51 protein-coding genes (1 of these 51 running past the window's edge) are annotated in these 57,671 nt (G+C 53.4%); 38 read left to right on the forward strand and 13 right to left on the reverse strand.

Annotated elements, in window-relative coordinates:
- Nucleotides 1-419: 419 nt before the first annotated feature.
- Both AC0LWM_RS29735 and AC0LWM_RS29740 read right to left on the reverse strand, forming a co-directional pair.
- On the reverse strand, nt 420-1,091 hold the full coding sequence (locus AC0LWM_RS29735; protein ID WP_474678660.1) for a helix-turn-helix domain-containing protein: 672 nt from the start codon (nt 1,089-1,091) through the stop codon (nt 420-422).
- Nucleotides 1,092-1,454: 363 nt separating this feature from the next.
- Nucleotides 1,455-2,840 carry a hypothetical protein gene (locus AC0LWM_RS29740; protein WP_474678661.1) on the reverse strand — a complete coding sequence of 462 codons (1,386 nt, stop codon included), beginning with the start codon at nt 2,838-2,840 and terminating at the stop codon, nt 1,455-1,457.
- Between the two features lie 447 nt (nt 2,841-3,287).
- On the opposite strand from AC0LWM_RS29740, the gene AC0LWM_RS29745 reads away from it, so the two are divergent.
- From AC0LWM_RS29745 to AC0LWM_RS29760, 4 genes are all read left to right on the forward strand, one after another.
- Nucleotides 3,288-4,979, forward strand: coding sequence for a M14 family metallopeptidase (locus AC0LWM_RS29745; RefSeq protein WP_474678662.1), 1,692 nt, complete (start codon nt 3,288-3,290; stop codon nt 4,977-4,979).
- Entirely contained in the window at nt 4,972-5,724 is a 753-nt protein-coding gene (locus AC0LWM_RS29750; protein ID WP_474678663.1) for an N-acetylmuramoyl-L-alanine amidase, read from the forward strand. The genes AC0LWM_RS29745 and AC0LWM_RS29750 overlap by 8 nt, the downstream gene beginning before the upstream one ends.
- Nucleotides 5,725-5,876: 152 nt before the next feature.
- The gene (locus AC0LWM_RS29755) at nt 5,877-6,881 is read left to right on the forward strand and encodes an asparaginase (protein WP_474678664.1); all 1,005 of its coding nucleotides are present in this window, start codon (nt 5,877-5,879) and stop codon (nt 6,879-6,881) included.
- Between the two features lie 87 nt (nt 6,882-6,968).
- Complete coding sequence (locus tag AC0LWM_RS29760; protein WP_474678665.1) at nt 6,969-9,275, forward strand: helix-turn-helix domain-containing protein; 2,307 nt, start codon at nt 6,969-6,971, stop codon at nt 9,273-9,275.
- 168 nt (nt 9,276-9,443) lie between these two features.
- On the opposite strand, the gene AC0LWM_RS29765 is transcribed toward AC0LWM_RS29760, so the two are convergent.
- Nucleotides 9,444-10,265, reverse strand: a complete 822-nt coding sequence (locus AC0LWM_RS29765; RefSeq protein WP_474678666.1) for a helix-turn-helix domain-containing protein — start codon at nt 10,263-10,265, stop codon at nt 9,444-9,446.
- A gap of 143 nt (nt 10,266-10,408) precedes the next feature.
- Between AC0LWM_RS29765 and AC0LWM_RS29770 the strand changes: the two genes are divergently transcribed.
- The 6 genes from AC0LWM_RS29770 (at nt 10,409) to AC0LWM_RS29795 (ending at nt 17,167) form a co-directional block, all read left to right on the forward strand.
- Entirely contained in the window at nt 10,409-11,467 is a 1,059-nt protein-coding gene (locus tag AC0LWM_RS29770) for an amidohydrolase family protein (protein WP_474678667.1), read from the forward strand.
- A gap of 14 nt (nt 11,468-11,481) precedes the next feature.
- Nucleotides 11,482-11,832 carry a Rieske (2Fe-2S) protein gene (locus AC0LWM_RS29775; RefSeq protein WP_474678668.1) on the forward strand — a complete coding sequence of 117 codons (351 nt, stop codon included), beginning with the start codon at nt 11,482-11,484 and terminating at the stop codon, nt 11,830-11,832.
- A gap of 241 nt (nt 11,833-12,073) precedes the next feature.
- Nucleotides 12,074-12,964 carry an ABC transporter permease gene (locus AC0LWM_RS29780; protein ID WP_474678669.1) on the forward strand — a complete coding sequence of 297 codons (891 nt, stop codon included), beginning with the start codon at nt 12,074-12,076 and terminating at the stop codon, nt 12,962-12,964.
- Between the two features lie 57 nt (nt 12,965-13,021).
- A complete protein-coding gene (locus tag AC0LWM_RS29785; protein ID WP_474678670.1) occupies nt 13,022-13,918 on the forward strand; it encodes a carbohydrate ABC transporter permease in 897 nt (298 codons plus the stop codon).
- A 32-nt stretch (nt 13,919-13,950) separates the two neighbouring features.
- Nucleotides 13,951-15,654, forward strand: coding sequence for an ABC transporter substrate-binding protein (locus AC0LWM_RS29790; protein WP_474678671.1), 1,704 nt, complete (start codon nt 13,951-13,953; stop codon nt 15,652-15,654).
- Nucleotides 15,655-15,859: 205 nt separating this feature from the next.
- Nucleotides 15,860-17,167, forward strand: a complete 1,308-nt coding sequence (locus AC0LWM_RS29795) for an alpha-L-fucosidase (RefSeq protein ID WP_474678672.1) — start codon at nt 15,860-15,862, stop codon at nt 17,165-17,167.
- Between the two features lie 51 nt (nt 17,168-17,218).
- On the opposite strand, the gene AC0LWM_RS29800 is transcribed toward AC0LWM_RS29795, so the two are convergent.
- On the reverse strand, nt 17,219-18,580 hold the full coding sequence (locus tag AC0LWM_RS29800; RefSeq protein ID WP_474678673.1) for an ABC transporter substrate-binding protein: 1,362 nt from the start codon (nt 18,578-18,580) through the stop codon (nt 17,219-17,221).
- Nucleotides 18,581-18,840: 260 nt separating this feature from the next.
- Between AC0LWM_RS29800 and AC0LWM_RS29805 the strand changes: the two genes are divergently transcribed.
- The 4 genes from AC0LWM_RS29805 (at nt 18,841) to AC0LWM_RS29820 (ending at nt 26,449) form a co-directional block, all read left to right on the forward strand.
- Nucleotides 18,841-19,407, forward strand: a complete 567-nt coding sequence (locus tag AC0LWM_RS29805; protein WP_474678674.1) for an RNA polymerase sigma factor — start codon at nt 18,841-18,843, stop codon at nt 19,405-19,407.
- Nucleotide 19,408: 1 nt separating this feature from the next.
- Nucleotides 19,409-20,668 carry a hypothetical protein gene (locus AC0LWM_RS29810; protein ID WP_474678675.1) on the forward strand — a complete coding sequence of 420 codons (1,260 nt, stop codon included), beginning with the start codon at nt 19,409-19,411 and terminating at the stop codon, nt 20,666-20,668.
- Nucleotides 20,669-20,888: 220 nt separating this feature from the next.
- Nucleotides 20,889-25,832: a DEAD/DEAH box helicase gene (locus tag AC0LWM_RS29815; RefSeq protein ID WP_474678676.1), complete on the forward strand. Its 4,944-nt coding sequence runs from the start codon at nt 20,889-20,891 to the stop codon at nt 25,830-25,832.
- A gap of 92 nt (nt 25,833-25,924) precedes the next feature.
- Nucleotides 25,925-26,449 (forward strand): hypothetical protein, encoded by a 525-nt coding sequence (locus AC0LWM_RS29820; RefSeq protein WP_474678677.1) that lies wholly within the window; start codon nt 25,925-25,927, stop codon nt 26,447-26,449.
- Between the two features lie 52 nt (nt 26,450-26,501).
- Here AC0LWM_RS29820 and AC0LWM_RS29825 read toward each other — a convergent pair whose 3' ends face one another.
- The 4 genes from AC0LWM_RS29825 to AC0LWM_RS29840 all read right to left on the reverse strand — a co-directional run bounded on the left by AC0LWM_RS29825 (nt 26,502) and on the right by AC0LWM_RS29840 (nt 29,949).
- Nucleotides 26,502-27,065 (reverse strand): hypothetical protein, encoded by a 564-nt coding sequence (locus AC0LWM_RS29825; protein ID WP_474678678.1) that lies wholly within the window; start codon nt 27,063-27,065, stop codon nt 26,502-26,504.
- A 99-nt stretch (nt 27,066-27,164) separates the two neighbouring features.
- Nucleotides 27,165-27,995: an inositol monophosphatase family protein gene (locus tag AC0LWM_RS29830; RefSeq protein WP_474678679.1), complete on the reverse strand. Its 831-nt coding sequence runs from the start codon at nt 27,993-27,995 to the stop codon at nt 27,165-27,167.
- A 162-nt stretch (nt 27,996-28,157) separates the two neighbouring features.
- Entirely contained in the window at nt 28,158-28,382 is a 225-nt protein-coding gene (locus AC0LWM_RS29835; protein ID WP_474678680.1) for a DUF1128 domain-containing protein, read from the reverse strand.
- Between the two features lie 73 nt (nt 28,383-28,455).
- Nucleotides 28,456-29,949, reverse strand: coding sequence for an alpha/beta hydrolase family protein (locus AC0LWM_RS29840; protein WP_474678681.1), 1,494 nt, complete (start codon nt 29,947-29,949; stop codon nt 28,456-28,458).
- Between the two features lie 260 nt (nt 29,950-30,209).
- On the opposite strand from AC0LWM_RS29840, the gene AC0LWM_RS29845 reads away from it, so the two are divergent.
- The 4 genes from AC0LWM_RS29845 (at nt 30,210) to AC0LWM_RS29860 (ending at nt 34,101) form a co-directional block, all read left to right on the forward strand.
- Entirely contained in the window at nt 30,210-31,310 is a 1,101-nt protein-coding gene (locus AC0LWM_RS29845; RefSeq protein WP_474678682.1) for an ABC transporter substrate-binding protein, read from the forward strand.
- Nucleotides 31,311-31,381: 71 nt separating this feature from the next.
- Nucleotides 31,382-32,236 (forward strand): ABC transporter permease, encoded by an 855-nt coding sequence (locus AC0LWM_RS29850; RefSeq protein WP_474678683.1) that lies wholly within the window; start codon nt 31,382-31,384, stop codon nt 32,234-32,236.
- Nucleotides 32,233-33,036, forward strand: a complete 804-nt coding sequence (locus tag AC0LWM_RS29855) for an ABC transporter permease (protein WP_474678684.1) — start codon at nt 32,233-32,235, stop codon at nt 33,034-33,036. The genes AC0LWM_RS29850 and AC0LWM_RS29855 overlap by 4 nt, the downstream gene beginning before the upstream one ends.
- A 15-nt stretch (nt 33,037-33,051) precedes the next feature.
- Nucleotides 33,052-34,101: an ABC transporter ATP-binding protein gene (locus AC0LWM_RS29860; protein ID WP_474678685.1), complete on the forward strand. Its 1,050-nt coding sequence runs from the start codon at nt 33,052-33,054 to the stop codon at nt 34,099-34,101.
- A gap of 10 nt (nt 34,102-34,111) precedes the next feature.
- On the opposite strand, the gene AC0LWM_RS29865 is transcribed toward AC0LWM_RS29860, so the two are convergent.
- Entirely contained in the window at nt 34,112-34,921 is an 810-nt protein-coding gene (locus AC0LWM_RS29865; protein WP_474678686.1) for a GNAT family N-acetyltransferase, read from the reverse strand.
- 322 nt (nt 34,922-35,243) lie between these two features.
- On the opposite strand from AC0LWM_RS29865, the gene AC0LWM_RS29870 reads away from it, so the two are divergent.
- Genes AC0LWM_RS29870 through yyaC form a run of 3 tightly spaced genes read left to right on the forward strand, consistent with a single transcriptional unit; the run spans nt 35,244 to nt 36,997 of the window.
- Nucleotides 35,244-35,648, forward strand: a complete 405-nt coding sequence (locus AC0LWM_RS29870) for a CidA/LrgA family protein (RefSeq protein WP_474678687.1) — start codon at nt 35,244-35,246, stop codon at nt 35,646-35,648.
- A complete protein-coding gene (locus AC0LWM_RS29875) occupies nt 35,626-36,327 on the forward strand; it encodes an LrgB family protein (protein WP_474678688.1) in 702 nt (233 codons plus the stop codon). Before AC0LWM_RS29870 ends, AC0LWM_RS29875 begins: the two co-directional genes overlap by 23 nt.
- Before the next feature lie 31 nt (nt 36,328-36,358).
- Nucleotides 36,359-36,997: a spore protease YyaC gene (gene yyaC / locus AC0LWM_RS29880; RefSeq protein ID WP_474678689.1), complete on the forward strand. Its 639-nt coding sequence runs from the start codon at nt 36,359-36,361 to the stop codon at nt 36,995-36,997.
- On the opposite strand, the gene AC0LWM_RS29885 is transcribed toward yyaC, so the two are convergent.
- Nucleotides 36,976-37,533 (reverse strand): GNAT family N-acetyltransferase, encoded by a 558-nt coding sequence (locus AC0LWM_RS29885; protein ID WP_474678690.1) that lies wholly within the window; start codon nt 37,531-37,533, stop codon nt 36,976-36,978. The genes yyaC and AC0LWM_RS29885 overlap by 22 nt on opposite strands.
- A 108-nt stretch (nt 37,534-37,641) precedes the next feature.
- Nucleotides 37,642-38,202, reverse strand: coding sequence for an NUDIX domain-containing protein (locus AC0LWM_RS29890; RefSeq protein ID WP_474678691.1), 561 nt, complete (start codon nt 38,200-38,202; stop codon nt 37,642-37,644).
- Nucleotides 38,203-38,498: 296 nt separating this feature from the next.
- On the opposite strand from AC0LWM_RS29890, the gene AC0LWM_RS29895 reads away from it, so the two are divergent.
- The 4 genes from AC0LWM_RS29895 to AC0LWM_RS29910 all read left to right on the forward strand — a co-directional run bounded on the left by AC0LWM_RS29895 (nt 38,499) and on the right by AC0LWM_RS29910 (nt 41,987).
- On the forward strand, nt 38,499-38,780 hold the full coding sequence (locus tag AC0LWM_RS29895; protein ID WP_474678692.1) for a hypothetical protein: 282 nt from the start codon (nt 38,499-38,501) through the stop codon (nt 38,778-38,780).
- A 131-nt stretch (nt 38,781-38,911) separates the two neighbouring features.
- Entirely contained in the window at nt 38,912-39,715 is an 804-nt protein-coding gene (locus AC0LWM_RS29900) for an alpha/beta fold hydrolase (RefSeq protein WP_474678693.1), read from the forward strand.
- Nucleotides 39,716-39,759: 44 nt separating this feature from the next.
- Nucleotides 39,760-40,461 (forward strand): DUF6483 family protein, encoded by a 702-nt coding sequence (locus AC0LWM_RS29905; RefSeq protein ID WP_474678694.1) that lies wholly within the window; start codon nt 39,760-39,762, stop codon nt 40,459-40,461.
- Between the two features lie 245 nt (nt 40,462-40,706).
- Nucleotides 40,707-41,987, forward strand: a complete 1,281-nt coding sequence (locus AC0LWM_RS29910) for an ArsB/NhaD family transporter (RefSeq protein ID WP_474678695.1) — start codon at nt 40,707-40,709, stop codon at nt 41,985-41,987.
- Nucleotides 41,988-42,113: 126 nt separating this feature from the next.
- Here AC0LWM_RS29910 and AC0LWM_RS29915 read toward each other — a convergent pair whose 3' ends face one another.
- Entirely contained in the window at nt 42,114-42,683 is a 570-nt protein-coding gene (locus AC0LWM_RS29915) for a GNAT family N-acetyltransferase (RefSeq protein WP_474678696.1), read from the reverse strand.
- 221 nt (nt 42,684-42,904) lie between these two features.
- On the opposite strand from AC0LWM_RS29915, the gene AC0LWM_RS29920 reads away from it, so the two are divergent.
- The 5 genes from AC0LWM_RS29920 (at nt 42,905) to AC0LWM_RS29940 (ending at nt 48,703) form a co-directional block, all read left to right on the forward strand.
- Entirely contained in the window at nt 42,905-44,122 is a 1,218-nt protein-coding gene (locus AC0LWM_RS29920) for a class I SAM-dependent methyltransferase (protein ID WP_474678697.1), read from the forward strand.
- A gap of 12 nt (nt 44,123-44,134) precedes the next feature.
- A complete protein-coding gene (locus tag AC0LWM_RS29925) occupies nt 44,135-44,845 on the forward strand; it encodes a response regulator transcription factor (protein ID WP_474678698.1) in 711 nt (236 codons plus the stop codon).
- 1 nt (nt 44,846) lies between these two features.
- Nucleotides 44,847-45,926 (forward strand): sensor histidine kinase, encoded by a 1,080-nt coding sequence (locus AC0LWM_RS29930; RefSeq protein ID WP_474678699.1) that lies wholly within the window; start codon nt 44,847-44,849, stop codon nt 45,924-45,926.
- A gap of 97 nt (nt 45,927-46,023) precedes the next feature.
- The gene (locus AC0LWM_RS29935; RefSeq protein ID WP_474678700.1) at nt 46,024-46,803 is read left to right on the forward strand and encodes an ABC transporter ATP-binding protein; all 780 of its coding nucleotides are present in this window, start codon (nt 46,024-46,026) and stop codon (nt 46,801-46,803) included.
- Nucleotides 46,778-48,703, forward strand: a complete 1,926-nt coding sequence (locus tag AC0LWM_RS29940) for an ABC transporter permease (protein WP_474678701.1) — start codon at nt 46,778-46,780, stop codon at nt 48,701-48,703. The genes AC0LWM_RS29935 and AC0LWM_RS29940 overlap by 26 nt, the downstream gene beginning before the upstream one ends.
- Before the next feature lie 112 nt (nt 48,704-48,815).
- On the opposite strand, the gene AC0LWM_RS29945 is transcribed toward AC0LWM_RS29940, so the two are convergent.
- A complete protein-coding gene (locus tag AC0LWM_RS29945) occupies nt 48,816-50,510 on the reverse strand; it encodes a M3 family oligoendopeptidase (protein ID WP_474678702.1) in 1,695 nt (564 codons plus the stop codon).
- A gap of 200 nt (nt 50,511-50,710) precedes the next feature.
- Between AC0LWM_RS29945 and AC0LWM_RS29950 the strand changes: the two genes are divergently transcribed.
- The 8 genes from AC0LWM_RS29950 to AC0LWM_RS29985 form a co-directional block, all read left to right on the forward strand.
- Complete coding sequence (locus AC0LWM_RS29950) at nt 50,711-52,315, forward strand: histidine kinase N-terminal 7TM domain-containing diguanylate cyclase (protein WP_474678703.1); 1,605 nt, start codon at nt 50,711-50,713, stop codon at nt 52,313-52,315.
- A 65-nt stretch (nt 52,316-52,380) separates the two neighbouring features.
- Entirely contained in the window at nt 52,381-53,259 is an 879-nt protein-coding gene (locus AC0LWM_RS29955; RefSeq protein WP_474678704.1) for an aldose epimerase family protein, read from the forward strand.
- A 152-nt stretch (nt 53,260-53,411) separates the two neighbouring features.
- A complete protein-coding gene (locus AC0LWM_RS29960) occupies nt 53,412-53,561 on the forward strand; it encodes a hypothetical protein (protein ID WP_474678705.1) in 150 nt (49 codons plus the stop codon).
- Nucleotides 53,562-53,668: 107 nt separating this feature from the next.
- Nucleotides 53,669-54,352: a GGDEF domain-containing protein gene (locus tag AC0LWM_RS29965; RefSeq protein ID WP_474678706.1), complete on the forward strand. Its 684-nt coding sequence runs from the start codon at nt 53,669-53,671 to the stop codon at nt 54,350-54,352.
- Between the two features lie 142 nt (nt 54,353-54,494).
- Nucleotides 54,495-54,974 (forward strand): glutathione peroxidase, encoded by a 480-nt coding sequence (locus AC0LWM_RS29970; RefSeq protein ID WP_474678707.1) that lies wholly within the window; start codon nt 54,495-54,497, stop codon nt 54,972-54,974.
- Nucleotides 54,971-55,837, forward strand: coding sequence for an alpha/beta hydrolase (locus AC0LWM_RS29975; RefSeq protein WP_474678708.1), 867 nt, complete (start codon nt 54,971-54,973; stop codon nt 55,835-55,837). The genes AC0LWM_RS29970 and AC0LWM_RS29975 overlap by 4 nt, the downstream gene beginning before the upstream one ends.
- The gene (locus tag AC0LWM_RS29980; protein ID WP_474678709.1) at nt 55,834-57,141 is read left to right on the forward strand and encodes an ArnT family glycosyltransferase; all 1,308 of its coding nucleotides are present in this window, start codon (nt 55,834-55,836) and stop codon (nt 57,139-57,141) included. The genes AC0LWM_RS29975 and AC0LWM_RS29980 overlap by 4 nt, the downstream gene beginning before the upstream one ends.
- A gap of 104 nt (nt 57,142-57,245) precedes the next feature.
- Nucleotides 57,246-57,671 carry the beginning of an acyltransferase family protein gene (locus AC0LWM_RS29985; protein ID WP_474678710.1) on the forward strand. Its footprint extends 744 nt past the window's final position, so 426 of the gene's 1,170 nt are visible here — the first part of the coding sequence; it begins with the start codon at nt 57,246-57,248; its stop codon lies off the right edge, out of view.

Raw genomic sequence — 57,671 nt, forward strand, 5'->3', positions numbered from 1 at the left:
TTCCGTGTATTGGTTACGTTGTTGCTTTTCCATGTGGGACACCCCTTCTCGTAAATACCATTATCCTAATTCACTTAACGGGTGTCCACTTTTTATTCTAGCTACAAACTCACTTTTAAACCAAACAACCGCCTAGAAAACAAAACAAATTTACTTTCCATTTCCCTTAATTCCCCCAACCTGCACTTGTTCGCCTCAAAAGAGAATCCACAGGTAACAGCTACTCCGCGAATTGCAAAATGTAGACTCATAATCGCTGTCGATCACCCCATCCCAGATCCCCAATGTGGTTGACCAAAGTCATGCAACAACCCCGCAACCCCGCAACCCCGCAACCCCGCAACCCCGCAACCCCGCAACCCCGCAACCCGCAAATTGCAATCACACGATTTCGTAGTTCCCTGCACTCCTTCCAGCGACTAGTCGAAGTATTCCAGCACACCGCGCGCCAGCTCGTAACGGGTGACACGCTGTCCGTGATCCCGGCTAACGGGGTGCAGCCAGCCTTTATCGCACAGCTTCTTCAGCATCAGGACGGCGGTTCTGTGATCGATGTCAAAATGATCCGCCAAATCCTTGGGCCGAACGGGGTCGGCCAATTGAATCGCAAGACGGATGATCTCTTTCTCGGCAAACTGTGCACGAGAGACCGGCGCCTGTTGAGGCTGATGCCTGCTGAGCACCATGCGCAGCAAAGTGATGCATAACTCGGGACGTTGTTCCACGTCATCGTAAGCGAAAGAAATGACGTGAAAACCCATCGCATACAAAAAGGTTTCGCGGTTCAGCTCGTTGCAATATTTGTGACGGTCCATGTCCCGAACATGAGAAGCAAAGCCTTTGATCTCGAACAGAAGCTTCACATGCCCCGGCAGCCATGCCAAATCGGCGAAATAGGATCGGCCGCGCCAATCCAATACTTCGTATTCGGGATGCAGATGATCGAAGTTGCCTTGGAGCGGCCACCATACATTTTGCAGAAAAAGCGATTCCGCATGACGATGCCCTCGTTCCAATCTGCCGCGGCGCTCTCCGGTTCTAAGATCGAGGTGTTGCCTTATAAAGGAATCATATGCTTCTTCCAATGCCACTTCCATCATCCTCTCATCAAAAATAAAAACGCCCCTCATTCTTCTGAACGGAAGACCCTTATCGGGTCAAAGTTCAAATCGGAATATCGGGACGTTCTTCGTCTCTATCAAGTATTATAAGGTAACCTTTTGCTTGCGACCAGTACTTTCATTCTATCGATTCGGTAATAGTTTGTGATCGGATGAGAGATCAGTTTGATCCGGTTGGCGAAGGGAATCCAACTAGGTCAGTGCACCGGAGGGGGACAGCTAGGTTCCCCCACTTAGGGGAACCACCCGAGATCGACTCAGTTAAGTCCCCACTTAGCTAGTCCGTTGGCTGGGGTCACCCGAGGCTGCTAAATTAGGCAGCCCAGAATTCCCTTACTTATACTCACCCAACAAATAATTATAGAAAGGCTCGTCCGCCCAGAAACGGTAGCTCGTTACCTCGGCGTCCTTGTCGATCTTCTTGATGCCGGCCGCGATGGCGGCCGTTTTGTCGTTTAACGAAAACGACTGCGCGATATAGTTGCCTTTGGCGATGAAGTTGTTCGAGATTTCCTTATAGTCTTGAATCTCCGTCAGCGAATAATAGAGCGGCTGCCACCACGAGCCGTAGATCAGTCCTTTAGCATCCTCGCTGTTTTTCTTCGCGTATTTCAGAATGATGTCCTGGAACTTGGCTTTCTGCTCCGCGCTAGCGAATTCGAAGGCGATATCGTATTCCTTCGCGTAAGCGATATAATTGCCGTTTTCGATTTGCACGACTTGGTAATCGGCGGTCTGAACCGGTTCCCCCCATTCCTTCAAATAAATGAAGGCGGATGTTTTCGGCTCCAGCTGTACTTTGGCGTCGATGCCTTCGCTGCGCAGCAATCCGATCAACTGCAGCGCGTGCGTGATGTCGCTGTGTCCGTAGGTAAGCGAAAGCGCCGGATCAAAATTCGCGTTAAAGCGCGTATCCTTCAGGTTGTAGCCGGTCACGAGATTTTGCTTGAGCGCTTCGTTCACGGTTTTTTGCAAGTCGTCGGCTTTGATGATGTCCTGTGTTTTCCAAGCTTGAACCACGTTGCGGAAAATATCGCTGTCGGACACGCTGCCGATATAATTTTTGTACAATCCTTTGGCCGAAACGACTTGTCCCAGCAGGAGAGTCGCAAAATCGGCGGTAGCAACCCCGTCGTGCTGGAAGGCGGCAAAAGCTTCGCTTGGGAGCAGTCCGGTATCGACCGCGGCGGCCAGCTCTTGGGACGCTTGCAGCGTTAAGCCGGGCAGTTGATCAAGATCGATATGCAGCCGGCTCAAAGCCGCTTTAATTTTGTCTTGCGGGTATGTATAAGCAAGCTCCTTCAATTCCGCCGCTTTGACGGCGATATATACGGCATCGGCTTCGAGCAGCGGCGCTTGGGCGCGAATTTGGGACTGAGTTAGGATTCCCTGCTCCAATAAAGCAAGCGCCGCCTCGTAGTAGGGGCTGTCTGTGCCCAAATCGGCCGGTTTGCCGCCTTTGCCGGACGGCTCGAGATGCAGAGCTTCAGCTACTGCCTGTATGAATTCGCCGCGAGAGATGCTGTCATCGAAGCTCACATTGCCGTTGCGCTTTAGATATTGCGCGTATTCGGCAACGGAAGCTGGGGTTGATCTTTTCACTGCCGCACCCGTATCGGCGAAGGCCGTTCCTCCCCCGGAAATAACGGCGAATAAGACGGCAGCGGATAACGAGCTCGCAATAGTACGGCTCCATTTGCTTGTACGAATATTCATCATGAACCCCTCCTAGAAATAAATCACTTTTATTATCCCGTTAATTCCAATTGAATAACTTGGAATAGTAGAAAGAATCATAGCATCCGGCTTTAACGTTGTCAATGGCAAATAGTTGGGCGGCCATATGACGTTTTCAAAGTTTTATTAAAACGCTCAGCCCAGTCTCCGTAAGGCTTTTGGTCTTTTTCTACGAGTTATGCTGTCGAAACTAGCAGGAAAATGTTTCTTCCTGTCGAACTAATCTAGTGCCGCTCGACTAGCGAACGTTCAGCAGGTGTAAAGGCATAAATAGACATAAGAGATTCGTGCTTCGTTCAGAGATTTAAGATTTATAGGTTTCGCCAAACGGCGTTAACCGTTTTTGATCGACTCGGTCTTTTGTCCTATATACGCTGCCTTCTGCCGAATGCGGGAGGCATCTTTTTTTGTGTGTGGAGAGGAGAAAACATGAAGAAAAAAATTACGCTATGGAGCTGCATCGTCGCGACAGCCCTCGCATGCGGGACCGTCGTGCCGTCATGGACTGCCGGCACCGTACAAGCCGAAGGCAGCGATAGCATCGTCAATCCGTATCAGGTGTACTCTTACGAGAAGATGTACAAAGACATTAAGGCTCTGGCAAGCAAATACCCGGATCTCGTCCGCTACAAAACGATCGGGAAAAGCGAATACGGCCGGGAGCTTGTCGCCGTTGAATTGGGGAAAGGGCCGGCGGGCATATTGATTAACGGCTCTCACCATGCAAGGGAATGGATATCGACCATCCTGATCATGAATATGATCGACCGTTACGCGCAAGCTTACGCTGCAGACGCGTCGATCGGCAATATGGCGGTCAAGCGCATCCTGGAGCAAACGACGATCCGGTTCGTGCCGATGGTCAATCCCGATGGCGTCACGCTGCAGCAGCAGGGCTTGCAAGCATTTCCGAAGGCCGATTGGCCGGAGCTGATCAAAATGAATCAAGGCAGCACAAACTTCAAACGATGGAAGGCCAACGCCAAGGGCATTGACCTAAACCGCCAATATCCGGCCGATTGGGGAGGGATCAAGAACCCGGCGGCAGGGCCTACTTATATGAACTACAAAGGGAAGCAGCCGGTGCAAGCGAAAGAAACGGCGGCACTCATCGCGTATACGAAGCAGGTTCAACCTGAAATTGCGCTCGCCTATCATTCCTCGGGCGAAGTGCTGTATTGGCATTTTCATACCGACAAAAACAATGTCGCACGCGACCGGAAAATCGCCACGACCGTGGCGAATATGACGGGGTATAGTCTGATGACTCCGCAAACGAACCCGTCGGGGGGAGGCTTCACCGATTGGTTCATTCAACAATTCGGACGCCCGGGATTAACGCCGGAGCTTGGCAAATTTTCAGGATCGACGCATGTCCCGCTATCGGAATTCGATTCCATCTGGGGGCAGAATCGCGCGGTCGGCCTTTATTTGGCCTCGGAAGGGTATAATCTGTGGCAAGCGCGCCAGGAGCGAGTCCCGGTAAGCGCGGAAATGCGCATATTCCAGAAGACAAAGCTTTACGACGAGCCAAGCGTCAAATCGCGCGTCGCCGGAACAATCGAAGCGGGCCCGGTCACGGTCGTCAAGATGAAGGGGGATATGTACGCGGTAGAATCCGCATTCGGCATTAAGTGGATGCCTGCCTCGCTCGTTGCGGAAGGAATTAGCGAGGAGGCTGCAATTGAAGTGAACGTTGCCGAAAATACGCCGCTGTACGAGTCGCCGTTAAGCGCCAAGCCGCTCCCGTCCACGATTGGGCCGCAGCAATTGAAACCGCTCGAGAAGTGGAACGGCTGGTACCGGATCGAGACATGGCTCGGCGATAAATGGATCAAGATTGAACATACGGCTGCCGTCGATCAAGAAGGAACGCCTACGGAAGCAACGGGAGGATCCTCCCAAGAAAAGGCGAACGATATGCCGGCGGATAGCGAGAACGAAACCGGGCAAAAGCCCGGTCAAGAAGCGCAGACGAATACCCGGCAAGCCGATGCGAAACAGCAAGCCGATTCGAACAAACAAGTCGAGCAGAACGCGCAACCGCAGTCCCAGCAGCAGCCGAAGGAAACGGCAGGCACGTCCGAGCAGGCGAAAGGAGCGAAAGGCATCAATGAATAAATCATGGAAACGTCTGGCAGCGCTTGTGTTGGCTTGCATGCTCGGTACTACGACGGGAACGGCGGCCATCGCCGCGGATAACAAGAACAAGTCGAAATCGGATCCTGGCAAGCGCGTCATCTGCATCGATCCCGGCCACCAGAAAAAATCGAACAACGCCAAAGAACCGATTGCCCCGGGCTCGAAAACGGTCAAGGAGAAAGTCAGATCCGGCACACAAGGCATTGCCACGAAAAAGCCGGAATATGTCGTGAATCTCGAGGTATCCTTACTCCTGAAGAAAAAGCTGGAGGAGGAAGGCTACAAAGTCGTCATGACGCGGGAAAAACACGAAGTGAACATGAGCAACAAGGAGCGCGCCGAGTTCTGCAACGAGGCGAAGGCCGATCTTGCCGTCCGCGTTCATGCCGACGGCGATACGAAGGAATCGACCTCCGGTTTTTCCGTATTGTACCCAAAATCGGAAAGTTATACGAAAGCCATCGCGGCCGCCAGCAAACAAGCGGCTTCCTTCATCGAAAAAAACCTTAAGAGCAGCACGGGGTCCAAGTCTCGCGGCATTGTGCAGCGGGGCGATTTGACCGGATTCAATTGGTCCAAAGTTCCTGTCGTCGTCGTCGAGATGGGTTTTATGACGAATAAGAAGGAAGACAAAATGCTATCCGACACCAAATATCAGGAGAAGCTGGCCGAAGGAATGTTCACCGGCATCAAGCAGTACATTTCCAACCTTCGTACGTCTTGACTTGCCTCGAACGAAAGCGGTACACTTGATCCGTACATGTTTTTCAAAACTTCGCAAGTATCGAAGAATGATGTTTCCGTACAGGAACCGATCATTCTTTTTGTCTTGAAATATAAGACTTCATAACAAAGCGACAGAAGGAGCCTACAATCATGGAAAAAGTTCTGGTGGAAGAAATTCGCGGCAATACGGTGGAATGCGTGCATCGCGGTCACATTTGCGGCGTATCCTACGATCGCAAAATCAAATATGTTGTTGGGGATGCCGACTACATGGCATACCTGCGTTCCGCGGGCAAGCCGATTCAGGCGATCCCCGGCGTGAAGCACGGCATTATCGAGAAATACGGCCTGTCCGGTAAAGAAGCCGCCATTATGACCGGATCGCACCGCGCGGAATCGTTTCACGTCGAGGCGCTGGAATCGATGGCGAAGAAGATCGGCCTTGTCGAGGATGAGCTCGTCTGCATGCCGACCCTTCCGCTGGGCGAAGCCGCGAGAGAAAAGGTCATCCGCGAAGGCACAGGCAAAAAACGGATCTATCATAACTGCTCCGGCAAGCACTACGGCGTGCTCGCGCTGTGCAAAGCAATGGGCTATAGCCTCGAAGACTACTATGAGCCGGAGCATCCGGCACAGCAAGAAATTCTCGAGACGCTGGCGATGCTGGCCGAATATCCGAAAGAGCAAATCGTGCTAGGCACGGACGGCTGCGGCTTCCCGGTATTCGCGCTGCCGCTTAACCATCTGGCGATCGCTTATTTGAAGCTGGCGCGTCCCGAGCTGATCGAGGACAGCGAGATCCGTGAAGCGGTCATCAAAATTACGAGACTGATGAACGAGAACTACGAAATGGTTGCCGGCACGGACCGCATTTGCTCTTCGCTGCTTCGCGACAGCAACATCGTCGCCAAAGGCGGAGCGAAAGGCGTATACTGCTTCAGCCTGCGCGACGAAGGTCTAAGCTTCGCGCTGAAAGTGCTCGACGGCTCCGAAGACGAATGGACGCTGATCGTCGCTACGATTCTCGAGCAAATCAACTACAAGAACAAAGAAACGATCCGCCGCTTGTACGAGGAGTTTCCGGTGGAAATCAAAAACGACAACCAACGCATTGTCGGCAAGAGCCAAGCGGTATTTACGCTCGAAACCGTATAAATCGGCTTACCGGCCAGCCTATCGAGGCGGCCGGTAGCTTTTCCACTCGAAATGTAAGCGTTTTATTTCAAGTTACAGGGGGACCCAATGAACAAACAACGAGGGACGTATCGACTCATACTCCGTTTTTTCATTCCGTATGCGGTCATTTTGCTCATCTCGTTATGTATCGGTTTTTTTATGTACGACAAGACGTTTAACCTCGTGGAGCAGGAAATCATCGATAAAAACAGAACGATGCTGGACCAGAGCAAAAACGTGCTTGACCGCAGGTTCGCGGAAACCGAATCGATTATGCAGCAAATTTTATGGAATCCGAAAATCATATCTTTTCAATATGTCAAGGAACCGTTTAAAGGGCTGAATACGTACCGGGTTATCGAAACGAACAAAAGCTTAGCCGAATACAGCTTGTCGAACCATTTCATCTTCGGTTATTTCGTCGCGTTCAAGAACAGCGATCTGGTCATTTCGAAAAATAAAGCGTACACGATGCGGGAGTTTTACAATCTCGTGCTGCAATACGACGGAACCAGCTTCGAGCAGTGGAGCAAGGATGTGCTCGGCTCGTATTATTCGAAAACATATTTTCCGGCCAAGCCGGCGACTTTTATGAAAAATCGCTATTCCATCGTCACCTACATCCAATCGCTCGGAACGCCGAATTATTCCAATGCGGCCGTCGTCGTCCTGATCGACAACCGGGAAATCCGCAAGATGCTGGACGGTTTCGACCGGACGGACGGCGGCTTCGCTTATATCGCCGACCAGCGCGGCAATGTCATCAGCTATATTTCCGGAGACGATGAGCCGATCAAGCCGATTGCGGTGGATGGCAATAACCCGTGGTTCGAGCGGACGATCGGCTCCAAGGAAATGCTCGTAACGTATACGAAATCCGCGTATAACGGGTGGACGTACGTAGCGGCGCAGCCTACGAACATCGTGCTAAGCAAGGTGAATTATATAAAGGGCATAACGCTCACCGTGCTTGGCGTTTCGCTTCTTGTCGGATTGATCGTCGCCAGCGTGTTCGCATACCGCAACAGCAAGCCGCTGCAGCGTCTTGTGCGGATGATCGCCCAAGGCGGAGAGAGCGAGCAGCCGAAGAAACGCGATGCCTACGGCATGATCGAAGATACGATCACGGCGCTCATGCACAATAACGAGGAGCTGCACGTGAAAATCAAAGAGCAGCAGCCCTACGTGCGCTCCGCTTTTTTCGAGCGGCTGCTCAAGGGCGGCTTCTATACGCGCAACGATATCGACGTTTCGATGCAGCATATCGGCATTCGGCCGAAATCGCCGTATCATGCCGTCGCGCTGTTGCATCTGCGGGCGAACGACGACGCGATCAGCAAGGATATTCTGGAGGAGCTGAACGTGAAGCGGATCGTCGTGAACGAGATGCTTCGCGGGTTGCTGCCTGACGGCGTATATCCGCATGACGTCGACGAGGATAAAATCGCATTGCTATATACAAGCGATGCAGGGAATGCCGAGCGGTGCAAAAGCCAGCTGAATGAACTGCTGTGCGAAATTTCAGGGAGGATGGAGGAGCAGCTGAGCCAGCAGCCGCTTATTGGCGTCGGCGGCATTTATGAAAGCACCTTCGACGTTTCCCGTTCGTATGAAGAAGCGCGGCAGGCGCTGCACGGCGTCAAGCGGATGAGCCAGTCCGGGCCGATCTATTACGACGGGCTGCCGCAAACGGCCAAAGCGTATTATTACCCGCAGGATGCGGAGCAGAGGCTGATCAATTTCGTGAAGGCCGGCAACGCGGAGGAAGCGGGCAAGCTGCTCGCCAATCTATACGAGATCAACGTGCACGAGCGGCATCTGTCGCTAACGATGCTGCGGCTGCTCGCTTTCGAGATGATCGGAAGCATCGTGAAGCTTTCGGAGCAGCTCGCCATCCAGGACGAGCGAATGAAGCAGCGGCTGGAAGCGGTGCTGAAGCTGGACGCCGACAAAGGCATCGAACAGTTTTACCCGCTCATCACGTCGACGTACATGGACATTTGCTCGATCGTTCACGAACGCAAAAAAAGCCACAACGAAGGGCTCAAGGAAGATGTTATAAACTTCATTCATGAGCGCTACATGGATCCAAGCTTCAGCTTGACGACGCTATCCGATCAATTCCACGTCTCGGAAGCGTATTTCTCGGCTTTCTTCAAGGAGCAGACGGGCGTCAACTTCTCGGAATATTTGGAGAACGTCCGAATGGGCCAAGCGAAACGGCTGCTCACCGAAGGTCTGGCCGTGAACGAGATCGCGCAGAAGGTCGGCTACAACTCGCTGAATACGTTCAGCCGCGCGTTCAAGCGGGCAAACGGCGTCAGCGCGACCGTCTTCCGCAGCAGCTTGACCGAAGGCGGGAAAAATGCATAACCGCGAACTTTTTATCTGCACAAAAGGACTGTCGGCAAGCTTGATGCAGCAGGCTTAGGCAGTCCTTTTTTGTGTCCCGTGAAGCTTCTGCATCCGCTGAGGCGCTGCATTGCATCTTTCAAGAAGCGGGCGTTGCATCCCGAATATTCGACCCGCTGCCGCAAGCAATTACTCTTGGCTCCTTTTGTTTGCGCCCGGAAGCGGAATAACGGCAGCAGCCACTCCCTTCTGCACGGCGGACGGGGCGACCCCCGTAAATTTCTTGAATATGCGGTGAAAATACGACTGCTCGCAGAAGCCCAGATGTTCGGATATTTCCGCGACTGTCATGTTGCTTCCCTTCAGCAATTCGCAAGCTACGGAAATCTTCACCTGGTGAATGTAATCAACGGGAGTTTGGCCGAGCACTTCCTTGAATAATTTCGTGACATGGTTCGGGGTACGTTCGATGCAATTTGCCAGATCAGCCAGGCGAATCGGCTTGCGATAATTGTGCACGATGTAGTTCTGCAGCCGGTTGATCAAGCTCATCTTCGTGGCGGAGCCGCGCTGCTGCCGCGCGTCATAAATGACTCTCCCGATCAGCTCCAACAAGATCCCTTCGCAGATGAGATGCCCCTCGGCCGCCGGATCAAGCCATTGCAACAGCAGCATCGCGAAGCGCTGGCGGAAATAATCGGCGCCGGTCACCCGGCATTTGAAATAACCGCGATCCTGCATAACATCCAGCATCGCACCCGATTCGCCGGAAGCGGTGAAGTGGACCGAATATTTCTGATGCGCCCCGGCGTCGTCGTTGCGGCAGGAACGGCTGGTGCCGGATGGAATAAACAGCACGTCTCCCTGATGAAGCTCTACCGTTTCGTCTGCGATCCGGTAAATGACCTTTCCTCCGGAAACAAAGATCAGAATATGGTGGGGAACCAGCGCGTCATCGATTTGCCATCTTTCGATGCGATCGTCGAAGATGACCGATTTGAATTCAAACAAGATGCGTTCATCTCCCTCGCGGCTATCTTAAAAAATGAACCGATGATTGAATCATTCAAAAAGAGCCTCTATCGTTCATGGCTATCCAATCCAGGTTGTATTAAATTCAATATACAACGATACCAAGTGAGGAGCAACGAACGATGAGTGAAAAGTTCAAAATCATCGATTGCGACGTACATAACGCATTGCGCAGCGAGCGGGACCTGCTGCCGTATTTGCCGGAGCCGTGGAAGGACCGGGTGGCCCGGGCCGGGCTTGGCTTGATGTACTCCGGCTATTACAGCCCTGTTGGAGTCGGCAGACAAGATGCCGTGCCTCCGGACGGCGGCGCGGTCGGTTCGGACCCCGATTTCCTCATCAAGCAGCTGGTGGAGCCGTACGATATGGAATATGCGATTTTGACCGGCAACCTGTTCAGCCTGTCGGTTGGCCACGATCCCGATTTTGCCGCAGCCGTAGCGAGCGCTTATAACGATTGCCTGATCGCCAACTGGCTCGACAAGGACCCCCGGTTCAAAGGTTCGCTATTCGTGGCGCTACAGGACCCGTTGCTGGCGGCAAAGGAAATCGACCGGCTCGGCTCGCACCCCGGGTTCGTTCAGGTCGTGATGAGCAGCGCAACCCGTATGCCGCTCGGGCAGCGGTTTTTCCATCCGATCTACGAAGCTGCGGAACGAAACGGATTGCCTGTGGCGATCCACCCCGGCGCCGAAGGAGCGGGCCAGGCCAATCCGCCGACGGCGGCCGGGTATCCGACGTGGTATATCGAATGGCATACGTGCCTGTCGACGAATTTTATGGCGCAGCTGACCAGTCTTGTATGCGAGGGCGTGTTCGAAAAATTTCCGCGCCTGAAATTCGTGCTGATCGAAGGCGGCGTTTCCTGGCTGCCGCATCTGATGTGGAGGCTGGACAAAAACTATACGGCGCTCCGCGCACAAGTGCCTTGGTTGAAAAAAATGCCGAGCGCCTACATCCGCGATCATTGTTTCTTCACGACGCAGCCGATTGAGGAGCCGGACAATCCCGGCCAGCTGAAGCAAATTTTCGAGATGATCGACGCCGAACATATATTGCTCTACTCCAGCGATTACCCGCATTGGGACTTTGATTCGCCGGAGCATATTTTGCGATGGCTAAAGCCGGAAGCGAGAAGGCGTATTTTTCGCGATAACGCCAAGCAGTTATACGGGTTGTAGAGAGGAGAATCGCGATGACCGTTCATGTTGTGGGCGATGCCGCTCAAATTGCCGAGGGGCAGCACTGCGTATTCGACGTAGCCGGCCGGCCCGTGGTCATATATAACGTTGGGGGCGAATATTTTGCTTATTTGAATTATTGTCCTCATCAAGGCGCGCAAATGGATAAGGGTCCGGTGTGCGGGACGAACCTAGCCTCCGAAGTATACGATTATCGTTTCGGCAGAGAGGGAGAAATTGTCCGTTGTCCATGGCACGGCTGGGAATTCGACATCCGGACCGGCCAATCGCTCGTCCGGAAGGACAAAAGGCTGCGCCGTTACGATGTCGTTCTGGAAGACGGCAAGCTAGGCGTCAAGCTATAGCCGATCGGTTGATTTTCCCTTGTCCGATGCGGGTTTCGGCGTGCATTTCTAAAGAAATGCACATTTTTTGTGCCGTGAATAATGCCGGAAAAAACGCTTTCTTAAATGGTGAATAGCGCACCAAAACGTTCCTATTTACCGAATGACCGCGCTTCCATTACATTGAATGTATCTCGGCCGGGGATACATCACGCTGAAGAGGAGGTGGCACATTCTGCTGCGAAGACGAATCATCAAAGACATGCTGAATGGCTGGCAGCTTTATGCGTTGTTTGCGCTTCCGCTGTTGTACATTATTATTTTCAAGTACGTGCCGATGTACGGCGCACAAATCGCATTCAAGGACTTCAGTCCGGTGAAAGGCATTACCGGAAGCGAATGGGCGGGGTTCAAATATTTCGAGCGATTTTTCAATTCGTACGAATTTTGGCGCTTGCTCAAAAACACGATCGTCATCAGCTTATATACATTAGTTGCAAGCTTCCCGCTGCCGATTCTTCTGGCGCTGAGCCTCAACTATGTACGCAACAAAACATTCAAGAAAACCGTGCAAATGGTGACGTACGCGCCTTATTTCATTTCCGTCGTCGTCATGGTCGGTCTCATTCTGCAGTTCCTCGATCCGCGCGTCGGTCTGGTCAACATCATCTTGGGCTGGTTCGGCATCGATCCGGTCAACTTCATGGGCGAGGCGGGTTATTTCAAATCGATTTACGTCTGGTCTCACGTCTGGCAGAACACCGGCTTCGGCTGTATCATTTATTTGGCGGCTTTAGCCAGCATCGATCCGGCGCTGCATGAAGCGGCGGTGATGGACGGCGCGACGAAGCTGCGCAGAGTATGGCACATCGACTTGCCGGGCATTATGCCGATCGCGATCATTTTGCTCATTCTGAATACGGGGCAAATGCTGGAGACAGGCTTCGAAAAAATTTGGCTGATGCAAAATCCGCTAAACGTCCGGACTTCCGAGGTCATCGACACTTATGTGTACAAAACCGGATTATTGTCCCAAGCGATGAATTTCTCGTATGCGACCGCCATCGGATTGTTCAAGTCGGTCATCGGCTTCCTGCTGCTGATCATCGTGAACAAAGCGGCGAAAAAAGCGGGCCAGGAAAGCTTATGGTAAGAAAAGTGTCTGTTATGTTGAGCAATTTTGGGTTAGAAAGCAGGAAAGGGGATCGGCGTGGAGAACGTTGGATTAAAAGATAACGGAAGCGACCGCATTTTTACGGTTGTCAACTATGCAATACTCAGTGTCGTTCTGATCACCATCTTGTATCCGCTCGTCTACGTTGTAAGCGCTTCATTCAGTTCGTCGCAAGCGGTTATATCGGGCCGGGTCTGGCTGTATCCCGTTGAACTGACACTCGACGGTTACGCGGCGGTGTTCAAGCATCCGCTCATTTGGCACGGCTTTCTCAACTCTTTGATTTATACGGCGGTCGGCACGCTCGTGAATGTCATATTGACGATTCTGGCGGCGTATCCGCTGTCGCGGGACGATTTTCGCGGCCGGGGCATGTTCATGCTGCTGTTCGTCTTCACGATGATGTTCAACGGCGGCTTGATTCCGACGTATTTGATCGTCAAGGATTTGGGCTTGCTCGATTCCAGATGGGCGATGATCTTGCCGGTTGCGTTAACCGTGTGGAATGTCATTATTACGCGGACGTATTTCCAAACGACGATTCCGAAAGAAATATTGGAAGCGTCGCAGCTGGACGGATGCAACGATTTTAAATTTTTGTGGCATGTGGTGCTGCCGCTTTCGGGACCGATCATCGCGGTTATCGCGTTATTTTACGCGGTCGGGCACTGGAATCAATATTTTAACGCGCTGATCTACTTGAAGGATAACCAGCTATATCCGCTGCAGCTCGTTCTTAGAGAGATATTGGTACAGAACGAAGTGAATCTGGAAATGCTGACCGACGTGAAAACGGCCGCGGCACGGCAGGGCCTGAGGGAGCTGCTGAAATATTCGCTGATCGTCGTTTCGACGGTTCCGCTGCTCGCCGTATATCCGTTCGTACAGAAGCATTTTGTCAAAGGCGTTATGATCGGATCGTTAAAAGGGTAATCGGTTTATATATGAAAACGGGAGGCAATCGAATGAAAAAATTAGTGCTCTTAAGCATGATGCTGATGATGGTATTCACCGTTGTGCTCGCGGGCTGTGGCAAAGACAGCTCGAAGGAAGAAGCCAAAACCGAAGATAAAGGCGCCGCTACGACGGATTCCGGCGACAAAAACGCAGACGCAGGCGCAAGCGACGTCGTGACGCCGGCAGGCGAGTTCCCGATCGTCAAAGAAAAAACGACGCTGAAGGTGCTCGTTCGCGGCAACCCGCTCGTCGAAAACTTCGCGACGAACGAATTTACGAAATGGTATGAGGAAAAAACGAACGTCCATATCGAATGGGAAGTCGTTCCTGAGCAAAGCATGCAAGAAAAGCTGAACCTGGTGCTTGCGAGCCAAGATTACCCGGACGTCATTCTCGGCATGGGCGTTTCCCCTGCGCAGCAAATGATCTACGGCGAGCAAGGCGTATTCGTTCCGCTGAACGATATGATCGAAAAATACGGCGTGGAAACGAAAAAAGTTTTCGCGGAAAATCCATACATCAAAGATACGATTACGGCGCCGAACGGCAACATTTACGACCTGCCGGAAATCAATGATTGCTACCACTGCTCCATGAGCCAAAAGCTGTGGATCTACGAGCCATGGCTGAAAAAGCTGAACCTGTCGATGCCTACGACGACGGAAGAGCTGTACCAAGTGCTGAAAGCTTTCAAAGAAAAAGATCCGAACGACAACGGCAAAGCCGACGAAATTCCGCTGTCCGGTTCTCCGAAGTCTTGGCGTTCCGCGGTCGACGCGTTCCTGATGAACTCGTTCGTATACAACTCGATCTTCAACAAAGACAACAAGCATATGTTCATCAAAGACGGCAAAATCGACGTCGCTTACAACAAACCGGAATGGAAAGACGGTCTGACTTACTTGCACAAGCTGTACGCTGAAGGTTTGTTGTCCGCGGAATCGTTCACGCAAGACGACAACCAATTGAAGCAAATCGGCGAAGATCCAAGCGGCGTACGTCTTGGCGCTGTAGCAGGCGGTTTCCAAGGCATCTGGACGGAAATCGGCGGCAAATCGAACCGTTGGCTGGAATACAAAGCCGTTCAACCGCTGAAAGGACCAAACGGCGTTCAATACGCGGCATACGATCCGTTCGGCTTCACGCCAGGCTCGTTCATCATCACAAAAGCAGCGAAAAATCCGGAAGTCGCTTTCCGTTGGGCTGACGGCTTGTACAGCGAAGAAGCGACGCTTCGCGCCAACTACGGCCGTCCGGACGTCGAGTGGAGATACGCGAAAGAAGGCGAGCTTGGCATCAACGGCAAGCCGGCGAAATGGCAGCAGCTCGTTAACTTCGGCAACGTGCAAAACGTCGCATGGATGCAAACAGGCCCTTCGTACCGCTCCAACGAATTCCGTCTGAGCAACGTAAGAGCAAGCGACACCGATCTAGAAGTTATTTTGTATGACCAAACGAAGAAAAATTACGAGCCGTACCTGCCTTCGAAAGACATCGTCGTACCGCCGTTGTTCTTCACGAACGAGCAAGCTTCCGAAGTGGCGGATTTGGCGAAAACGATCAATGACTATGTTGACGAAATGTTATCCCGCTTCGTCATCGGCGATGCCGATATCGAAAAGGAATGGGACAGCTACGTCGGCACGCTCGACAACATGAACTTGACGCGTTACCTTGAAATTTACCAAACGGCGCTTGACGCGAAAAAATAAACTTGCGGCAGCATCGGAATGCGGCGGAGGGCGGTGACGCTTGCTCCGCCGCGTTTTTGCGCGGGCGGTTGCTTGCAGCGCATAGAGTTTTACCGGCCGAAAAGGCGGGATTTGATTTTGACCGGCTTCGCCGCGATTTGCTAGAATGACAGTGACACGAAAACAATGCCCTTGGGGCAAACGACGATGGGAGAGTGTACATACATTGAGCGCATCGAACAAATATTATCCTGATTTTTACGGCAATCCGGACTGGTTCCTGCACGATCGCTTCGGCATGTTTATCCACTGGGGACTGTACTCGATGGCGGCTCGCCATGAATGGGTCATGTCGCGTGAATTTATGAGCGTGGAGGATTACCGCAAATATTTTGACCATTTCGATCCCGATTTGTTTGATCCGGCGGCGTGGGCGAAGGCGGCCAAAAAAGCGGGCATGAAATATTTCGTCATTACGACGAAGCACCACGACGGCTTCTGCTTGTGGGACAGCAAGCTGACCGATTACAAAGTGACGAACACGCCGTATGGCAAAGACGCGCTTGCGATTATGCTGGAAGCGTTCCGTGCGGAGGGTCTCAAGGTTGGCCTTTATCATTCCCTAATCGACTGGTACCATCCGGAATTTACGCCGGACGGCTACTCGCCTTACCGCAACGACGTTGCGAAGCGCGAATACGAGCTGAAAAACCGCGATATGAACGTCTACCGCGAATATTTGCACGGCCAAGTGCGCGAGCTGCTGACGGAATACGGCCATATCGATTATTTATGGTTCGATTTCTCGTACACGCAATACGACTACGGCTGGGTAAAGGGCAAAGGCAAGGACGACTGGGATTCCGAGAAGCTGGAGAAAATGGTGCTCGAGCTGCAGCCGCACATCCTGCTGAACGACCGGCTTAATCTGTACCGCGGCATCGTGACGCCGGAGCAGTACCAGCCGGAATCGGTCATGAAGATTAACGGCGAGGAAGTCATCTGGGAAGCGTGCCAGACGCTGAACGGCAGTTGGGGCTATCATCGCGACAACCTCGACTGGAAGAGCGTTCCGCTGCTTGTGCAAATGCTGGTCGATACGGTGTCCAAAGGCGGCAACCTGCTGCTGAACGTCGGCCCGAACGGCCGCGGCGAATTCGACGCGCGCTCGGTCGAGCGGCTCGAAGCGATCGGCGAGTGGATGCGCCTGCACGGCCGGTCGATTTACGGCGCGGGAGCAAGCAAGTTCGTTGCGCCGCCGGATTGCCGTTATACGCAGCGCGGCGATCGTCTGTACCTGCACTTGTTCAACTGGCCGTTCGGACATGTTCATTTGGAAGGGCTGCGCGGCAAGGTCAAATACGCGCAGCTGCTGAACGACGGGTCGGAAATCAAGCTGCCTGATGAGCGCAAGCCTTCCGATCACCTCGACCATGTCGAGAACGACCATGAAGAGAAGCAGAAGTTGACGCTGGCGCTGCCGATCCAGCGGCCGAACGTGGCCGTGCCGGTCATTGAGCTGTTTTTGAAATAGAAGACTTCGAGTTGATGAAGAAGGCTCCCTCTGTTTGAGGGAACCTTCTTTTTACTTTTCTTTCTGTCGCGCTTCCGCATCGTACTTCAATTTCCGATTATCGATAACCTTTTCGATATCCGTCAATAGTTCGTCAATCGAGATTCGATCTTCGAGATAGGGTGTAAAATCGTAGTCGTAGATGAAACTAAAAAGACCGTATCCATATTTGAATATATCGGATTCCAGGACGTCTCCATTATCCTGCAGCTTGAACAAGGTAGCATATTTCGGATCGGATTGTTCGAGTTGTTTAATTTTATCAGTTAATACAGGCATATTGTATTTGTTAGTATCGCGCGGGTTTTTCGTTTCGCTAATCATATGATACAGCAGCTCCCAGGCTTCCTGCTTATGCTCGGACACTGCATTGATGGCCAAGATGGAAGTGATGACAAGATGATTTGTCTTGTTCGGATATCTCGGATTGACTGGCTCGGTAACAAGTCCGTACTGAAAGTCGAGAACAGGATTGAACTGTAATATTTCATTGCCAGAGTAGGAGAGGTTCATTGCAACTTGCCCCGATTGGAAATAACAACAATTTTCCCCTTCTTTATCTAACAGGATTGAACCATTTTTGATCCCATCGAAAACAGCCCCAAGCAATTCCTTCCATTCCGGATCATGAAGATCGGCTTTTCCCGAAGCATCGAATATCGATTTATTCGTTCTGCTTATCACGTCAAGAAAGTAACCTAACGGAGAATTCATCCGTAACCCGGTGATGCCGTCCTTTTTCGCCCCAGTAACCGCAAAACGTTTCGCCAATTGAAGGAGCTCCATCCAAGTCATCTGATCTCGCGGATATTCAATCTTGTACTTGTCGAACAGATCCTTATTATAATAAAGCCCCATCATATTAAAAGATTCCGGCACCCCGTGTATTCTTCCGTTTCCCAATTGCTGCATATAATCGACGAGCGGCGGATAGAGGGCATTCAGATCTTCTTCCGGAAGAATCAAAGAAATATCGGTCAACTTATCATCTGTAATCAATTTGCGAAAAACGGTATCTCCCGCGGAAATCATGAGAAGATCAGGCTTATTCTGATCTAGCCATTCCTGATCAAGAAGATGGTAAACAAGTGTATTTCCATCCATATACCCATCTTTGATCGCTTCGACTTTAATATGCGGGTATTTCGCCGTGAAATCGCTGTAATACCGATTGAAATCGTCCTCGGAAATACCGAGAATTTTCACGGTTACTTCTTCTTTTTTCACCGCTGCCTCGGATTTATCGATTTGTTCCTCGATCGCATCGTTCTTTTCTTGTTCAAACGAATCTTCCGTCGATTGCTCACAGCCAAGAAGTAGGGCTGGAAACAGCAGAAGGGTACATAGGATGATGAAATAGGTTTTTGTTTTCATTCTTCCTCCAAAACATGTGGAATAATCCCTATAGATACCATCATTAGGTTTAAGATGGTTTATCCAGATAATATTACAATAATTTTGGAAAAAAATCTTGAATTATTGAACACCAAGTTGAATAATGTTCCAAATTTTACGCTAATGTTTGATGAGATTAACATATTATTACACCAAAACAAAAGAAATTCTTAAACATTGCCCGAGCCAAATGAACTATAATTTGATGTAGATCGTCAAAACAAAATGAGGTGAAAGCATTGGACTCCAACGTAGATTTCGACTACTTGAAATATATAAGCGAAAGCACAGATAAAAAAGCGATTTTGGAAGATTTGATGACTGCATACGGGAACGACGTTTGGAATTATGCTTTCAGCATTACACGCAAATGGGAGATGGCCGATGACATTACGCAGGATGTGTTCATTAAGGCATACCGCAACTTATTCTCCTTCCGCAATGAATCGTCCGTCAAAACATGGCTTCTCGCCATCACCCGCAATACCGCACTCGACTACCGCAAATCGGCGTTTTTCCGCAAGGTGACGCTGGTTGATTTCATAGGGACGCAGGCGCAGGGGACCGACCGGTCGGCCGAAAGCGAAGCGATTGAAAATTTGGCCGTAACCGACCTGTGGAAGAAGGTGCTGCAGCTTCCGGTCAAATACCGGGAAGTGTTGATCCTGTTCGCGCATTATCAGCTATCCATGCGGGAGATGGCACAAGTCTTGGGCGTCAGCGAAGGTACCGTGAAATCCAGATTGCATCATGCCCGCAACAAAATTATAAAGATGAAGGACAGTGAGACGAGTGGATCCCATTGAAATGGAACTGAAAAAAGAACTGGCATCCGGCCCGTTCATGAAGCAGGGCTTTTCGGACGAGCTGCGCCGACGCATCGAAACGCAAATCGATAAGAAAAAAACGATCGCAAGGCCTTGGTGGCCGGCAATTAGCGGCGTTTGCGCCATCATTCTGATCATCGCGATATTTTCCATGTTCGGCGATCAGTTCGCTTCGCAGGAGTCCGCTTTAACGGAAAAGGTGTCGAAGACGGCGTCCGATGCGAAGGAAGCGCTGGCGGATCAAGAGGTCCAGCTGAGCTCGGCCGTGCTTATCGGATTTCGGGCCGATGAGCAGGCTGAAGGAACGCACAGCTACCGAACGGTGCTCGCTGCGCCGATTGACGGGAAGCTGCAGGCGGCTGCGGAAGGTACGGGCATTCTTGTTCCGTATAAGCAGGAGTTTTGGAAAATCGAACCGATGGTCAAAACGACGGAAACGAGCTCGTTTTCTTATCTGACCATCCATCCTGCGAAGCAGTCGCTGAAAACGGCCGCCTTCAAGGAAGATTCCAAGGCGAAGGTGACTTATAGCGAAAAGTTGATGTACGCCGGCAACAAGTATGTTGCCGTTGAGAATAACGAAACCGTGGCGAGCGGTGACTCGACGAACCGGTATAACCGGCTGTGGGTTCGTGAATTCAAGCAGATGAACGGCGGCAAAAGAACGCTTGTTTCCGAGGGCAGTGCCGACGCGCAGCATATGACGATCGGCGAAGTTCTAGGCAACGATGCGGAACAGTGGATCGAACGCGAGCGCAATACGGGCAAACAACCGTCGGGAAATGCGGGCCTCAGCAACGACAACTGGTGGATCGTCCGCGACAACGGCAAATGGGTCGCGCAGATCGCCGAAGCGAACGAAGGGACCGGCCAGGACGGCTCGACTTATTTTATGCGCAATGTCCCGTTTGAAGTGCCGGATAGCATCGTTTCGTTCGATCATCTCTGCTGCACGCTGAAGGAAGTTCAGACGGTTCAACCGGCTGCGGTCGATGCGTTTTCATCGCCGAAAAGCGATATGATCGCCGTTGTGACGGATCGCCAAATTATTTTTTACCCGTATTCGAATCAAATTATTAATAAACCGCTGCTGACCGTGGACCGTGCCGATAATGAGCAAATCGTCATGATGCAATGGGCGACGGACAAATATATCCAGAAGTGGGTCGACCAAGCCCAGATGTATTTGCAGGCGCCGGCTGCGGAAATAGTCCAGCAGAAAGCGGACGCTGCGAAATAGTTGGATTCATGCAATGGAGAAACTTAAACGATACTGGAATCAGCAACATCCCTTGCCAAGGCGGCGAGGGATGTTTGGCGTTCAGGCTCGTTGTACGAGTCGATGTCGCCCGAGTTGAAAACGGATTCTGCAAAGCTGCCGAAATATTGGTAAAATAGGGGGAGACGAAGCAAGTTGGAACAGCGGCTTGATTTTCAATTAGAGAAGGGGGATGAATGCCATGGCAACGGAGCCTGACTTTATCGAATCGCTTGATGCGAATATGCATCCCATGCTGGCGGGATGGTTTCGGGAGAAATTCGGCAATCCCACGGATGTGCAAGTCCGGGCATGGGAAGCCATAGCTACAGGCAGCCATACGCTGATCGCGGCGCCGACCGGCTCGGGCAAAACGCTTGCGGCTTTGCTGCCGTGCCTCGACCGGATTATTCAAGAGAAAGCCAGGGAATCGAAACGTATTCGTGGGGTACGGACACTATACATAACGCCGCTTAAGGCGCTGAACAACGATATTCACCACCATGCCGTCGGATTTATCGAGGAGCTGGAGCAGTTCGCCGAAGCGGCGCAGGAGAAGCTCGTTCGGGTGACGGCAGCCGTACGGACGGGGGATACGCCGCAAAGCGCGCGCGCGGCGATGCTGCGGACGCCGCCGGACGTGCTGGTGACGACGCCGGAGTCGCTCTACCTCATGATGACGTCGCAGAAGGGCCGCGACATCCTGAAGACGATCCAGCAGGTGATCGTGGACGAAATTCATAGCTTGGCTGCGGACAAGCGCGGTTCGCACCTCATGCTGACGCTGGAGAGGCTCGTTGAATGGTGCGGTGGACCAGTGCAGCGCATCGGCGTATCGGCCACGCAAAAGCCGCTCGAGCGGGTGGCCCGGTTTCTGGGCGGCTGGGAGGAGCCGGAGTCGCAGGCAAGAAAAGCAGCGGGCACCGGTGCGGGAGCCGAAGAGGCAAAAGGCACGGGTGAAGGATCGGATAGAGCAAGAGCAGGGGGAGGGGCAGGAGCAGGTGCAGGAATAGATGCAGGAGCGGTTAGAGCAGGTGCAAGTGCGGGAGTCGAAGCGGGAGAAGGCGCGACGTCTCGCTCCGGTACTGGAATTGGTGCCGTTGCCGGGACGATGGGCGGTACCGTAGAGGATGCGGAGGCGCTTGACGACCTTCGTTTCATCCATCCTTTCGGATACCGGCCTCGCCCGGTGCATATCGTCGAGAGCAAGATGGAGAAAGTGATCGAGCTGCAGGTAACGATGCCCGATCCGAAGGCGCCTGCCAAAACGCGTGATGCGGTCTGGATTCCGTTCATGGACCGGATTATGCAGCTGATGGAGGGCTGCCGTTCGGTGCTGATCTTCGCCAACAGCCGGCGGATGTGCGAACGGTTGTGCCTGAGGCTCAACGATTACGTCGGCTACGAAATGACGCGCGCGCATCACGGCAGCGTATCCCGCGAGAAGCGGCTCGAGATCGAGCGGATGCTGAAAGCGGGCGAGCTGCGCTGCCTTGTCGCGACGTCGTCGCTGGAGCTCGGCATCGACGTCGGCTATGTCGATCTGGTCATCCAGATCGACTCGCCGATGGAGGCGGCGAGCGGCATCCAGCGCGTCGGCCGCGCGGGGCATGCCGCGGGCATCGCAAGCCGCGGCGTCGTCATCGCGCGCCACCGCGGGGCGCTGCCCGAGGTCGCCGTGCTGAGCCGGCTCATCGCGAGCCGCGACATCGAGCCGATCCGCGTGCCGCGCAACCGGATCGACGTGCTTTCGCAGCAATGCACGGCGATGCTCGCCACGGATGCGTGGCAGCTTGACCGGCTGCACGCCGTTATCGCCCGCTGCGACAGCTTCCGCGCTTTTCCGCGCCACAGGCTGGAAGGGATGCTGCGGGTGCTGGCCGGGTTTTATCCGTTCGCGCGTCCGGTCATCGACTGGGACCGCGATACGGGGCGGCTCGCCGGCCGGCGCAATACGCTGATGGCGGCGGTGACCGGAGCCGGAACGATTCCGCAAAGCTCCGCGTACCCGGTCCACCATGCCGACAGCCGGCTGCATCTGGGCGAGCTGGACGAAACGTATGTGTTCGAAAGCCGTGTCGGCGACGTATTCCAGCTGGGCACCCAATCGTGGATGATCCGCGAAATCGCGGGCGACAAAGTATACGTCGTGGAAACGGCCAACCGACTGAGCGAAGTTCCGTTCTGGCAAGCCGACATCAGCGGACGATCGTTTGCATTAGGCGAGAAGGTCGGGGCGTTTCTGTCCGAGCTGATCGTACGATTAGGGCTGAAGGAAAGCGCCGGCAATCCTGCGGATTCTTCTTCCGATCGCAAGATCCGCAAGCTCGATGAAACAGAGACGAGTGGAGATACCGGACGAATCCGCCCCAGCGACATCGAGGCAACGGCATGGCTGGAGCAGGAGTATCATCTGGACGCGAGAACGTCCGAAACGCTTATCGGATATATCCGGGGCCAGCATGCGGCTTGCGTCGTGCCGACCCATCGGCGGATCGTGATCGAGCATTACCGCGATTTGATGAATCAGGTGCACGTCGTCATCCATAACGTTTGGGGGCGACGCTTTAACCGGACGTGGCAGTTGGCGCTGCGGCAGCATTTGGAGCAAACGCTGCCGTACCGGTTTTACAGCAATGCGAAGGATAACGGCATTGAATTTATTTTTTCCGAATGGGATTATTCCTGGCTGCAATCGTTCTGGCAAGTCACCTCCGCGAGGGTGGAGCCTCTGCTCAGCGAAGCGCTGCCTTCCTCGCCATTGCTGCCGGCAACGTTCCGCCGCATTGCGGAAACGTCGCTGCTGCTGGCGCGAAGCTTCCGCCGGATGCCGACCTGGCAGCGGCGGTTGCGCAGCGAGGAGCTGCTCAAGGAATCGCTGCCTTTCGCCGAGCACTTCCCGTATTTGCAGGAAGCGGTCGACGAATGCTTGCAGGAACATTTTGATATCCGGCATGTGACGCTCGTGCTGGATCGGATCGTTGCAGGCGAGGTGGAGGTCGTCGTTCGCGAATGTGAAAACCCTTCGCCGATGGCGGCTCAATTCGTCGCCGATTACGTCACGATGAACATGTACGAGTCCGACGCCTTGAATGAAGACGTGCAGTTGCAATTGCTAAGCGTTAACAAGGAGATGGCGGGCGAGCTGTTCGGCCGGGAAGCGGTGCGGCGGTCGTTCGAGCCGAGCATCGTCGCAGAGGAGCGTAAGCGCCTTGCCGAAGGCGACGAGCCACCGCGGGACGCCGAAGATTTGCTGCGGCTGCTGAAACGCCGCGGCGACATGACGCGCGCCGAACTGCTCCGGACGGCCGGTGCGGAACCGGCAGCAGCCGAAGCCGCTGAACATTGGCTGGATGAGCTGATCCGTTCGAAGCGGGCCGAGGAGGTCGCGGTCGGAGGGGAACGGCGGGTCATTTGCCGCGACGAGCGCGAGACGTATGCCGCGTTTCCCGAAGATGTTGCTGCAAGGGCATTCGTGTTGAACCGGTTCATCGAAAACCGGATTTCGTTCACCTCGGATGAGCTTCGGCAGCATTACGGCTTGCCGGAGGCAATGGCCGAAGAAGCTATCGCGAAATGGGCCGATCTGAAGCTGATCGAACCTGCGCCGTTCGCGGACGACGACGAGACCGGCTTATGGATCAGCTCCAAGATCGCCGCGCGAATCGTCCGGCTGTCAGTCAGCCATCACCGGAAACAAGCGGAGCCCGTAGATCCCGCAAGGTGGTGCGGCGAAATGCTTCGCCGCCATCGACTGCAAGCGGAAGCCAAGCCGCAGGGCATCGACGGTTTACGTTCCGTGCTTGCCCAGCTGCAAGGGCTATTCCTGCCGCTGCCGCATTGGGAATCGATCGTGCTGCCCGCGCGGATCGCCGATTATCGCCCGACGGACCTTGATTTGCTGTGCGCCTCCGGCGAGCTGTTCTGGGTCGGCAAGAAGGATGATCAAGATAAGGAAGGCAAAATCGCCTTTTTCCTTTCCGAATCCAAGGAACTGTATATGCCGATCGTAAAGGCGGCTAGCAGGCCGGATAAGGATGCCTCCGGGGAGAACACAGGGGACACCAACAAGGAGGCCGCCCTGAATCGAGCATCGCCCAGAGCGGATGTGACAGAGAAGCACAATGATGCTGACCCTAACCGTCAAGCAGCTAGCTCGAGAACCCAAGCAGCTAGCTCGAGAACCCTAGCGGCTAGCTCGAGCACCCAAGCGGCTAGCTCGAACACCCAAGCTTCGGGCTCGAATCCCCAAAATGCGGGCGCGAAACACCAGGAGCTGCTTGAACTGCTGCAGCGCAAAGGCGCCATGTTCCTGACCCAGCTGAGCCGAGACAGCAACCGGTTGCCTTCCGAGCTGTTGAACGATTTGTTCGATCTTGTCTGGGAAGGTAAAGTCGCCAACGATCAGTTCTCGCCTTTGCGCGTGCATTTGCAAGCTCGCAGCAAAAAACCGCCGAAGCAAGGCTCCGGCTTAGGCCGATGGTACGCGTTAAACGCATTGGCTGATGAAGCGGAAGCGCCCGAGCCGGAGCAGTCGGTAGTCCGCTGGGCGCACCACCTGTTGAACGGTTATGGCATGATGACGAAGGACATCGTCGCCGAATCGTGTCCATTCTCATGGGATACGATGCTTAGCGTGCTGAAGCGGCTCGAGGAATGGGGGGCGGTGACGCGGGGGATGTTTATTCAAGGCGTATCGTCCCTGCAGTTCACGACGCATGAAATCGCTTCTTCGATGCGCAAGGGGCCGAGTGCTAGCGATTCGGCGGATGCGTCGCAACCGCTAACGCTGCTATGCGCCGTCGATCCGGCGAATCCGTACGGCACTTTGATGCCTTGGCCGGACAAGAAGGGAATCGCATTCTCGCGCAAGCCCGGCAATTATATCGTGCAGCAGGGCGATCGCTGGTTGTATTGGGTTGAAAACAACGGCAAGAAGATATTTACAATCGATTCAGGGAGCAGTGTGAGCGAGCTCAAGCCTTTGTTCAAAGCCATCATGCGTCAGCAGCACCGGAGCAAGATCGTGATCGACACATGGGACGGCGAAAAAGTGACTGATACGGTATCCGGCCATGAGCTGCAAGCGATGGGCGCCGAAAAAGACAAGACATCGCTCGTGTTGTGGCCGAGTACCCTGCAATAAATGGCGAATCGTGGCGCAGCATTGCCCGGGAAATATCCAGCTAAGCGGTACATCATAGTTGATGTGCCGCTCATACGAGAGGAGGTAACGAAGTGGCAAGCTTTTTGGTTGTTATTGGAGGCATTATAGTCGCCGTAGGTCTCTTCGTTGGGTTCCTTGGCGCTATGAACAGCAATAATATATTGGGACTTCTCAGCGGGGGGAGTGTCATCATTAGCGGACTCATCCTCATGGGCCTCGGCAAAATCATCGAAGTGCTGCAAAGCATCGAAGCGAAATTGCCGAACAATATAACGAAACGATCCGGGGAGTTTACCGTTGTTTCAATTGATTTTGAAGTATACGGCGGAAACGGGGAAACATACAAGTTCATGGAAATGAACGGCAAAGCTTTCATCCAGGCGCGGGTCTTTCGCAATTATCTTGAATACGATGAGGATTCCTGCACATTCCGCTTGCCGAATCGATCCGAGGTCAAGCTCGCGAAAGAAGGCGGTTACCGCACAGGGGCAAAATTGTTCTCAATTGATCATGTACTTTTCGTGAGTGTAGAGGCTTTAGGGTTAACCGCTTCCCACAATGGGAAAGAAATCGTACTATCCGCAATAACCGAATAACAAAGAATACCCGGCTCGGACAAAATCGTCTCGACGGCCGGGTATTGTCATTTTATGCAGTTTTATTCGTTGCGTACGTCAGCATACACGAGATCAAACCGCTCGAAGCGTCCTTGGAGAGGACGATGCTGAGCTGCATGCCGTCTTTTGTCCCGCCGCCCATGTACGTGTCGCCCATCTCGGTAGTAGACGTATCCGAGTAGCCTTCATTTTTCAAAAAATCGGTGTACAGCTTGGAAATTTCCTTGAAATCGCCGTCAAGCTCATACATGACGACGATCGAATCGCCCTGATCATCCGAGGAGCTGCTCATCGAGCTCGTAATTTTTGCTCCGTCCGGTATGGGGATGCTTTTCGGAAAGCTGTCCGGAATCGTCTGAGTGACGTTCATTTCGAACTTGTTTCCTTGCGCGTCGGTCCCTTTGATCGAGCCGTTTTCCTCGTCTCCCGAAATTTGCAGCGACCCTTCGTCCGTTTTCAGCGTGACGTCTTTTCCGTCGGACGAAATATTCGCAGAGCCGCCGTCACCGGTTGGAACCGTAACCGATTTGCTTCCGCAGCCCAAAGCAACGATAGATAAAATTACAAGAGACAAAATTATTGCCAACTTCTTCATGAATAGCCCCCTAACAAATGTTGGAATCCAATACCTCCATTATGTTAAATGCAGGAAAGGATTTTGTAAACACTTTTTCGTTTGTTATGGGGCCTAATTTTACGAATCGAGCGCGTCATGCACAAGCCGAAGGAACTGCTCCTTCCGGTCCGGGTGGCAGGCGATCAAATACGGTTCGGACACCGCTTCGGCAAAAGGTTGTCCGTCGAAACCGATCACCGATGCGCCGGCTTCCATCGCCATGAGAACACCGGCATACAAATCATCGCCTTCCGAATTGTACAGGACGATGCCATCCAAGTCGCCTCGGGCAAGCATGCACCAGAGCAGAGAGGGCGCCCATAACCGGAGAACCCGCTTGCAATGCTCGTCAAGCGATTGCTTCAGCTTCATCGCCGCCGAGTCCTTCTGGACATGATGGCCCTGAATCCAGCCGATCGTCAGCTTGCGTATATCGATGCCGCGTCCGGCCGACACGGCAAGCGGACTTCCGTCGCAGGTTGCGCCAGCTCCATGGCGCGCGACATAACAACGTTCCAGATGGGAGTCGTAAATGACCCCGATTACGGGAACATCACGGTGCATTAGGGTGATGCAGACGCCATACATCGGGATGCCCAAAGCATAGTTGTTCGTGCCGTCGAGCGGATCGACGAGCCACTGCCAATCGGTTTGGGCCGCCTCGATGGAACCGGCTTCTTCGCTGCGAATGCGATGCTCGGGAAAACGCGCGCGAATAATGCGCAATATTTCCGCTTCCGCCAAATGATCGACTTCGGTCACGAGATCGCCGTCATCGCCTTTTTCCACGATTTGCAGCACTCCGTTAAAACGTTCATTGGCTATCCGGCCAGCCGCCTTTGCGGCTTCGACCGCGGTTTCTTTGGCGATTTGCATGATCTGATCCAATTCCTGTTCCTCTATTTTCATCGCGAACACTCTCTCCTCAATTAGCTAAAGTAACAAGAGTATACCATGAAGTTCCAGGCCGTCCGCATAAAAAAAATACGGCCGAAGAAGCGTCGGTACAACGCTCGACTTCGACCGAATATACGATTTTTTTATCATTTTTTAACGAGAAGAACCGAACTGCTATTCTTTGCGCAGCTTGCCGAGTTCCGCGACAAGCGCTTCGATTTCGCTAATGCTGAATTTGTCTTTGCTCATGACGATTTCATAAATATCATAAATATCCTCATAATGCCGTTCATCGTAATGGGAAGCCTGCATCGCGGCGGCCGTCGCCATTTTTAATTTCGATTTGATCCCTTCGATCATGTACTCCAGGTTCGCTGTCGATTGTTTCGTTAAATCCACCGGAATCATCCTTTCGCCTAAGACAATATAGCATCTATTGTAGCACGTTCATGTTGCGTTACCAATGCTCATCTTAGTGTATGTTCCGGAATAGCTTCGCATGCGGAAGTCGCGGTGCGTCCGGGTCGAGCAGCGGGCTCGGTTTTCCTTGCAAATACTGGTCGAAGAACGCAACGGTGTACGCGTTGATCAAGCGATGGGCTTCCCGAGTTCGGATCGATGTTCCCGTCAACCACGGCAAGGCGGGGGAATACAAGTAGAAATCGGAAAAGCTTAAATGCTGCGCCCCTTCAAGAGTCAGTTCATAGGCACCATGGCGGAGAACAGAATCGCCGCGGTTCCATACACGCCGTAATTTGTCGTATTGCTCCGAGGTCATGCCCATCGAGCGGAGCAGCTCGTTCGTTGGTTTCTCCGGCGGCCCGTTTCGGCGGGCGGATTCGCCCGAATCGGACGTATCCATGAGCATAAACGGCTGGCTGAGCCCGTTCGACAAATCGCCAAGGCCGAAAAACGTGCCGTCCATATTGATGCCCGCCTTAAAGCGGTCGTCAGCGAGCAGCGTTTGCGCCGCATTCGCCCCGCCGAACGAATGGCCCAGCATGCCGACCCGCGACAAGTCCAGCTTGCCGCTCAGCAATTCGCCCGAATCGGCATCGTTCAACTTCGTCAATTGGTCCAGCACAAAGCGCGCGTCCTTGACCCATACCTCGCTGATGAGCCGATCCGAACCGTCCAAATCGTCAGGCGCAGGCCCTTGGTTGGAGAAGGAGGCGGTACGCCCATCCGGGAAAACCGTTGCGATCGCGCTGTACGCATGGTCGATGGAAGCGACGACGTATCCGTGGCTGGCCAGTTCTTCAATCTGAAACGCATTGGAGAACCGGGTTCCGGGGAAGCCGTGAGAAAATAGGATGACCGGGTATTTCGACAGCGCTTTGGCAACTGGAGCATTTTCCGTCGAACGCGTGTCGACGAGATCGAAATATTTGAACAAAAACGCCGGGGTGCCGTATTGCCGTTCCACGTCCTTGGCAAAGTCGCGTCTTTGCGGAATGTAAGGCGCCGGGTCACCTGAGGTGTCATCGTCCGGCTCGGCGGGATACCATAATTGAACCATCAGCTCCCGGCGGTCGCGAGGATCCTCAGTGAACGTTTCCTCCCTTGAGGCGTCCTGCCAATGGTACGTCACCGTCCCAACGGCATAAGGTCCCGTAAGCTTCTCGAAGCTGAAAACCGGAAGCAGCGCGGGCACCGCCGCAGATACGACAAAAACAATGCAAATGCCGACGGATACGAGCATCTTTCGCCATAAAGGATACGTTTTTGCTGCGGTCGGATGCAAATATCGTTTGACATTGATACAGACCAATACGACAGCCAATACATATGTGAATGACATTTGCCAGCGAAGCCCTTCGTTATCCATGTGCAGCAATGCCGCGAAGACAAGCGCGATCGTCGTAAGGACAAGAAGATTTTGGCGCAGGGGGCTGCCGGCCTTCATTCGGTATACGATCAAATTGAGTGCGGAGCAGCTTAACAATATGATTTCGAACAGTCTCATCGCGGTTCGCCTCCAATTGGAATCCACATCCATCATATCCGGACAAAGTAATATTGCACAGTCACTGCGGTCATATGAGCGGTCATATGATGACGAACGACACTTTGCAGGATTGCGATAATACGACTTTATTTTACAAAATTACCACATCGCGCTTACTTTCCGTTAATAGAACTTGTTTATCTTGTAGATATAAAACAACAAGATGACACATAAAATCACATAACAAGCAAAATGAGTCCTGAGGAGGAGAAGCAGGCATGACGAAGTGGTGGAAAAAGGGGTTAAGCTTGGCGCTGGTCGTAACGCTTGCGGCATCGCTCGCCGCGTGCACGAAAGCGAAGGAAACGTCGTCGGACAGCGGCTCCGGCGAGCAGTTGTCGACCGAAGAGATGGAGAAAAAAGCGAAAGAGGAAGGCAGCGTCGTCAGCGTCGGCATGCCGGATTCGTGGGCGAACTGGCTGGACACGTGGAAGGACGTCACGGCCAAGTACGGCATTCAGCACACCGACACGGATATGTCTAGTGCGGAGGAAATCGCCAAATTCGAAGCGGAAAAAGACAAACCGACTGCGGACATCGGCGACGTCGGCATTGCGTTTGCGCCGGTTGCCGTGGAAAAAGGAGTGACGCAGCCGTACAAAACGTCCTATTGGGACGAAATTCCGGACTGGGCCAAAGACAAGGACGGACATTGGGTCGTTGGCTACCAAGGAACGATGGCTTTCATCATTAATAAAAGCTTGGTGAAAAATCCGCCGAAATCGTGGGACGATCTGCTGAAGGGCGATTACAAAGTAGCGGTCGGCGACGTCACGAAAGCGGCGCAAGCGCAAATGGGCGTACTCGCCGCGGCGATCGCAATGGGCGGAGACGAAAGCAACATTCAGCCGGGCATCGATTTCTTCGAGAAGCTGGCCAAGGCGAACCGGATTTCGCTCGCCGATATGACCGTCGCCAACTTCGAAAAAGGCGAAATCGCCGTTGGATTGCTATGGGATTTTAACGCGCTCGGCTACCGCCAGCAAATTAACGCCGACCAATTCGAGGTCGTCATCCCGCAAGAAGGCAGCGTCGTGAGCGGTTACGCAACGATCATCAACAAATACGCGCCGCATCCGAACGCAGCGAAGCTAACCCGCGAATATATTCTCAGCGATCAAGGACAGATCAACCTGGCCAAGGGCTACGCCCGTCCGATCCGCGACAGCGTCAAGCTGCCGGATGATGTAGCGAGCAAAATGATTCCGCTTGAGCAATACAAAAACGCGAAGCCGGTCAAAGACTATAAAGTATGGGAGAAGACGTCCAAGGAGCTGCCGCAAACTTGGCAGGAAAAAATTCTCGTCCACATTAACTGATCGGAAAACCTTTAAGCAGCTCTCGTGCTCTCGGCATGAGAGCTGCCTCCTACTGAGAGGGGAAACGAACGATGAGGAAAGACCGCAAAATCCGTTTCAATCCCTTGCTGCTCGGATTGCTGCCCTTCGTGCTGATGGTCGTTTGCTTCGAATTGCTGCCGCTCGTTTTTATGGTGATGACCAGCCTGTTGTCCGACGACGAGACGTCATACACGCTTGAGCAATACGTAACGGCGCTTACGAACCCTTTTTATTTGAAAGCGATTCAGAACAGCCTGCTCATTTCCCTGTATTCGAGCGTGATCGGCATTGTCGTCGCCTTGTTCGCGGCTTACGCGATCACCCGGTTCACGGAGAAAACCCGGGATCGCATCCTGATGGTGTCCAACATGACCTCGAACTTCGCGGGGGTCCCGCTTGCCTTCGCTTATATCGTGATGCTGGGCAATACCGGCATCTTTACGCTGCTCCTGAACAAATTAGGACTGGATATTCTCGCGCCCGATCTTTATTCATGGACGGGACTCGTGCTCGTATACGTTTATTTCCAGATTCCGCTCGCCACGCTGCTGCTGTATCCGACGTATTACGGCATTCGCGAACAATGGCGCGAAGCGGCGTCGCTGCTCGGCGCGGGGACGCTGCAGTTTTGGCTACGCATCGCGCTGCCGGTTATTTTGCCGGGCATCGCCGGCACGTTCGGCATTTTGTTCGCCAATGCGATGGGAGCGTATGCGACCGCATATGCGCTCGTGGGCGGCAACTATAATCTGCTTGCGATCCGCATCGGCTCGCTTGTCACCGGCGACGTCATCACGCGTCCGCAGCTCGGCAGCGCGCTTGCCGTCTTGCTCGGCATCACGATGGTGCTGGCGTTATGGCTGAACGATTTGCTCATGCGCCGGGTCAGGAGGGATTTGCGATGACGAAGAAAAAACCGCTGTTCGCGGCGATCGTGATCGGCATCGTGCTCTTTTATTTAACGCTGCCGCTGCTCGCCACGTTTCTGTATTCGATCGCGGGCCCGTGGCAAACGACGCTGCTGCCGGAAGGCTGGACGCTGCATTGGTTCGCGGATCTGTTCCAGGACGAACGGTTCTTGAACGCGATCGGCCGGACGTTGTTCGTTTGTATTATAAGCGTGGCGCTGAGTCTTGTTATCATGCTGCCTACGGTGTTTATCGTGGCGATTTATTTTCCGAAGTGGGAGAAGGTGCTGAACGGCCTTGTCGTGCTGCCGTATGCGGTGCCCGGCATTGTCGCCGCCGTTGGACTCATCAAGCTGTATTCCGCGGGACCGCTGGCGATTTCGGGCACGGTCTGGCTGCTTGCCGGGGCGTATTTCGTCGGCATCCTGCCGTATATGTACCTTGGCATTCGCAACAGCATGCGGACAGTCGGAGCGCTGCAGTTGATCGAAGCGGCTGAGCTGCTGGGGGCTAGCAAGCTGCGGGCGTTTCGCGCCGTTATTCTGCCTAACATATTGCCCGGCATTACGGTGTCGACGCTGCTTGCTTTTTCCGTCTTGTTCGGGGAGTTTGCGCTGGCCAATCTGCTGGTCGGCGGCCAATACGAAACGGTGCAAATTTACTTGTACCGCCGCTTAAGCGAAAGCGGGCATTTGGCGAGCGCCGTTGCGATTACGTATTTTGTCTTCGTCATGATTATTTCCGGGGTGCTCATGAAGCTGGGCAAATGGATGTTCGGCACGCCGAAACTGGGATAAGGAGGCTGCACTGCCGTGAGCTATGTACAAATCAACAATGTAACGAAACAATTCGGTTCGAATACCGTCCTGCGAGATCTTTCATTATCGATCGGCAAAGGCGAGCTGGTCACCCTGCTCGGTCCAAGCGGCTGCGGCAAAAGCACGCTGCTCCGTTGCATCGCGGGGCTTGCCGGGATGGAACAGGGAACTGTGGCGCTTGACGGCCGCGACATTACCGGCACGCCGCCGAAGGATCGCAGCGTCGGCATGGTGTTCCAGTCGTATGCGCTGTTTCCGAACATGACCGCCTCGCAAAATATTGCGTTTGGTCTGAACATGCGCGGCATGAATCGCGAGGAAACAACTCGCCGTACGGCCGAAATGCTGCGGCTGATCGACATGGAGGACAAGAAAAACGCATATCCGCACGAGCTGTCCGGCGGACAGCAGCAGCGCGTTGCCTTGGCTCGCTCGCTGGCAGTTAGTCCGAAGCTGATGCTGATGGACGAACCGCTTAGCGCGCTCGATGCCAAAATCCGCAAAAATTTGCGGGTGGAGCTGCGCCAAATCCAGAAGCAAGTGCAAATGACGACGATCTTCGTCACGCACGACCAGGAAGAGGCATTAACCATTTCGGACCGGGTGTGCGTCATGGATAGCGGGGTCATCGTGCAGACGGGGACGCCTGAGGAAATTTATACGAATCCGCGCACGGAGTTTGTCGCCCGGTTTATCGGCAATTACAATGTGCTCACCGGCGCGCAGCTTGCCGAACTGTCCGGCGGTGCGGGGGTATTCCTGAAAGGAACCGCCGACGCGTACGCGCTGCGTCCGGAGGCGGTGCGTCTGCATCCGTCGGATGACGCTCGGGCCGATAAGGACAGCTTGGCGTCGTTTGCCGTACCGGCTATCGTCCGCGAGATGAGCGTGCTCGGCAATATTTTGCGCTACACGATCGCTGCCGGGGACAGCGGCGTCAAGCTGACGGTGGACGTTATCAACGAAGGCCGCCAGTGGCTTGCGGAAGGCGCGAATGTTATCGTTTCGGTGCCCTTCGAGGAATGCAAACGGCTCGGGAAATGAGCGGTACAGATTACGTTAGTTGCCGAATCAGCTTGAAGAAACCCGGTACCGGTTGAAAACCCAGCTTTTGATTCACGGCAAGCATTCGCTCGTTTTTCGAATCGTTGTGTGTGCCAAGAGTTGTTCCGCCTGAACTTTTCAAATACTCGATGCTTTTTGCCTTGATGGCGGTTGCAAGTCCTCTTCCTCGATATTCCGGGTGAACACCTGTGAGGTTGTTATAATAGACATGATCCGAGTGTTTTAATATAAATGACATCGCTGCCCATCGGTCGCCGTGGGAAATCAAAAACATACTTGCGGGGTCCATAGGTCCGAACGTTTTTTTCATAAATTCGAACGAAGGAAGAGGTACATCGGAAAATCCCGGCACGTCTTTCGTAATCAGCCAATAAAAATCGACAAACCGTTCGAACCAATGGACTTCCTGCGTGTATTCGGCAACGGACGTAAACCGGAATCCGGATGCCTCTGCGGCCGATATCGACTCGGCGAATGGTCCGGGGTCGAACGATGTCAGGTCCAGCGTCGATCCGAAAAGATGCTGTGTTGCGGCAAAACCGCGACGTTCCGCCCAAGCTAGATCCGAAGGCTTCGAATCGCTTACGGAACTCTGAAGAGCGATTGCGCCATGGTTTCTTGCAAACCGTTCAACCTCTGCAAAGATTAAGCCCCCAATTCCTTTATTTTTCCACCCTTGATCGACTTGAATATTAATATCGAAGTGGCCGGGTTTCAGAATCGGATCCCACGGCCCGGTAACGGCCAGCCCAAATCCAACCATTCGCCCTGCTTCCGTTACCGCTGCAACCCGGTGCATCACAGTTTCCTCGGTGCATTTGTGATTTTGAAACTTCAATGTGTCGATGCTAGGCATTTCATCGCTGTGTTCTCGTACAACTTCCGTAAAATTGTGAACAGACAACGGTACGATTTGAATCGGCATTGTTGATCAAGCTCCCTTTTTTTATGATTAAGCAATTCTCTGTTTAACCGTTATTTTCCTTCTCCCAATGTCCGGAGCAGACAAGCAGCAAACTGACGGTTGACGCTTTCGGCATTAGAGGCCACAATAAGTCTATGAAAAGTACGGGTGCGCAGTTGACCGCACCGTATGTGGCGAAGGGAGCTTGAACGGCCTTATGGTAGGATTCGCCATACTGCTGGCGTTTCATTTGCTCGGTTACGCGGTGAAAGCGGCGGTGCCCATCCCGCTGCCGCCGAACGTCATCGGGCTTGTTTTATTTACGGCGGCTTTGTTTCTAAAAATCGTCAAGCTGGAATGGGTAGAGCAATCGGCACAGTTTCTGCTGAGACATATGATGCTGTTTTTTGCCCCGCTCATCGTTGGCACGATCGCTTTCTTTCCGCTGCTTGGCCGGGAGTGGCTGGCCGCTGTCGTCAGCTTGATCGGAGGTACGATTGTTGTGCTGCTCGTGACCGGATGGGTGACCAAATTAGCGGCAGGCCTGGGATCGCCGGGGCAAAAAGGGAAGAAGGGCCGTACGCCGGAATCGAAGGCAGGTGCTCCGATTGACGTTTCATGAGCTGACGGCGAATCCTTCATTCGGCGTTGCCGTAACGGTGATCGCCTATGCCCTCTCTCAGCGCATCCATGCCAAATATCGGGCGCTGCATCCGTTATTTCTGACGACGGGCAGCATTATCGCCCTTCTGCTGCTGACAGGCATTCCTTATGCGGATTACCAGGTCGGCGGCGGCATCATCACGTTTTTCCTCGGCCCGGCGACGGTCGCGCTTGGCGTGCCGCTGTACAAGCAGGCGCAGCAGATGAAATCGCAGCTGCCCGCCATCGCGGCCGGCGTTACGGTCGGCTCGGTCAGCGGGATTGCCAGCGCCGCGTTGTTCGTGACGCTGCTGGGCGGCTCGCGCGAGCTGCTGCTGGCCATGCTGCCGAAATCGTCGACGTCGCCGATCGCCATCGAAATCGCGCGTCAGCTCGGCGGCATCCCGGAGCTTGGCGGCGTCATGGCGGTATTGACCGGCCTGCTCGGCAGCATGGTCGGCCCCGAGCTGCTGCGCCTCGCCGGCGTGCGCGGCGATATCCCGATCGGCGTCGCCATAGGGACAAGCGCACACGGCATCGGAACGGCACGGGTACTGCGCGAGTCCGAGCTGCAGGGCGGCGTAAGCGGGTTCGCCATGAGCATCGCGGGGCTTGTCACGTCGCTTGCCGCGATACCGTTATATTATTGGCTGCAATAGATAGAAGTTGCTGCAAGATAGGAGGGGCTCGGTGAGTTCGCGATTGATGAAACAAACCTATGCGTGGAAAATGAACAAGATGAAAGGAAAGCCGGCATCCTCGGCCGCGTCGGCAGTCGCCAAGGATAACATAAACGGGGCCCCGCGCGTCAAGCTGACCGGCGAGCAATTGACGGGTTTTTTCGCCGGCATGCGGAGACAGCAGGGGAATGCGACGGAGATCGTCTTCCTGTGCATCGGGACGGACCGTTCCACCGGGGACGCGCTTGGTCCGCTCGTCGGCAGCGCGCTTTCGAAGCTCGGCTGCGACGTTGTCGGCACGCTGGAGTCGCCCTGCGACGCAACCAACCTTCGGGAACGGCTGCTATCCATTCCCGAAGGCAAAGTTGTCGTCGCCATCGACGCTTGCCTCGGCCAGCCGTTGTCCGTCGGCTGCTACTTGACGGCGGCCGGACCGCTCGTACCGGGACAGTCGGTCCGCGCCGGATTGCCGCCGGTCGGCGATTACAGCATCGCGGCGGTAGTGGGGGCCGATAGCCCGAAGCCCTACGCGACGCTGCAGTCAACCTCGCTCCACCGTGTCATGGGGATGGTGAGCGAGATCGTTAACGCCATACGGTACGCATACGATCTGAAGGAGGAAGCCGATCAAGCTTTGCCGCCACGATAGGCTTCCTTGTGAAATTCCTTGATGTAACGGAATAGCGTTTCACCGTCGTCCGGCAAAGGCGAATTCCCTTTGAAACTCATGTACATCGCCCGGTAAGGCTCGGGAACCCAGATATAGTGCTCCACGTAATCGGTGATACGGAAGCCGCACCTTTCCCAGAAGCGGATTCGGGCGGCGTTTTCCGGCGACGGTTCGGATTCCACTTCGATAATGATCCCCCTGCACCAGTCCGAGGCTTCTGCCCATCGCCGTATATGTTCCATGAACAACAGGCCGACGCCCCGATTGCGGACATCGCTGCGTACCGCAAGGTAATCGATGATGACCGCATGACCTTGCCGGCTGACTCCCGAGAGCGCCATGGAGACGACCTCCGAACGGTCGGTTAACGTGTGCAGCACGCATAACCGTCTTTCGAACATCCGTCGGATCAGGCTCCGTCCTTTGCGTCCATGCTCCGGGAATGCTTGAACGTAAACTTTCTCCGCTTGACGCCACAACGCTTCGTCCCATGTATCCGTCGTCCGATAATCCATCCGTATCCATACACCTCCGTGGCGGTTTTCCAAAGCTGCGACCTAATGGGTGTCATTCCCCAATGGCGCCATTAACTCCAATGCGAGAAGCCTATATAAAAGGTCTTATTATTCCACGCGGAACAGCCCGTGCCCATCAAGCGGAACGATCGGTCGCTCGTCGACCTTGAGTCCGGTCGATGAGGCTTTGATTGCGACGTCGATGAGCCAACGCGTGAAGGGAGCGACCTTCATCGTCTCCATTTCCTCCAGGCTGTAAAATCCCGCCGCATCCACTTCGACGCCGTCCGCCATCGGCTCTCCCGCAACATAGTCCATCGCAAAGGCGATATAAATGTTATGGATCGCTCTCGGCAAGTCCCGCAGCGCCACTACGCTTGTGACGACGGCTTCGATCCCCGTCTCCTCGAGCACTTCCCGGCGAATCGTCTCATGGATGAGCTCGTGCTGCTCGATATATCCGCCCGGATTGGTCCAATTTCCTTTGCCCGGCTCTTGGGCCCGGCGAACGAGCAATATTTTGCCATCCTTCATGATCAGCGCCCCAACGCCTACGCTGTAGTTTCCCCAATTTACGAAACTGCATTTCGTGCATGCTTTTCTCGACGTCCCGTCGATATCGCGAACCTCAAGCGGAGCGCCGCAGGTCAAACAAAAATGAGCTTCCATAGCAACCACCTTTAGTAGGAATAATGTCTGTTAAGTTCATCGTAACGATCTGCCACTAACTTAATGGGGCATTTGTTCATCTTACAGTTGAACATTTTACTCCTTTTTCGGGTAACTCACAAAGGCTTCTTGGCCGATCGGCCGCGACCCGTATCGTTTTTTGTAAAAAATTAATTATTTGTAATTTACAAATTACGACCGATTTTTTAATAGTCATCCCCTATAATCAACGTATTCCCTATACAATGAACCAATCCCTCTGCCCCAACATACGTTATACAAGGAGATGAATCGTCATGCCCAACGTCAACCATATCAATTATGCCGATGCCAACGGAAACGTCTACTGCTGTTTGCGGAACAAAGTCGTTCAGTTGGACGAATCGCAGTTCACGAATTATTGTTTCGGCTGCAAAATGTTTGGCGGCACGGCTCAAGGCCAGGGTGTCGAATGTTTCTGGGACGACGCGCGTCAAGTGGACAATCCGCATATCGTGAACGATCCGATCAGCGAATTTAATCATAACCAGACGAGAAAAATCCGGTTTTTGACGCAATTGCCTGAAGTTCAGCCTTGAACCCCCGCACCTTGAGCAACACAACCGCATACAGGAAAAAGTTGCGAGTGACATAGAGATATGTCATTATTTTTTTATATCAAAGAGAATGATAATAGCGTACCATCATCGAGGAAAGAAAGGTGAATCACATGCAAAAACATAAAGTCGTTTTGCCGCACGGGCTGGAGATGGCTTACATCGATCAAGGAGAGGGAGAAGCAATTGTGCTGCTCCACGGATATTGCGGAAGCTCCGCCTATTGGGATGAGGTCGTACCGATGCTGGCGCAATATTACCGGGTCGTCGCTCCGGATCAGCGCGGACACGGCCAATCGGCCGCCACGCAAGGTACATATACGATGGACATGCTCGCCGACGATGCAGTCCAGTTGCTGAAATATCTCGGAATCAAGCGTGTCGTCGTGTTCGGCCACTCCTTGGGCGGTTATGTCGCGCTCGCGATCGAGGAGAAGCACCCGGAGCTGCTGAGCGGATTCGCCCTCGTTCATTCGATGGCATATCCGGACAGCGAGGAGGGCAAGGCCAACCGGTTGAAGGCGGTGGAAACGATTCGGGATAAAGGCGTTGCTGCATTCGTGGATGGACTCGTTCCGAAGCTGTTTGCGCCGGAGCATGTGCAATCGATGGCGGACAAGGTCGGTCAAGCGATACAAATCGGCTATGAAACTGCGCCTGACGGAGCGATCGGCGCCGCGCTTGGCATGCGCGAACGTCCGGATCGAAATGCCGTGCTGTCCGCAGCGGATAAGCCAGTGCTGCTCGTTGCCGGGGAGAAGGACGGGGTTATCCCGGCGGACAAAACCTTCTCGGTAAACAAGCCGAACGTCACCCAATCCAAGCTCGCGCAGGTTGGTCATATGAGCATGATGGAATCGCCGGAGGCGCTTGCCGGCGTTATGCTGAACTTTCTTAAAAATGTTCGTTGGAATTGATTCGAAACGAACCAAGCCTATTTGTACGAAACCGGAGGTGAAGCATGTATCGCAGAGACTATCTCGTTCGGATGATCGAGCAGATGACGGAAGCAATGGGACAGCTGATGGGACTGAAGCGGGAACGTAAACGGGAGGAAGCGGGGCAGACGATCGACGAGTTGTTCAGCCGGTTGTTCCGTTTGAACTCCAAGCTGGTCAATTCTTTGTCCGAGCAGGATCTAATCCGGCTTCTGTCGACTAACGGCGTGCCGGAGACCGAGAAGATCAAGATCGTAGCGGTCCTGCTTCAGGAGGAAGCGGATTTGCTCGAAGGCGAAGCGGAGGAACGGATAGGGGAAGCGCATGAGCCTTCCCCGGAAATATACCGCAAGCGTCTCAAAACGCTCGGATTATATCTGTATGCGGATTTGTACGGAGCCGATACGCAATATATCAACCAGCACGAAGCGATCGCGAAGCTTCTCGTTCAGTTGCAATCCTATGAACTGCCTTCATCGACGAAGCTCCAGCTGTGGAATTACTTCGAATCGTCAGGCCATTACGCCCGCGCGGAGGATACGTTATTCGAGCTGCTTGAGACGGAGGATGACGAGTTAATCGAAAGAGGCGTCCGATTCTATAACCGGCTATTGGAGAAAACAGACGCGGAGCTCGCCGCAGGAGAACTGCCGCGCGAGGAAGTCGAAGCGGGGCTTGAACAGCTCCGTTCGATGCAACAAGAGGCGAAGGCGGCGGAGAATTGAAGCTGAAGTTGGCGGGCGATCGGTGCTGATGTCGGGCCAAGCGGTAACCATGTCGAAAGGAAACTCCTTGAATGACGGTTTACAACCGCTATGATTCTGTTATATAATAGGCGAAACAACATATGAAACGTCGGAGGAGCCTGTCAGCACAGGCTCCTTTTTGTCTTTTTTATGGATAATGGGGAATAATAAGCCTCTACGTGAGTCTGTGCGGACGGCGCTTCTCGCGGCAGAGGAGGTCACTCATGAACAATCAAGCTTTGTGGGCCATCATTATTTTTCTTGTCAGCTATGGCATCATTGTCTCGGAAAAAATTCATCGAACGATCGTCGCGATGGTCGGAGCGGTTCTGGTCGTTGCGCTTGGCATCGTCAGCCAGGAGACGGCGCTGCACCATATCGATTTTAATACGATCGGCTTGCTGGTCGGCATGATGATTATCGTAGGCATCACGGCCGAAACGGGGCTATTCGCGTATTTGGGCATTTGGGCGTCGCAGAAGGTACAGGCAAGGCCGATCCGCATTCTGATCGCATTATGCACGCTGACGGCGGTCGGATCGGCTTTTCTCGACAATGTAACGACAGTGCTGCTCATGGTGCCGGTTACGTTCAGCATTACGCGGAAGCTGAAGCTGTCGCCGATCCCGTTTCTAATCGCCGAAATTATCTCTTCCAACATCGGAGGCACGGCGACGCTGATCGGCGACCCGCCGAACATCATGATCGGCAGTGCCGTACCCGAGCTAGGTTTTATGTCGTTTATCAATAACTTGGCGTTGATCTCATTCGTTATTTTCCTGGTGAGCATTCCGTTGTTGGCGTTTATTTGCCGCAAGCAATTGGTCACCGAAGACCGATTGAAGCAAGAGCTGATGGCGGTTGACGCCAAACAGCTGCTCACGAATATTCCGCTGCTCAAAAAAAGCCTCGCCGTTCTTGGGTTAACGATCGTCGGGTTTTTCCTTCACCAGGCCGTCCATATCGAATCGGCGACGATTGCCCTTGCCGGCGCTTTCTTGCTGCTGTTGCTGACGGGTGAGCATATGATGGAAAAAACGTTGGAGAAGGTAGAATGGACGACGATTTTTTTCTTCGTCGGATTGTTCGTGCTTGTATCCGGACTGATCGAAACCGGAGTCATTTCCTCGTTGGCTGAGAAGGCGATGGAACTGACGGGCGGCAACGTGACGGAGGCTTCGCTTCTGATCCTATGGATCAGCGCGATCGCCTCCGCTTTCCTCGACAATATTCCGTTCGTCGCTACGATGATTCCGATGATTCAAGAAATGTCCGCGACTGGAATCAGCAATGCCGAACCGCTGTGGTGGAGCCTGGCGTTGGGGGCGTGTCTCGGCGGCAACGGCACGTTAATCGGGGCGAGCGCGAACTTGATCGCAGCGGGCATGTCCGCAAGAGAGGGGCATCCGATCTCGTTTTTTACATTTTTCCGCATCGGTTTCCCGCTAATGCTCATTTCCATTGGCATCGCCTCGATTTACGTATTTCTACGATATTTGATGTGAGCCCTTATCAAGCAACGAAGTTACAGAAAAACGGCCGATGCGGCCGTTTTTTTTATTGTTGGCATTTTCGATGCGGCATGTTCAATGAGGTATCCCGATAAAGGCGCCAATAAGAAGTTCGCTTCGTTATTGCTCATGCCATTCCTCCGCCGTTATCGCGTAGATCAGGTGATCCTCCCAGACTCCATTAATATGAATATAGGATTTGGCCAGCCCCTCTAAGCGGAAACCGGCTTTTTCCGCCACTCGGATCGATGCGGCGTTGCGAGGCATGATGCCGGCTTGCACCCGGTGCAATCCAGCCTCCCGGAAGGCATATGAAACGACTTGCTTCACCGCAGCCGTCATATACCCTCGTCCTTGCCACCTGGCGTCGATGAAGTACCCGATGTCTGCCGATTGGGCCGGTCCCCGCACGACGTTCGTCAGCGCGATCCTGCCGATCAACCGTTCGTCGGTTTTGTCCGGTTCGAGCAGGAAGATGCCGAAGATATACGCTGCATCCAGTTCCCCGTCCGCGATCCCTTTTGCGATAGCAAGCCGCTGTCCTTGCAGCGTGAAGAAGCTGTCCGGACGGATTGGTTCGAAGGGCTGCAGAAACTCACGGTTGCGCGTTCGCATCTCCAGCATGGGGACGACATCCGCCATCGTCAGTTCCCGAATATAGGGGGAATTGTTGCTAGGCTTGTGGGTCATCGTTCTTGCACTCCTCCCGATTAATATCGCGCTTTACCAAGTCGTCCATATTTAGCGTACCCATAGTAAGCTATTATTCACAGATTTTTGGCCAACGGTTTGTCCGCGACTTGCGATACCTTTAGTATATAGCATGACCGGTTCGCAAGGTTGAGTTTATTCCGCAATCTCTGTTAAAGTGTTGTTATGGAACGACTACATGCCGAACGGAGATTTGGGAAATGGACAAGGTGAAACAGCTGCTTGCCGAGCTGACGGCAGCACAACATATAACGCAAGTGACGCTAAGCAATCCCCGCAAGAAGGAAGCGGGGGCTTATACGAAAGTGACGGTGCAGCCGGTCAAAGTCAAGGGCGGGCTGCATTATCAATTCTGCTACCATTACGCGAACAAGGTGCAACATGACAATGTATTGCCGAATGAAGCGGCGTCCAAGCTGGAGGAGCTGCTCGGCGGGCAGTTCAAGCAAGGACTCGTGCGCACGAAGGATGCGGATTATCAAATTTTGCTTAACAAAAAACAGCAAGCGACCATTATGCGCAAGCAAGCGACAAAAACTTCGGTCGATCTGTCGCACAACCGCAAGAAACAATACGTGCTTGAGGAAGGAACCCCCGTGCCGTTTCTCGTCGAGCTCGGCATCATGAACGCCGAAGGCAAGGTGCTCGCCCAAAAATACGACAAATTCAGGCAAATCAACCGCTTCCTCGAGATGATCGCCGACGTCGTGCCGTACCTGAACAAGGAACGGACGCTGCACATCGTTGATTTCGGCTGCGGCAAATCGTATTTGACGTTTGCGATGCACGATTATTTGCAGCGAATTCAAGGCCTTGATGTGCGTATCATCGGCCTGGACCTGAAGGAGGACGTCATCCGCCATTGCAGCGGGCTTGCGGACAAGTTCGGCTGTGGCGACAGCCTCCGCTTCCTGATGGGCGACATCGCGCAGTATAACGGGCTGGACCGCGTCGACATGGTCGTAACGCTCCATGCTTGCGACACGGCAACCGATGCGGCGCTGGAGAAGGCGGTTCGATGGGGGGCCGACGTTATTTTGTCCGTGCCGTGCTGCCAGCATGAACTGTTCCGGCAAATTTCGAGCAGCGCGCTAGCTCCGATGCTCGATCACGGCATTATCAAGGAGCGGTTTGCCGCCCTTGCGACCGATGCGGCCAGAACGAAGCTGCTCGACCTGGTCGGCTACAAAACGCAAATCCTCGAATTTATCGATATGGAGCATACGCCCAAAAACTTGCTGATCCGCGCCGTCAAACCGCCGGCGAAATCGAGGCGGACGGAGCAGGAGCTTCACAAGATCGCCGAGGCTTATTTGGAGTTCAAGCGATCGCTGCATATTTCACCGTACTTGGAGAGAGCTTTGGAAGATCGGCTGGCGCCGCTGCTGGGCCCGGATCATTTAGGACCGTTGAATTAAGGAGTATTCGCAATGGCATTTTACCGGATTTGGATTGTTGAAGATGACGAGAAGATTGCAGGTATTTTATCAGCGTATTTGGAGAAATACGGCTACGAGGCGACGATCGCAACCAATTTCCGCGATTTAAAAAGCGAGTTCGTGCACAAAGAGCCTCATCTCGTGCTGCTTGACATCAATTTGCCTTACTTCGACGGCTATTATTGGTGCAGGCAGTTCCGCGCCGTCTCCAACGTGCCGATCCTATTCCTTTCGGCCCGCTCCGGCGATATGGATCAGGTGATGGCGATCGAAAACGGCGGCGACGATTATTTGACGAAGCCGTACAGCCTTGACGTCGTCATGGCCAAAGTCAAAGGCGCCTTGCGCCGCGCTTACGGCGAGTATTCGTCGGGACAGGCTGCCGACAGCGACATGTACGAGCTGTCCGGTTTATTCCTCGACCGCAGCAAAATGATGCTGGAATGGCAAGGAACCCGCAAGCCGCTTAGCAAAAACGAGTTCATTTTGTTCGATTGCCTGGCGCAGCGAGCAGGGCAGGTCATATCGCGCGAGCAGTTGCTTGAGGCGTTGTGGGACGACACGCATTTTGTCGATGACAACACGCTGACGGTGAACGTCACCCGGGTGCGCAAGAAGCTGGAAGAGCTCGGCTTGCCGGGTGCGATCGAAACGGTGCGAGGGCAAGGCTACCGGCTGAACATGGGCGAAAGGAGGACATAGCGTGCGCTTCCGCGATTTTGTGTCCGACCGGCTCGTATCGCTTGTTCTGTTCGTTGTAGGCACCTTGCTTGTCCTGGCTGTCGTTTATTTGAGCGTCTTGTCGCTTCGGCTCAACCTTCCGACAGGGGACATGCTGTACATGTTCGTCTTGAGCGTAGCGGCGGCATGTCTATATTTGCTGATCGAATATGTGCGGCAGCGAGCGTACTTGCGCCAGCTATCACGGGCCGCCGACTCTGCGCGCGGGGAGAAGCCGAGGCTGGAAGAGGTGCACAATATCCAATCCGCCGTCACGCGCGAGCAGCAGGTCGTACAGGAGCTGCTGCACAACCAGTACAAGCAGTACACGGACGAATTGAACCGTTACCGGGAGCAGCAGCAGCAGCAGTGGCATTTTGCCAATCAATGGGCACATCAGATGAAAACGCCGGTATCGGTCATCAGCCTGCTCGTTCAGCAGGGCGGAGGAGACAATGCCCCGGACCGGGCGCTTCTCGATAGCATACAGGAAGAGAACGAACGTCTCGCCCAGGGGCTCGACATGATGCTGAGCACGGTACGGCTGGGCAGGTTCGAGCTGGACATGAGCGCGAAGCAAGTGGATCTGGTGAGTCTACTTCGCGGGATGATCAATGAGCATAAGAAGCTGTGGATTCGCACAGGCATTTTTCCGAGAATCGTGTGCGATACCGAAACGTTTGTCGTGGAAAGCGACGAGAAATGGATTGCGTTTTTGTTCAATCAGCTGATCACCAATGCGATGAAATATACGAAGCTCACCGACAAGCCGAGCAAGCAATTGACGATCCTTATGGAGAGCGATGGCGACGAACGCCGGGTCAGCGTCCAGGATAACGGCATCGGTATCCCCCAGCACGATTTGCCAAGAGTATTCGAGCCGTTTTTTACGGGAGACAATGGACGCATCAGCAAGGAATCAACCGGAATGGGCTTATACTTGGCCAAGCAAATATGCGGGAAGCTGGGGCATACGATCTCCATTTCGTCGCAGGCCGGCGTCGGAACGACAGTCCGGGTGACGTTCAAATCCAAGGCGATCACGAACGTGATAAAATTGTAAGGTTAGCGCCTTCTGTTGTAAGGCGAATCGATGGGACCGATGCGGTCCTTTTCATATGATTAGAGTATGAAAGAAAGACGCATTGGAGGATTCGAGCATGAACGTATTGACAGCAAGATCATTATCGAAGGTATACGGATCGGCCAAAGGCGGCGTGACGTACACGGCGCTGGAGCAGTTTGACTTGGACATTCAAGAGGGAGAGTTCGTCGGGGTGATGGGGCCTTCGGGCAGCGGCAAAACGACATTGCTGAACCTGCTCGCGACGATCGATTCCCCAACCTCAGGACATATCGAAATTAACGGCATCAATCCGGCCACGCTCAAAAATACGGCACTGGCGCTGTTCCGCCGCCGCCAGCTGGGGTTCGTATTCCAAGACTTCAATCTGCTCGAGACGTTGTCGGTCAGGGAAAATATCATCATGCCGCTCGTACTGGACAATGCACCCGTGACTGAAATTGAAGTCAGGCTGAAAGGTATTGCCGAGCTGCTTGGCATTTCGCATATTTTGGACAAGCGGACGTACGAGCTATCGGGCGGACAGCAGCAGCGCACGGCAATTGCTAGAGCGATGATTCATCAGCCGGCGATTTTGCTGGCGGACGAGCTGACCGGCAACCTGGACTCCAAGGCGGCGAACGACGTGATGAATTCGCTCAAGGATTTGAATGAACGGCGCAAGGCGACGCTGCTGATGGTGACGCACGATCCGTTTGCGGCCAGCTTCTGCAAGCGCATCTTGTTCATCAAGGACGGCAAGCTGCACTCGGAAATTCGCAGCGGCTCGAACCGCCAAGCCTTCTTCCAGCAAATTCTCGATTCGCTAAGCGTGTTAGGAGGAAGCTTCGATGAAATTTCGGCACCTCGCGCTTAGCAACGTCCGCGGCAATTGGCATCAATATATCGCTTTTTTTCTGAGCAGCGTTTTTTCCGTGTTGATTTTCTTCATGTTCGCCCAATTCATCTACCACCCGGGCGTCGTGAACGGCACGATCGTCGCGGCGGCTAAAACGCGCCAAGGGCTCGTCGCTTGCGAATACATCATCATCGTGTTCTCATTCTTCTTCGTGCTGTATTCGTATTCGGCCTTTCTCAAGTCGCGCAAAAAGGAGTTCGGTTTGCTGACGATGTTCGGCATGACGCGCGGCCAATTGAACCGGCTCGTCATTTACGAAAATACGATCATCGGCGTTTTGGCGATCGCTGCAGGCATCGGCTTCGGCGCGTTGTTCTCGAAGCTGTTCTTCATGGCGATGTCCGAGCTGCTTGGTGTGAACAATCCGATTCCATTCCAGCTGGTCCCGAAAGCCGTCATCGTGACGGCCGCAAGCTTCTTCATCGTGTTCGAGGCGATCAGCGTCCTGATGTTGTTCAGCGTCGGACGCACAAGCATTATCGAGCTGCTGAAAGCGGCGAAAAAACCAAAAACGCTGCCCGCGTTTTCCAAGTGGCTGGTCGCGTTCGCCGTTATTTGTCTGGGCGGGGCTTACGGGCTGGCATATGTGTCCGATGACACCAACATTATCTTGTTCAGCTTGCCGATTCTGTTTCTTGTTATCGTCGGCACCTACTTTTTGTACACCCAAGCCAGTATTGCCCTGCTTCGCTGGCTCCAACGGAAAAAATCCGTTTATTACCAGAACGTCAAGCTGCTGACGATTTCGTCGCTTGTGTTCAAGCTGAAGGACAACGCCAGATTGCTGTTTATGGTATCGATCATGAGCGCGGTCGTGCTCACGGCGTCCGGTACGCTGTTTGTATTCTACAATGAAGCGATCAGCCAAATTGTGCGGAATTTTCCGCAGACGTTCGGTTTCGTCGAAACAGGACTAAATAGTCACAACGTTCTCGATCCGGCCAAGGTAAAAGCGAAGCTGCAGCAGGACGGCGCCGATATCGTTTACGAAACGAAGCTTGTCGGCATTCCGGCCGCTTTCCATATGGAAAAATATTCGCAAAACGACCGAAAAGCGATGCTGCTTCCGCTGCGGGAGTATGAGGTTCAACTGAAGGCAATGGGGGTGACCAGCCAATTGCAGCTTCAACCGGGCCAAGGTCATTATGTTTTCCCATATGCAGGAAACTATAAGCTTGTATATCCGGGAGACCGTCTGCCGGTTAAAGTAGGAAACGAGCAAATCGAGCTTGTGATGGAAGGCCAATCGAATGGAGCCGTCGTTCCCCGGATCAGCTATGCGGAAGACGTTATCGTCCTGCCGAATGACGACTATGACCGGCTGGCCAAGAAAATTCCGGACAATAAGAAAATCGCGGTGTACAGCTATGAGTTGAAAGACTGGACCTCGGCGATTCAAACGGTACAAGACATTAACGGCATGGTGCCGAAGGATCAGCGGTCGAACTACCAAAACCGTATCGATTTTTATTTGGATGCGAAGCAATTGGGCTCGCTCACGAGCTTTATCGGAATATTCGTCGTCGTCCTGTTCTTTATCGCTTCGTGCAGCGTCATTTACTTCAAGCTATTCACCGAAATGCAGGAAGACAAAGAACTGTATCGTTCTTTGAGCCGGATCGGCGTTTCCAATTTGGAGCTGCGCAAGGTGCTGTTCACCCAAATGCGCGTTATCTATTTCGCCCCTTTTGCCGTTGGTATAGTGCATGCCACTTTTGCAATGATTGCGCTTGGCAACATCCAAGATGATAACGTTTTGGAGTACGGCGCGATCGTCATGGCGATATTTCTGGTGCTTCAGTGGCTCTTCTACTTGATCTCACGGGGCATGTTCGCGAAGAAACTAGTAACAAACTAGGTGGCAATACGAAAGAAAAAGGAGGATGTCCCGCCTGGGATATCCTCCTTTTCGATCGTCATACGTTCGTGAATCGATCGCTCCGACCTCGTACTCACTTACTCTTCGTACTCTACAGCTTCGTATCGTCCACATCGGACAAGTACGATTCGATATGGCCGACGACCGAAGCGACGCAACCGTCCGCGAACGGAGAAGTCAAATTCGCCCCAGCGACGAGTTCCGTGAACGGCTTCGAGCCGCCCGCGCGGCATAAGGCCATATAATCCGCCCAAGCTTCTTCTTTGTTTTCTTCGATTCTTTTCCAAAATTGAAACGCGCACAGCTGCGCGAGCGTATAGTCGATATAATAGAACGGCGACGAGAAAATATGGCCTTGCTGCAGCCAGAAGCCGCCGCGCTCCAGGAAGTCGTTCTCCTCATAGTTGCGGTGCGGCAAATATTTGCGCTCGATCGCGCGCCAAGCCGCTTTGCGTTCCGCCGGGGACGCTCCCGGATTTTCGTAAACATAATGCTGGAATTCGTCGACCGTCACGCCGTAAGGAATGAACTGCAGCGAAGATGACAAGTGATAAAACTTAAATTTGTCGGTATCTTCCTTAAAGAATAGGTTCATCCACGGCCAAGTGAAGAACTCCATGCTCATCGAATGGATTTCGCAGGCTTCGTATGTCGGCCAATGGTATTCCGGCACCTCGAAATGAATGCTGGAGTAAACCTGCAGCGCGTGTCCCGCCTCGTGCGTCAGCACGGTGACATCGTGGGCGGTTCCGTTGAAGTTGGCGAAAATAAACGGAGCCTCGTATTTCGTAAAGCTGGTGCAATAACCGCCGCCGGCTTTGCCTTTTTTCGATTCGATGTCGAGCAGCCCGTTATCGGTCATGAACTTGAAGAACGCGCCGGTTTCCGGCGACAGCTCGTCGTACATCGTCTTCGCCTGCTCCAGCTGCCATTCCGGACCGCCTTGCGGCTTGGCGTTGCCTGACGCGAAATGAAAGCCGAGATCGTAATACTGCAGCTTGTCGACGCCGATGCGGTTCCGTTGTCTTTCGTACAGCTTCGACGAAATCGGCACGAGCTGCTCCTTGACCTGACGGCGGAAGTTCGCGACCATGGCTGCATTGTAATCGGTTCGATTCATCCGGTCATAGGCAAGCTGCACGAAATTATCGTAGCCGAGCTTATGGGCGATTTTCGTGCGAACCTTGACCAGTTGATCGTAAATGTCGTCCAGCTTGGATTCGTTGTCGACGAAGAAGCCGTAGCGGGCCTCGGATGCGCGCTTCCGCATGTTCCGGTCCTCGGATTGCGTGAACGGAGCGAGTTCCGACAGCGTGCGTTCCTCGCCCTCGAACGGAATTTTCGCGGAGGCGATCAATTTGACATATTCGCTGGCAAGCTTATTCTCCTGCTGCAAATCTTCGACGATTTCGGGGGAGAATGTCTTGATGGCCAGGTTCGCCAGGGCGAACAACTGCTTGCCCCATACGGCCTCCAGCTCGTTCTTGAATGGAGAGGCGATAAGCGCTTCATAATACTTGGTGATCCAGCCTTGGTAAATCGGATAGTGCTCGTCGTAAAAGTCCTGTTCTTCTTTATAAAATTCGTCTGTCGTATTGACCGTATGCCGGACGTGAGCGATGCTGGCCATCGTATCGAATTCGGCGCGCAATGTGTTGATGGCGCCCATCGCTTCGCTTTGCTCGGCGCTGCTGCCGGCGCTGGAGAACCTGGAAAGACTGTCGTTAAACTTTGTTTCCATTTCCGCCATGTTCGGGCGTTGATAAGCGTAATCGGCAAATTTCATGAACGCGTCATCCTTTCGGAAAGAAAAATTTGGCACACTATTCTAGTATATTATATTTGTCGGGCTCATACCTCAAAAATGTTTCTTGTAAATATTTTACGATTGTTATTGAGAATTCATGGGATTAAAGATAGAATAAGAGACGAAGTGCATCGTCCGAAAGTACTAGATTGGGACGATGGGAAGCGAGGTGATCGCTATTGGATATCGCATGGCTCGATTTAAGCATGTTTATCGTACTTTTCTTCATGCACATCTATGTGGTTGCCGCGAATAAAATTACGTTTTTCCACAAAATATATTTGGGTTTTCACTTTTGCATGATGCTGTGGCCGATCAGCCAAGTAGCGATCCGCACGACGGACAATCCGGAATGGCAGCTGTTTTATGCGAAAATTTCGTTTTTGGGCCTATCGCTTCTCAGCTTCGGATGGTTTTTGTTTACGCTGCTTTTCATACATAAATTTACGGCGCCGCGGCGCGGAATGGTATTTCTGTTCTCGATCCCGCTGGCCGCATCCATCGTCCTTGTTCTCACCAATCCTTACGAACTGTTCGTTTCGCCGATCGACGGCGGCTTCCGATATAGGGAATATGGCCCGCTGTTCTGGGTCTTTGTAACGATCTCCTACGGTTATTTGCTGGCAACCGCCGTCATGATGGTGAATGCGCTGCGATCGTCCGCGGGTTCCGCCGCGCGCAAGCAGCATGTTTTTTATTTGGTCGGATTAAGCGTATTGCTAGGCTTTACGATGATCGATGCGGTTTTGAACGTCGTCGTGTATAATGGAAGGACAGCCGTCGAAGGGCTGACCTCGCTTGGGATCGCTTTCTCGGATATTTTTTATATCATTGCGGTGCAAAAATACAACGTCTTCGAAATCGTCACGCTCGCGCGTCGGGACGTGCTCGACAATATGGCGACCGGCGTCGTCGTTATCGATCAGGACGATATTGTACTTGACGTAAACAAAGTGTCGGTCAAGCAATTCGGCATCGAAACGGGACAAATGTTCCATATAGGACGATTTCTGGCGATATTCGCCGCGCAGGGACCGGAACCGGATTTTCTTAAACGGTATGCCGACCATCCGACGGATCATCATCGTATCGAAATGACGAACATTCGAACGAAGCGCCACATTTCCATCCATATCGCTCCCATCACCGACGGCCGAAAATCGCTGCTTGGACGCATCATAACGTTTAACGACGTCACGGAACTGCGCGAATTGGTCGACGAATTGAGCCATGTGAACAAGAAGCTGGAATATATGGCGATTACCGACGGCTTGACCGGCTGCTACAACCGGCGCTACTTGCATCAGCAGCTGGAGCACGAGATCATTACGAACCACCGCTACGGCATTCCGTTCGCGATCATTCTGTTCGACATCGACTATTTCAAACGAATCAACGATACATACGGCCATCTGACCGGAGACGAGGTCATCAAGCAAACGGCCGACATCGTACGGCAGACGCTCCGCCGCTCCGATATCCTCGCGCGATTCGGAGGAGAGGAGTTTACGATCTATCTGCCCCATACGAATATGGAGAACGCATCCGTTCTGGCGGAGCGGATCAAGCAAAACGTGCAAAATCACAAGCTGCCCTCGCCCAAAGGTTCGATCAACGTCACGATCAGCCTCGGACTCGTCAGTTATGAAGGGGAGCCGATGGAAGTTACCGACGTGAAGGAGTATTTGCGATCGCTGATGGCCGGCGCCGATGCGGCATTGTATAAAGCGAAGGAAAACGGCCGGAATCGGATCGTTGTCGCGTCGGCATGGAACGCATCATAGAACTATTGGATCTGACTTTTGCCCAAACACATAAATACACCTAAGCATCCACGGAGGATATATACATGTACACGATTCAAATGTATCAAGATCATTACGAAATTTATAAATTGTCGTCGCCGGACGGATCGTCCTGGCTGGAAATATGTCCCGAGCGCGGGGGTATCGCAATCGGTTATGGCGTAGGCGGCCAAGAGCTGTTTTATCTTGATAAAAGCACGTTTTATGACCCGCAGGCGAATATCCGCGGCGGCAATCCGGTCCTGTTCCCGATCAGCGGTCAGCTGCAGGGAGGACAATACGAGTGGAACGGTACCGTCTATACGATGAAAAACCACGGCGTCGCGCGCGTGCTGCCTTGGACGGTTGTCGGCACGGAAAGTTCGGCGGAGTCGGCTTCGATCACGCTGTCGCTGAGCAGCACCGAAGAAACGCTGGCTTCGTATCCGTTTCAGTTCGAACTGATTTTTACGTATGAACTGCGGGATGGCGGCTTGCATATCCACCAGCAATACCGCAACGATTCCGGCGAGCCGATGCCGATGTACCCCGGCTTCCACCCCTATTTTAAGACGGAAAGCAAAGTCATTTCGTTTCATTCCGATGCGACGAAAATACTCGATTACAACGATATGGAGACGAAGCCGTTTACCGGCAAGCTCGATTTGGATACGACGGTGGAGTCCATCACGCTGCTCGACGCGCGGAAACCGCAAATATCCTTCGATTTGCCCGAGCTCGGACGGAGCATTACCTTATCGTATGACGAGCATTTTCCGTATGTCGTGTTATGGTCGGTACAGGGCAAGCCGTTCGTGTGCGTAGAGCCGTGGATGGCGAAGACGCAAGAGCTTAACGTCAAGCAGGAGCTGACCATGGTTGGGCCTGGAGAAACGCTGAAGACGACACTTTCCATAACTTGCGAGATGATGACATCCAAGTAACGACACCATAAATCCAAATGTCGAAGAGGAGAAGTGGATGCTTTGATGCTGAAAGCCGTTATTTTTATTCATGTCATCTCGGCTATCGTTGGCGTCGGCCCTAAATCGTCGTAGGATTCGGCAGTCCGCTAGGCAAGAGGCTGGCAGCGTGGGTGCATAACCCGGACAATGCGAACGCGATGGTATTGCCTCAAGAGCAGCGGCGGCTGCTCACAAAATACAGCAACACGATGTACGTTGCTTCGGCATTAGGATTTTTATTGTTCGTGTTTATGATCGTGAAACCGATTGTCTTCGAATAACGTTCATCAGCGCGTATACTTCCATCGTTTTCTATTGAATTTTTTGCAGGAAGGAAACCGATCATAGGGAAGGGATTCCGACCGGTTTATTGTCAAAGGAGCCAAGTATGAAACAAACGGGTAGATGGATTGCGCTGATGTTCGTATTGATCAATAGCCTCGCCCTTCTTGCGATCATACTGCCATTCGGCGCAGCAGGAAGTCAAACGACGCTGGTTGTAGTTGTCCCAGTAGTCCTTATGGCGGCGGCAATCGCTTGGATGGCCGGAAAACGGTATGACATCGCAAGATTCTATGCTTATCAGGACGAACTGACCGGCTTATATAATCGTCGATTTGCGCAAACTTGCTTCCCGAGGCTGCTCAAGAGGGCCGCGAAATCGAGCAAGAAGGCGTCGGTACTTATTGTTGACGTCAATGATTTCAAAGCGCTAAACGATACGTATGGGCATCTGACAGGGGATGCCGTTCTGCAAAGCGTTGCGCAAGCGCTTCAACAATGCGGGGACAAGGGTGAAATTATCGTCCGCTGGGGAGGCGACGAGTTTGTCGTCATTTGTCCGTATGCGGACGGCGAGGTGATCTCGCATTTCTCCCGGCGCCTGGAGAGCAGGCTTAAGCAGCGGATGGCCGGCAAGCCTTGCGACATCTCGGTATCGATCGGCACGGCTTCATATCCCGATCAGGCGGCTACGTTCGAAGGTCTATTAGAAGCCGCGGATCAACGGATGTATGCGGACAAGCTGGAATGCAAGCTGCGTTCCAAAGAAAAAGCGAAGCAAATCGGTTAAATAGGTTGCGAAAAATCCCTCGGGCGCCAAGCGTTCGGGGGATTTTGTCGTCGCGCTTTTCTTGTGGAGACGGCAGAAATAGCGGTTTTGGTCCGAATACTCTATAATAAGAATCAAATATGGCCAAACGGGAGGAACCCTTATGAGTTCGATCTATGATATTGCGGTAACGGGCGCAGACGGCCGCGTAAAATCGATGGCTGATTACAAAGGCGACGTGCTGCTCATCGTGAATGTCGCTTCCCAGTGCGGGTTTACTCCGCAATACGCGGGACTTGAGGCGTTGTACCGCCGATATCGGGAGCGCGGGCTGCACGTTCTTGCATTTCCTTCGAATGATTTCGGCGCCCAGGAACCGGGAACGATCGAAGAGATTCAGCAGTTTTGCCAAATTAACTACGACGTCACGTTTGAACTATTGGCCAAGGTCCATGTGATCGGGGACGGCATGCATCCGCTGTATCAATGGCTCACCTCCCAGGAGGAGCCGCAAGCGGACGTCCGTTGGAATTTCGAGAAATTCCTTGTTTCCCGCAGCGGCGAGCTGATCGCCCGATACTCAAGCAAAGTAGCGCCGGACGACCCCGAACTAACCGGCGCCATCGAAAGCGCGCTCACATGACGTCCGATCGCGAGGAGCTGGAGCTGCTAGCCCCGGACGGGCAGCGGTTGTTCGCCTGCGAGTGGCGTGCCGTCACCGAAATGCCGCGGCGCGGCGTCGTCTGCATCGTGCACGGCATGGGCGAGCACAGCGGCCGCTTCGGCCATGTCGCGGCGGCATTTGCCGCGGCAGGCTACGCCGTGCTGGCGCACGATCAGCGCGGCCACGGCCACACGGCCGGCAAACGCGGGCATACGCCGTCGTACGAGGCGCTGCTGGACGATGTCGGCCTGCTGCTGAGCTTGGCCGAGCAGCGTTACCCCGGGCTGCCGCGCTTTTTGTATGGCCACAGCATGGGCGGCAACGTCGTGCTTGGCTTCACCCTGCGCAAGCAGCCGCCGCTCGCCGGCGTGATCGCGACGAGCCCGTGGCTGAAGCTCGCCTTCGCGCCGCCACCGGCGAAGGTCCGGCTGGCGCGCTACATGAACCGCCTCTGGCCGAGCTACAGCGAAGCGGCGGGACTGAACGCCGCCGACTTGTTCCGTCCGGCCGAGGAAGCGGCCGCGGCATATCGCGGCGATCCGTACGTGCACGACGCGATATCCGTCCGCTTCTTCACCTCGATCCATACCGCCGGCTTGTGGTCGCTCGCGAACGCCCATCGGCTGACGATCCCGCTGCTGCTCATGCACGGAACGGCGGACCGAATCACCTCCTTCGAGGCAAGCAGGCAATTCGCCGAGACGACTCCGCAGGAGCTATGCACATTCCGCGCATGGGACGACGGTTATCACGAGCTGCACAACGAGCCGTTCCGGCAAGAGGTGATCGAATCGATGATCGCTTGGACGAATGAACGATTGGAAAGGACTACATCCCATTGAATTTGACAGGAAGTCACTCCCCGACATCTTCCCGCGGCCCTTCCGCGCATTCGAACGGCAAGAACTTGCGCCGTATCGTATGGGCGGTTTTGCTTGTCGCTTTGATCGCCAAAATTGCGATCGTATTCGCATTTGGCGAACGATATAATTATAATTCCGACGATCGCGGCTACTTGGCATCGGCGCGTATTTTGCTTGAAACCAGCGCTTTTACGTATAACAATCCGACGCGGCCGACCTTATTCATTACGCCGGGGTATCCCGTGTTTATCGCCGGCATGATGAAGCTGTTCGGCACGGGCTTCGGCGTAGAGCAGGCGATCCGTATCGCGCAGGCCATCATGATCACCATCGCGCTATGGGTGCTCTTCCGCATCGGCGAGCGATTGTTCTCCGCCAAAACAGCCGCAGCCGCCGTGATCGCCGCCACATGCTACCCGCCACTGTGGCTCGTATCCAACTTTATTTTCACCGAATCGCTATTCACGCTGCTGTCGTTGCTGCTTGTTGATGCCGCTATTCGGCTGAAAGACAAGCCAACGGTGTTCAAAGCCGCCCTCTTCGGACTCTTGTGGGCGGCTGCAGTGTACATCCGGCCTACGGTCGCTCTATGGCCAGGCGTATTGTTCCTTTATCTGCTCTGGCAGCGCGAGCTGCCTTGGGCAAAGCTGCTGCGAACCGGCCTTGTGACAGGCCTTGTCGTCATCCTATGCATGCTGCCATGGTGGATACGGAACTACGACGTTTCGGGCGGTCAATGGATTCCGCTCACGCAATCAAGCGGCAATCCGCTGCTGCTCGGCAGCTTTCCGTACCAGCTTCCGACCGCCGAATTTATCGCCGAGCAGGGGAAAGGGCATACGAACGACCTGCGGCACAACGACGAACTCGACACGGAGCGTGCGAAGGAACGTATCGCGCAAGGCTTCCGCGAGCAGTTTTTCTTGTTCGCCAGTTGGTACACCGTAGGCAAATTCGCGATGTTCTGGGGCGATGTATTTTATTGGATGCCGCTGCCCGGCATTCCGCTTGCGTTTGCAATTGCCGTTCATTACGTGCTCGCGATTGCCGGCTTCGTCGGCATCTTTCGCAATTGGCGAAACCGGGAAGCGATGATAATCGTGACGCTGCTAGCTTACATGACAATGCTGCATCTCATTTATTTGGCGCATTCGCGCTACTCCGTGCCGCTTATGCCCTTTATGGCACTGTTCGCAGCTGCGGCGTTTTACCATAAAAAAAGCGTTAAAAAAGTTTTGCCGATTAGCCGCTTTCCGAGTAAAATTGGAGTGAGTGAAAAGTAAAATGGCGTTTTCAGCTAAATATATCCAAAGCATATATAGAGAAATAAAGAGAATTTGAGAGAATTAGAGAGAAAACTATACTTGGAATCGAAAGGGAAATTCACATGCTGCAACAACAGCGCTTCGAGCAGTTGGATTCACTGCGTGGCTTGGCCGCTTTATCTGTTATGCTCGGACATTTCTTGCAAGTGTTTCCCAAGTTTACGGCGTATACGTACCCTAAAGGCTATGACAATGTCGTAAATCTGCTGAAATATACTCCGCTTCACCTGTTCTGGGCGGGCGGCGAGGCCGTCATTTTTTTCTTTATTCTGAGTGGATTCGTCCTTGCGCTGCCGTTCCTGAATAATAAAGGGGTCGAATATCCGAAGTATCTTGTCCGCCGCGTATGCCGTATCTATATTCCGTATATTGCGGCTGTCGCCGTCGCTATTGCGGCAAGGCTCGCTTTGGCGCACGACGAACTTGAGCGCGGAAGCATGTGGATCAAGTCAATATGGACAGGTTCGTTCAATTGGCAGAACATAGCC

The organism is Paenibacillus sp. sgz302148, assembly GCF_056120465.1.

What these genes read in the sequence shown, in the direction of transcription:
- AC0LWM_RS29940 (WP_474678701.1), top strand. Translation starts at nt 46,778, where the DNA reads ATGAAATTTCGGCACCTCGCGCTTAGCAACGTCCGCGGCAATTGGCAT.
- AC0LWM_RS29845 (WP_474678682.1), top strand. Translation starts at nt 30,210, where the DNA reads ATGACGAAGTGGTGGAAAAAGGGGTTAAGCTTGGCGCTGGTCGTAACG.
- AC0LWM_RS29975 (WP_474678708.1), top strand. Translation starts at nt 54,971, where the DNA reads ATGACGTCCGATCGCGAGGAGCTGGAGCTGCTAGCCCCGGACGGGCAG.
- AC0LWM_RS29815 (WP_474678676.1), top strand. Translation starts at nt 20,889, where the DNA reads ATGGCAACGGAGCCTGACTTTATCGAATCGCTTGATGCGAATATGCAT.
- AC0LWM_RS29850 (WP_474678683.1), top strand. Translation starts at nt 31,382, where the DNA reads ATGAGGAAAGACCGCAAAATCCGTTTCAATCCCTTGCTGCTCGGATTG.
- AC0LWM_RS29970 (WP_474678707.1), top strand. Translation starts at nt 54,495, where the DNA reads ATGAGTTCGATCTATGATATTGCGGTAACGGGCGCAGACGGCCGCGTA.
- AC0LWM_RS29775 (WP_474678668.1), top strand. Translation starts at nt 11,482, where the DNA reads ATGACCGTTCATGTTGTGGGCGATGCCGCTCAAATTGCCGAGGGGCAG.
- AC0LWM_RS29945 (WP_474678702.1), bottom strand. Translation starts at nt 50,510, where the DNA reads ATGAAATTTGCCGATTACGCTTATCAACGCCCGAACATGGCGGAAATG.
- AC0LWM_RS29865 (WP_474678686.1), bottom strand. Translation starts at nt 34,921, where the DNA reads ATGCACCGGGTTGCAGCGGTAACGGAAGCAGGGCGAATGGTTGGATTT.
- AC0LWM_RS29895 (WP_474678692.1), top strand. Translation starts at nt 38,499, where the DNA reads ATGCCCAACGTCAACCATATCAATTATGCCGATGCCAACGGAAACGTC.
- AC0LWM_RS29905 (WP_474678694.1), top strand. Translation starts at nt 39,760, where the DNA reads ATGTATCGCAGAGACTATCTCGTTCGGATGATCGAGCAGATGACGGAA.
- AC0LWM_RS29925 (WP_474678698.1), top strand. Translation starts at nt 44,135, where the DNA reads ATGGCATTTTACCGGATTTGGATTGTTGAAGATGACGAGAAGATTGCA.
- AC0LWM_RS29910 (WP_474678695.1), top strand. Translation starts at nt 40,707, where the DNA reads ATGAACAATCAAGCTTTGTGGGCCATCATTATTTTTCTTGTCAGCTAT.
- AC0LWM_RS29870 (WP_474678687.1), top strand. Translation starts at nt 35,244, where the DNA reads ATGGTAGGATTCGCCATACTGCTGGCGTTTCATTTGCTCGGTTACGCG.
- AC0LWM_RS29790 (WP_474678671.1), top strand. Translation starts at nt 13,951, where the DNA reads ATGAAAAAATTAGTGCTCTTAAGCATGATGCTGATGATGGTATTCACC.
- AC0LWM_RS29915 (WP_474678696.1), bottom strand. Translation starts at nt 42,683, where the DNA reads ATGACCCACAAGCCTAGCAACAATTCCCCCTATATTCGGGAACTGACG.
- AC0LWM_RS29810 (WP_474678675.1), top strand. Translation starts at nt 19,409, where the DNA reads ATGGAACTGAAAAAAGAACTGGCATCCGGCCCGTTCATGAAGCAGGGC.
- AC0LWM_RS29920 (WP_474678697.1), top strand. Translation starts at nt 42,905, where the DNA reads ATGGACAAGGTGAAACAGCTGCTTGCCGAGCTGACGGCAGCACAACAT.
- AC0LWM_RS29825 (WP_474678678.1), bottom strand. Translation starts at nt 27,065, where the DNA reads ATGAAGAAGTTGGCAATAATTTTGTCTCTTGTAATTTTATCTATCGTT.
- AC0LWM_RS29965 (WP_474678706.1), top strand. Translation starts at nt 53,669, where the DNA reads ATGAAACAAACGGGTAGATGGATTGCGCTGATGTTCGTATTGATCAAT.
- AC0LWM_RS29750 (WP_474678663.1), top strand. Translation starts at nt 4,972, where the DNA reads ATGAATAAATCATGGAAACGTCTGGCAGCGCTTGTGTTGGCTTGCATG.
- AC0LWM_RS29740 (WP_474678661.1), bottom strand. Translation starts at nt 2,840, where the DNA reads ATGATGAATATTCGTACAAGCAAATGGAGCCGTACTATTGCGAGCTCG.
- AC0LWM_RS29935 (WP_474678700.1), top strand. Translation starts at nt 46,024, where the DNA reads ATGAACGTATTGACAGCAAGATCATTATCGAAGGTATACGGATCGGCC.
- AC0LWM_RS29830 (WP_474678679.1), bottom strand. Translation starts at nt 27,995, where the DNA reads ATGAAAATAGAGGAACAGGAATTGGATCAGATCATGCAAATCGCCAAA.
- AC0LWM_RS29885 (WP_474678690.1), bottom strand. Translation starts at nt 37,533, where the DNA reads ATGGATTATCGGACGACGGATACATGGGACGAAGCGTTGTGGCGTCAA.
- AC0LWM_RS29755 (WP_474678664.1), top strand. Translation starts at nt 5,877, where the DNA reads ATGGAAAAAGTTCTGGTGGAAGAAATTCGCGGCAATACGGTGGAATGC.
- AC0LWM_RS29955 (WP_474678704.1), top strand. Translation starts at nt 52,381, where the DNA reads ATGTACACGATTCAAATGTATCAAGATCATTACGAAATTTATAAATTG.
- AC0LWM_RS29770 (WP_474678667.1), top strand. Translation starts at nt 10,409, where the DNA reads ATGAGTGAAAAGTTCAAAATCATCGATTGCGACGTACATAACGCATTG.
- AC0LWM_RS29900 (WP_474678693.1), top strand. Translation starts at nt 38,912, where the DNA reads ATGCAAAAACATAAAGTCGTTTTGCCGCACGGGCTGGAGATGGCTTAC.
- AC0LWM_RS29840 (WP_474678681.1), bottom strand. Translation starts at nt 29,949, where the DNA reads ATGAGACTGTTCGAAATCATATTGTTAAGCTGCTCCGCACTCAATTTG.
- AC0LWM_RS29780 (WP_474678669.1), top strand. Translation starts at nt 12,074, where the DNA reads ATGCTGAATGGCTGGCAGCTTTATGCGTTGTTTGCGCTTCCGCTGTTG.
- AC0LWM_RS29745 (WP_474678662.1), top strand. Translation starts at nt 3,288, where the DNA reads ATGAAGAAAAAAATTACGCTATGGAGCTGCATCGTCGCGACAGCCCTC.
- AC0LWM_RS29760 (WP_474678665.1), top strand. Translation starts at nt 6,969, where the DNA reads ATGAACAAACAACGAGGGACGTATCGACTCATACTCCGTTTTTTCATT.
- AC0LWM_RS29890 (WP_474678691.1), bottom strand. Translation starts at nt 38,202, where the DNA reads ATGGAAGCTCATTTTTGTTTGACCTGCGGCGCTCCGCTTGAGGTTCGC.
- AC0LWM_RS29800 (WP_474678673.1), bottom strand. Translation starts at nt 18,580, where the DNA reads ATGAAAACAAAAACCTATTTCATCATCCTATGTACCCTTCTGCTGTTT.
- AC0LWM_RS29855 (WP_474678684.1), top strand. Translation starts at nt 32,233, where the DNA reads ATGACGAAGAAAAAACCGCTGTTCGCGGCGATCGTGATCGGCATCGTG.